The organism is Shewanella sp. HL-SH8, from assembly GCF_051165765.1.
Lineage (GTDB): Bacteria > Pseudomonadota > Gammaproteobacteria > Enterobacterales > Shewanellaceae > Shewanella > Shewanella glacialimarina.
In genome coordinates this window covers 1,305,001-1,362,671 of sequence record NZ_CP195039.1, presented here as the reverse complement: position 1 = coordinate 1,362,671, position 57,671 = coordinate 1,305,001, and the positions used below count along the sequence as shown (strand labels likewise).

The following is a 57,671-nucleotide window of genomic DNA, read 5'->3' as shown; positions in this document are numbered from 1 at the left end:
TGGTGATCAAATTTATCGCCAAACAAATATTACCACGAGCAAATGCCATGAATGCGAAACACGTTTTATCAAAATGCCTATCGTTTGTCACCCCATTAATGCACAAAACACTTCGCTTGAGTTTGTTTGCTGCCATTGAAAGCTCAATGAACGGTGGCTCGCTTTCTATCACAGGACTTGGCCGACAATTAATGGGGCCAGGGTAAACATTTTAGGATAGTTTATAGGCGCTATGATTGAATGGCTTTTTCTTCCCTAAATGGTGTGCTCGATGATGGTCTACGAGCTAGCCGACTCTGCCCTTAAGTTCTCACTTTAATCTAGTTTGTTAGCTACTTTCTGTAATCTAAGATGCAAGATTTTTTGTCGCATTAGTAACTGAAATTTATTTTTAAAAATAGTGACTTATTTAGGTTAGCTACTATAAGGTCAAATCGAAGGTGTTTAATGGCGCAGTGTAAACGCGGCTGCGGCCTTTGCCAGCATGGATGCTGGCATAGAGCCCACAGGGATGTGCTTGTGGCGTGTCGCAGAAGTGTTTGCACTTTAAGCCTAATGGAGGTGAGTGACCATTACATTATTAACCCTGTTGTACAGGTAACCAAACCTTGACACTTAAACCGCCTTCTACGCGGTTTTGCATGCTAATTCGGCCACCGTGGGCTTCAATAATCTCGCGGCACAAGGGCAAACCAATGCCTGTGCCAGACTGCTTAGTTGAGTAAAACGGCAACAATGCTTGCGATAATACCTCGCTAGACATGCCACTCCCTTCATCTTCCACTTTTATTAATAAACCCACTACGGGGTGGGTTATCTGTTCAAAAATCAGCGCGACGCTTTCTGCACTTGAACCAGACTCATGGGCATTTTTCAGTAAGTTAATCAGCACTTGTTCTAACTGAACCGCATCAAGTTTAATTGGCGTTTGCGGTAAAGACGACAACACCTTGAATGGGTATTGCTGTGCTAACTGCAGAGTCATTTTAGGCCAATCAATCAGCTGTTTCTGTGGCAGCGGCAGCTTTGCAAACTCGGCATAATGGGAAATAAACTGACTTAAATGCGTGGTGCGATTCTCGATAGTATCAAAAATCAATTGCAGCTTACTGTTATCTAAATGTTGGGTTAAAAACTTACCTGAGTTGACCATAGAGGCGATTGGAGCCACTGAGTTATTCAGCTCGTGACTGATAATGCGTATCACCTTTTTCCACACGGCGACCTCTTGACGATTGAGCTCTTTGGTCAGTTGTTTTAGTAAAATTAAATGATGCTGTTGATTGTTTTGGGTAAAGCGACCTCGGGAAATATGCCAAGTTTCAACATCACCATCCGTGCCCATATCATCAGCATCTTCAACCGAGTTGCCACCCATCGAAAACAGCCCTTCTTGCTCGCTGTTTAATGCGGCTTTAAGCGCATCAGGCAACATCATTATCAGTTCAGATAACAGCATGCCTTCTACTTTTACACCGTGATTAAATAAGTGTCTGGCGGCGCCATTAGCATAAATAACCCGTTGATTATCATCAATCAATAACATCACATTGGGTGAGTTTTGAATCACCTTATCGAGCATTAACTCGCGCTGATAAATAAATTGTCGCTCGCTGCGCAGCTTTGCTGATGCTTGATTATATAAGCTCACTAGCGCATCTAATTGTGGTTCGCCATAGGGATGCAGCGACACACTAAAATCATTATCTTTGAAGTTAAGTAAACCAATTTCAAGTGCTTGCAGGCTGTCACTCAATCTGCGGGTAAGCCACATGCTGCAAAAATAACACACCACCAGCATGACAATAATAGCCAGCCATAAGGTGTCATCACCCAATGTAAACCACACTAAAGCGCCTGACACCGAAGCCAAAAGACAACTTAGCAGGTTACTGAATAGCAATTTAGCACGTAGCGATAACATCATTATTTAGTCACCCTAAGACCGTATTTTTCCATACGACGATAAAGGGCTTGTCTGCTTAGGCCAAAGGATTTAGCGACTCTGGCAATTACGCCATTATGTTGGGTTAAGGCCTCTTCTATCTGTTGCTTGTCGGGTTCGAAAATCGACTGAGTATCATCAGTATCTTGCTTACGGTGATTAAGATGATCTTCAACCACCAAGTCATACTGAGCAGCCGCGCCGCCATTAGCTATCGCCATCAAGCCAAAGTCATCAATAGTTAATATTGCTGATTTAGCTAACAGCGCCGCCCTTTTACAGGCGTTTTCTAATTCGCGCACATTACCCGACCAACTGTGTGTAAGTAACGCCTGTTGGGTCGACTTATCAAGGCTAAAATTCGCACCTATAAAGTGTTTCACTAAGGGTAAAATATCATCTTGACGCTGATTGAGTGGCGGCACATTCAGTTCAATCACATTTAAGCGGTAAAACAAATCTTCACGAAACCGTCCGTGGGCTATATCGTCGGCTAAATCAGCGTTAGTGGCACTCACCACCCGCACATTCACTTTGCGGGTTTGATGGCTACCTAAACGTTCAAACTCGCCAGTTTGTAATACTCGTAATAGTTTCACTTGACCTGATAATGGCAAATTACCAATTTCATCTAAAAATAACGTGCCACCGTCGGCCGCTTCAAAACGGCCGATACGGGTTTTATTCGCGCCGGTAAAAGCACCCGCTTCGGCGCCGAACAATTCGGCTTCGAGTAAGTCCATTGGTAAAGCGCCAATGTTGACCTTAATAAAGGGTTTGTCTTTTAATGGCGAGTTGGCCTGTAAAATATCGGCTATTTTGTCTTTGCCCGCACCATTGGGACCAGTGATCATGACCGACACATCGGAGCGCGCAACTTGCAGTGCCAAGTCAACACAGCGCTGCATCGCACCACTGCCAAACACTAAACCACATAAATTAGCACCATTAATGGCCGACATACGTTCACTGTCTATCCGAGTTAATTGACTGTTTTGCTGAGACAAACGATAAATAGATAATAGATTGCTAATGCTGTTGAGCAGCTTAGCGTCATCCCAAGGTTTACCCATGTAATCGGCGGCGCCTGCTTTGACTAACTCGACAGCGGTTTCTAATTGAGTCCAAGCCGTCATTAAAATAATCGGTAAATTAGGCTGTAACTGACGCAATGCGTAAAACAGTTGTTTACCCTCTTCACCCGAGGTGGTGTCACGGCTAAAGTTCATGTCTTGAATAACCAAGCTGATTTCTTTGTTGGTAACAATCTCAACTGCCGTTTCAGGTGAATGGCAAAAAATAGCCTGATAGCCATGCAGTTCAATCATTAACGCAAGAGCTTGGCAAATGGCATGATTGTCATCAACAATTAAAATATTATCCATTAAAGTTTATTTGAGTCCAATTAGGTTGCAGCTATACAAAAACATGTTTACACAAAGTCTGTTTATACAAAAATATTTAAAACAAAAGGTAATAAACAATAACATGACAAAAGACCTCACTGTCACGCTATTGTTAACTACAAGCGCCATTTTGCATATTAAACGCTGCGCGTTGCCATGGCGGGTGAAATATTAGCGGCTTTGGCTGCCGGCACTATTACTGCAAAGGTCGTCACAACCAGTAAACCAATCACAGAGATAATAGGATAAATCACTGGCACCATAGGCAAGCTATAAAGTGACATTAATTGCTGTCCAAGCACTAATGCTAACATACCGCCGATAACGCCACCGACAATACAAATCAGGTAATTTTCAACCATAAAATATTGAATAATATCGCGCTTATTAGCCCCTAACGCACGACGCGTACCTATTTGTTTGGTGCGGCGTTGAATATTAAACATCACCATCCCGGTTAATCCCAGTGCTGTAATTAATAGCAATAACACCACCATAATACTCAGTACCGCCGCCATTAAACGGTGATTACTGTAAGATTTGTTACGCATTTCAGCCACGGTTTGAAAATTATCCAATACCCGATTTGGATTTTCTGCATGAAATGCTTTGCGAATAGTCTCTTCTAAGCCTTTAGTGTCCTCGGGTAAGGCCCGAACCATATAGGATTTGTTACTGCCATTACCACCAAAGTCGATGTTTTGAATAACACTGTATTCAAAATTTTCATGGTCAACCCACGCCCCCTGTAGCTTTTCTACCACACCGATAATTGTAACGGCTTGCTCCCCTTGATACATGGTTTTACCCAACGGCGATTCATCGCCCCAAAATGCTTTGGCTAAGGGTTGTGACACTAACGCCAACATTCCACTATCACCTAAATTGGTATTAATTTCATCCGCAGTAAAATTACGTCCAGCAATTAGTTTTGATCCCATTACATTTAATAAATGTTCATTGCCTAAATAGAAAGCAAAACCGGGGGTGCTTTTAGCCGTATCGTCATTAGGGCCATCAGCATAGACATCCATCCACCCACCTCCACTTAATGGCAGCATATTGCTGGAGCTGGCATCAATCACATTGGGTAGCGAGCGTAAAATAAGCTGATCTACTTGATTTTGTTTCATGTTATCGATTGCTGGATCAAAGTTATATACGCTAAACGTGAGAATTTGATCTTCCGCATAACCCGAGTCGCGCTGCATTAACTCTAATCGTTCACTGATAATAAAGCTGGCATTAGCCACAATCGCCACAGACAACATAATTTGTAATAACAATAAAATTGGCGCGCTTTTACTGCGCATTAAACTAGATAAAATTGGTTTGATATGTAACATGGCAATGTCCTTTTTTAACCTTTACTGGAGTTATTGGGCTTTTAAATACACGCTAGGTTTAGTTCGGCACACCACCCACGCAGGGTATACACCCGCTAATACCGCGGTAGAAATCGCAATTAACGGGGTTATAAACCACATACTGATATCAAGCCCGGCCACGCTTTGCTCCACCTCAAAATAAGCATGCAGTGCAGTTAACGAGCCCCAAGCCCATAACAGCCCAATCACCCCACCAATAAAACCAATCATGCCGACTTCAACCATATATTGACTAAATATCTGCCTACGGCTGGCACCAATAGCACGCCTAACACCCACTTCAGGGGCTCGCTTTAAAAACTTGGTCAGCAATAACCCAAGAATATTCACCAAGCACACACTTAAAAACAGCAAACTTAATCCCACTAAAATTTTATTATCTTTAGGGACCACATGGTTGTCTTCAAGCCATTTTTCAACATGGCTAATTTGCACTAACTCAGCGGTTGTTTTAGCGGTATCGGTAAATCGACCAATGCCGCGCTGCTGTTCAGCATAATGGGTTAACCACTCTTGAAAACTTTGCTTTTTTTCCGCATTTTTTAGTTCAGTCCAAAATTGAATCCATGATTTTTCTGATACTAGTCGGTCGTTATAGGTCAGCATAGGTTCAGTTCTCCAACCCTGGGTATTGCCCCACACTTCAAACTCTTCTTGAGGTGTTAACGAGAAGGGAATAAACACTTCCTCTGAATCATTAAATGCGCCATTAAGTGGGTCATAATATTTAGGTTGTGGATTCCAGTCTTCAATAACCCCCACTATTTGATAGGGTTTACGATTTAAAAACACCGTTTTACCGACACTGTTTTTACCTTCAAAAAAGCGTAAATTAAGCTTTTGGCTAATCACCACCTGATACGCTGGGCGTAAATCCACACTAGCATCCCAGTAGCTGCCATATAAAAATGGCACTGAAAAAATCCTAAAAAAATCTCTGTCTGTTACCCGGACGCTATTCAGCACAGGTTCAATTTTAGCGTCGCCGGACTGTAAAGCTAAGCCAGTACGAAACGCCGCCGCTTTTAAATCAAGTTCAGCATTATTGCGCAAATTCATCGCATCCATATAGGTAATGTTAGAGCTAAACTCATTCCACGAATCTAAACCTTGGCTCCATAACTGCACTGAATTAATCATCTCGCTGCGTTCGCCTGCCGGGTTATAAGACATGGTTTTATAAACGTTTAAAGTAGTAATGGTAATACCAATACCAATTGAAATCGCTAATACCATTAACATCGATAACATCGGTGTTTTTCGAATACTTCGCCACGCTAAATCACAATAGTAAAAAAACATAATGCTCTCCTTATGCGATTAACGCGTGCCCGTAGCAGCTTGTTGGTACATCGAAAAGTCACACACTTGGCCATCAACAATTTGAATATTGCGCTGGGCACGGCGGGCAAGTTCTGGGTCGTGGGTGACCATAATAATGGTGGTGCCTTGTTGATTGATATTTTCAAGTAGTTCCATCACTTGACGCGCCATTAAGCTGTCTAGGTTACCTGTTGGCTCATCGGCGAGTAAAAATCTTGGCTCGCCTGCTAAGGCACGTGCTATCGCGACCCTTTGCTGCTGCCCGCCAGACAACTGGGTCGGCAAATGCTTCATTCGCGCACCTAAACCGACTTGTTCTAATGCTGATTCTACTCGGCGCTTACGCTCACTCGCTTTCATACCGCGATAACGCAGCGGTACTTCGACGTTTTCGGCCAAGTTAAGATCAGGGATAAGGTTGAATCCCTGAAAGATAAAGCCAATCTTTTCATTACGGACTTTGGCGCTATTGTTGTCACTTAAGTTCGACACATTGACACCATCAAGGCTGAACTCGCCAGAGGTAAAACCTTCAAGTAAACCGGCAATATTCAAAAAGGTGGTTTTACCTGAACCAGAGGGACCGGTTACCGCCACAAATTCGCCCTCTTGTACTTCAAGGTTAAAGTCTCGCAGGGCATGGGTTTCAACTAAATCGGTTTTAAATACTTTACTGATATTTTTCATGGATAACATACTGGCTTTCCTTAGTTCAATCGGTTGTAACACCTCAGTATTGATGGCGCTTAAGAGCAATACTGTTGATGTAAATGCGGTTAATTCAAGTTCTGTCGACATCTATTCTGCTGACGTAAAAAAGACTTAAAGCAGCAATTTAATTTGGGCAAGTGAGCTGATAGCAATATCGATACTGACCGTGTGACTATCACCTAAGAGTTGAGTCGATAAATGGCTGCCCATATCAATTAAGTGCAAACTCACCGATAACCAGTCAGTATGATTATCAATTCGATAAATCACTGCCACGACCAAAAGAAATAAAGCGGCTAGTTCAATAAGCTGTTTGCGTTGTATGACTGACATGGGATCCCCTTACTCGTTAAATTTTTAGTAATTAGCTTATCTGATCTGAATTTTAGGCTGATTTTTAAAGCTTTCAGTGCCTGATATCACCCACACCTCACCTTCTTCACCACCGTCAAGCACTTCAACCTGGCTCATACTGCGCACACCAAGTTTGACTGATTTTTGCTGCGCTACAGACTCGCTCACTTGGTAGGCCACTTCACCGCCAAGGTTAAGAAAATCGCCACGTTTGACCATCAGCACATTGGGTCTATTTTCTAATAATACTCGGGCTGACAAACGCTGATTTTGACGTAAAGACAAGGTATTACTGTCAGCAAAGCGCACTCTGGCAGTGACTTCACGGTTACGTACTTCAGGCGATATTGACGACAACTGCCCCACCACATTGACGCTGCCAAAACTCAACTCAACATCCATACCTAGCCCAAGCTCATCGGCATAAGATTCCGGCACGGCCAGTTCGGCTTCAAAGGCGGTTAAATCGACTACAGTTAATATTGGCTGGCTAGCTGCAATACGCGCTTTTTGCTCTACCAGCCAATTACCGATAATGCCGCTAACAGGGGCGATGATATTGAGGGCATTTGCCTGGCGAGTTAACTCACTGACAACGAGAGCCTGGCGCTCTACCTCAAGGGTGCGATTTTTAATTTCGAAGGTCAGTGTGTCGCGCATTAAATCGACTTCTTGCTGAGCGTGTTTGTGTAGCAATTTGGCTTTGTGTAAATCATCTTTGCTTTTTTCAAAATCGATTTTGCTGATTAAACTCGATTCAATTAATTGATCACCACGACGGCTTTCACGATCCGCGGCTTCTAAATCTACTTTCGCCATGTCTAAAATCTGGCTAACGCGTAATTGCTCACGACGAGCATCTAATTTGGCACGCTCTAAACTGCCCTGCATACCTTCAAGTAATGACTGCTGTTGTTGCAGTTCACTTTGTAAACGTGGGCTGTCAATCTTGGCCACTACTTGCCCAAGTTCCACTTCATCGCCAGGCTGACTTAATAGCGTCACCACACCTTCTTCAGTGCTGTATAAAATCGGCGCGTTAGCAGCCACAATTTTCCCTGTAGTGGCAATATCGCGCACCAAGGTGCCACGGATCAGGGTTGCTAAACGTAAATCGGCACCATCAACTGATCGCACTGAACTGTCTTGGCCTAAACTCGCCCACACTAATGCACTCATCAATATTGCACCGCCACCTATTATCAAAGGCAAACGCAGTTTACGACCTAACTTAGGTGTTATAACCGTATCTTGGCTGCTGGTATCTTTAATCATCTTGGTTCCTCGGTCGGTGCGAACAACACACCTTTCACATATATACCAAGACAGAGCACAAGCCATGCCAATTATTATTTATTGTTAATTTTCATATTCATAGCCATTTATAAAGATAACAGGACAGTCTAAAAGTGTCCGCGGACAGGGTTGATAACTGTCCGGTTATTAAGGAAGTGTCCGAACGGACACTTATACTTCATAAACATAAGGATTATTAAGGCGAAATGATGTCGATCCGATAAGATTCTGAGTTTCTGATGGCTGATGGCTGATGGCTGAATACCGATAAATAACTTTTAACCCATTTCTCAATAAAATGAGTTAATAATTACACTCCAAATGTTAACCATAAAACAGGGGCATTATCTGGCATATAGGTTACTTGATAGAAAAGGGTGTACCACGATGTGCAGCCATGTTGCTTAAATAAAACAAGCTGAATGCTGCCAATAATCGTGGTAATACAACAATCAACATCACTTAATCAATAGGATGAATTAGGTGTGCTTTCAGGATTTATATCACCATAAACTTCTTCAGGATCAACATCATTTATCAGTAAAGTCTCCCTTACTGTTTCAATGTGATCTAATATTTTTTGATAATCATCACCATATTCATATTTAGTGACTTCAATTGACTTTGGCATATAGGTAAAAGCAATTTTCAATGCATTTAACGCTGACGGATTCATTTTTTCGCTCATGTAAAACTCCTTATCGAATTGTTTATATTAAAAACCTTAAACCTTTAAATTACTTATCAATAATTTAGCAACTAGCCCTACCACTAAGTTGGCTTACATATTTACACCCTGTTAGCTTGAAAATGGCTAGTAAGACTCGCTTATTTGCAGTTGGCTAGACACTAATTGACTTTACACAGAGGTTCAAATAAAACCACTGTTTTTATTGGTAATATTGCTAAATTAATGGGAGTTCGTCACAAGCAGATTTGTGTAATTAATCCTCAATGAGGATAAAGAATGCCCCTTAGGTGGCTTAACTTCGCACATACACATAGAACCACAGACACCAATCACACACCATAACAAATCTAATTGCGAATGATTTGCGTTTATATTAATATCGGCATATATAAAATGATGAAATGGAAATTCTTAGGTGTTACTTATTCAAATCCTTGTTATCGCGCTAAGCATATCCGGCGTGACGCTTTGCTATATTTCTAGTAAACATCAGCGATTACTGAAACATAACTTACCAATGACATACGCTATTTGCGGAGTTGGCGCTTTGTTTGTGTCACTTTATGGCTGGTTGCAAATATTAAGCCCCACAGCGGCATTTTTTACCTGGTGTTTTACCATCATCACCCTAATGATTAGCCTCCCCTTCTTAACACTTTTATCCCCAAAGGGGCGTCACTGATGACACGCTTAACCGTTGAGAATCGTATTCAACCACATTGGTGGTCAAAAACCATTATCGCCATGGTGATGGGGTTATTACTGAGCTACGGCATTATTGCCATTTTTGCTTGGTTTGGACCCGGTGGCATTGATGCGCCGATGAAAGTGCAACTTAATATGTGGTTAATCAGCTCAATTTGGTTACCTATTCTGGCACTTATTTACCTTTTTAAATCAGCACGCAGCGCTTTTTTCGGCATGCTGTCTATTAACCTTATCGTCTATTTTATATTGGCGATTTTATGGTGGTTACAATGAAAATTCGCTCAGACATATTGCGAACTTACCAATCAATTCATACATGGACAGGCATTATTGCTGGACTAGTGTTATTTATTGCCTTTTATGCTGGGTCATTAACGCTATTTAAACCCCAAATAACCCAGTGGGCCACACCCAGTTCAGCCTACTTAAATCATACACCAGCAATTGAGTTAGACAATCTAGTTGCCAAAGCAATAGCTGAATATCCCGAGGTAAGTGAAGGATTTATTGTTAATCTTGAACAGGATGTATCGTCACTATCTTGGTATGAAAAAGGTGGCGGTAGAGGACTTAGATTAGACGATGAACTTAAACATGCTGCATTTGATCAACATAAGAATCTAGTCACTCAGGTCAGTGATCAAAATAAACTAGGGGCGTTAATTGACAAGCTCCACCGTACAGCGGGGATCCCGGGGACGTTGGGCCATGAAGATATCGGGGTATTAATATTAGGCGTTGCTTCAGGCTTGTATTTTATTGCGCTTATATCTGGGGTGATTATCCTTTTACCGACGCTGGTAAAGTACTTATTAGCGCTTCGAACCCATAAGGGCAATAAACGTTTTTGGCTTGATAGCCACAATGTTGTCGGCGTGCTGAGTTTGCCTTTTCATATCATCATTGCATGGACAGCATTTGTGTTTGCATTTCATGACCCATTCTATGGTGGGTTAACTGTGGTATATGGCGACAAGCCTTTATTTGCACAGCAAGAAAAAAGTGAAATAACTTATCCTATTAGTGAGTTACATTCAATTGAAACCTACATTAATAAAGCTAACGCAATTGCACCAGATCACCAAGTTAGCCACTTAGAGTTCAGTCAACTGTCATCGACGTCACCTACTTTGGCTATTAAACTGGCATCATCAGGCCAAATACAACGTGGAGCATATTCCGATGTGCTGTATCTTCACCCTTATACTCTAGAGCAAGGTTATACCTCCATAAGCCAACCGCAAGATGGCCTATTCGGCCCTATGGTCAATAGCTTTGTGTCATTACACTTTGGCAATTATGCGGGCAACTATGGACGCTGGATGTATTTTGCATTGGGAATTATGGGGGCATTCTTATTTTACAGTGGTAACTTACTTTGGCTTGAAAAACGCAGGCAAAAACAAGCAATTCAATCACGTTCGATTCGCATAATGTCATCATTAACGATTGGAATTTGTGTTGGCTCAATGCTAGGTGTTGCTATTACAATGCTAGCAAGTAAATGGTTGTATTTATTATCATTACCAATTAACAATTACTACTTAGGCTGTTATTACAGTATCTTTTTTATCGCACTTGGATACAGCTTTTATCGTGGTGCGGCACTTGCTGCTATTCACTTACTGTATGTGTTGGCTGCAGCTTGTCTGTTGATTCCGTTAACATCGATTTTGTTCTCAACACTATCGACAGCCACCTTAGCATTTGATGGTAATACCGCTATTGTTGACGTCATCGCTTTCATATTCGCAATCGTATTTTTCAGCGCAGCTAAAAAAGCTAAATACAGGGCTTATCATGGTGAGCCAGACAGTATTTGGGCGATTACCACAACCACTTCACATACTGCACTTGCGCCAGTACCCCAGTCAGCTAATTAATCTTGCTTAAAATCATATGGGTTAGCTTAGTGCTAAAGCTAAGCTAACCCTAAGCCAAAGCTAGTGTATTTATAATATCGTTTGATAATTATTGGCGTTTTTTGTGGAGAAACGAGTTAGGGCTAACACATTTATGCATCAGTGTTAGATTAGGTGTATGGCCTGCGGCCACTACACTATGAACAAGGAGCAGAAAGTATCGTGAAGTTTATCTATATAGCTCCAGCATGGCACTTACTGGCCAACACGCAGCATTCTTTCGAAATAAAAAAGTCCCTGTAGCTCAGCCGACCCATCCATGGGTCGGATGGTCGGCTCGCAAATCACCATGATGAATCTTTCCTGTAGTTTCTCAACCTGCAGGTTTTAAAGATTGAGTAAAATAAGGTTATTTTAAAACACTGACTTGGTTTTGCCCCAAGGTTTGTTTGGAATATGGCCTACGGCCACCAACGCCGTGGCGCTTCACCCACACCAGACCAAGAGGATATCAACAGCAATACCCTCTTGGATCGCCCTGCCGCCCCAGACGAAAAATGCTGAAAAGCGCATGTTTTCGATGGGGATCGATCCAGCTTTAAACCTCGTTTGTAACCGGCTTCGGCCATTGAGAAAAGCCCTAACGCTTCCGATGGGCCGTCCCTGGCCCAACGAAAGCTAGCGTGGCATCCATGCCAAGCTCACGGCCTTTTCTCGATGGCCTCAATTCAAATTTAGTCTGAAAGGTTTTGTGCCTGTTAATTACGAATATGGTCAAATCGAAGATGCGAAAGTTTCGGGTGTATAAGAGCCTGCTGCAAAAAATGGATTAGATTGAAGTCACGGACTGACTTAACCTACCCAATATAACTTGTATTAAAACATTGAATTAAAGCTATAAAATAGATTAAAGCATATTAAAGTATAAAAAAATTAAGGAAGAAGTTGGGTACCCTCGAACACAATCATCGAGCGTGCCATTCAGAGAAGAAAAAGCCTTTCAATAACATGCATTTATTAACTCCCTTAAAATGTTTACCCTGACCCACTAATTTAAGAATACGAGCATCAACCCATTCACGCCGATGTTCAAAGTTTTCGCCTGTTGAGTTATCAAAACCGCACAGAAAAGCCTTACGCAACACACACGAACAGAAGTGATAGTAAGGGGTATCTTCTAAGCTGACAATAGTTTGTCTTGGTCTGGCCATCTTCAAATACCATTTAGGAAGGGTAAATAAAGCGTAGTTGAGTGTTTAATATTTGGCCAACAATCTTGGGTGGCAATATTTTACCGCCAATAAAAAATAAAGTATTGAATTTAATATACAAACTAGGTTAACTTAAAGCAGATAAGGACAGAGTTGGTTAGCCTCAAACAACATTATTGAGAACGCCATTTAGGGAAGAAAAAGCCATTCAACAGCGTGCGTTAATCAACCTTTTATAAAGTTTACTCTGACCGACTAACTCTGGTAATAAGCCATGTGCATGATGCTCACTAAGAAAGAAACCAAAGGATTTATATGTCAGAAGAATCAAATTTAATTATCAATAGTATTAGCTACCTTTCAAATAATAAAGAATGGTTATTCAGTGGTGTAGGGGTTACTATCTTATCGGTTATCGCGTTGACTGTGATCAACAATAAGAAAAAACCAACTGAACCTTCCCTTGATTCATTCCCTGTTCAAAATATTATTAATCTTACAAATACTAACTCTAATGAACCGAATACAGGTACTAGTACAAGCAAGCCTTCAACTGAACCTGTTAAAGATGAAGAGTTTTATAAGAACACTACTAAGATTCTTATAGTTGACGATGAAATAAAATTTAAACTACCCAAAATATTTAAGAGTGCAGGCTGGGTTCATTCAAAGTTAATCAAAGATATAGATAGTCTTGATAGTCCAGATGTAAAGGAAACTGATATTTTTTTCATTGATGTTCAAGGGGTTGGCGTATCTCTTGGGTTTAAGGATGAAGGTTTAGGGCTTGTAGAAGCATTAAAAGAAAAGTATCCATCAAAGAAAGTAATCATTTATTCAGTAGTGAGTCAGGGCGATAGATTTCACAACGCGTTTAATGTATGTGATGGTCAATTATCCAAGGATGCAGATCCATATCAATTTCAAAGAGTTCTTGAAAAGTTTGCATTTTCGGAGTTAAATCATGAGTGAAGTATTATACGCATTATATGACTCCGCAGATAAGTTAGTAGTGAATACAATAGACGAAAATAAGCTGAAAGCAGTTTTGAATATTGGATCACTAAGCAGTATCATCTGTTTAGAGGACACAGAGTATCGCTACCTTAAAGTAAATAAGGAACACGGTAGAGCCATCGCGATCACTACCGATCAAAATTACATTAAAAGTCGCAAGCAGTTTGAAAGACACTTAGCTTCAATGGTTGACTCAATCGAAACAATAAAAAATTTAACAAAACAAGCAAACGATGACCTTAATGCAAGTACTCACCGCTTAGTTCATAACTTAACTTCGATAAACGCTCATAATATACAAGAGATATATTCAGAATTTCCGCAACACCTAATTTCCGGTTCAGGAAAAAAAAACATCACACAAATTCAATCAATTATAAGTACAAAGCCTAAACAAGTTTCATCTATGATTCTTAGGTTAGCCAAAAATAATATTGCAATGAAAGCAGAATTTTCAGTGTTTAAACGGCTATATGATCGAAATACAAAAGTTGATATGAATCAGCACCCTGTACACCGAGTTCTAATGAATATCATGTACACTTTCTTTCCTGATTTTTCAGAGAAAGAGGTTTATGTCAATGTCCACGATAGTAAAGCTCAAGCATATTTTGACTACGATACCGTACATGTTGCCTTGTATCACATCTTAGATAATGCTGCAAAGTATACTGAAAATAGCTCAGCATTTGATATAATTATAAAGCAATTAGAAGAGCGTGTTGAAGTTGCTTTTTCAATGCAAAGTATTGTTATAGAAGATAATGAATTGGAGCTCATATATCAGGAAGGATATTCAGGCATTAATGCTCATGAACTCTACAAATCAGGTCACGGCATAGGAATGGCTAGAGTTAAGGCAATGTTAACTATCAATAACGCTACAATTCGTATTGACAGGGTTGGAGATGTTAGGAACGTAGAGCTAAATGGTATGAGCCTGAAATACCAGCATAATATAATTACGTTATCTTTTCTTATAAGCAAATAGCTATCTCGATGAGTAATCGTTTAAAGCCTTTTACGATGACCATAACTAACTTTAACAGTTACCTTTAGGTTTTGATTCAAGATCTGGCTGGATATTAAGAAGGTTGATGCCTATACGTAATAATTAAATTTTGCATTGCTCTTCAGAAGAAATCTCTTTTTGATGGTATTATCAAGGTGCTTTGTGACACCAAGACCAGGCACTGAGTCAAGCGGATTTCCATATTTTTAGTTATTAATTGCTTTCTAATATAGTAAAGACGCTGGCACGTTTCTGTTCAGTAACGAGTTAACTCTAGTGTACCCACAGCCATCAATGAAGCTAAATCGAAGAGATAATAATGCGGGTGCAGATGAGCCAGCGAGTATCCAAAACAAGGATGTTTTGGTTAAGCCCACATGGAGGTGCTTGCGGCGTCTCGCTGGATAATCTGCACTTGTAGTCAATCTCAAACCTATGAGAATTTAATTGGATCTGATTACATTTTTATAAAAAAAATCTTCCAACCCGCTTTTGTCCAAATGAGCGTTTAAAAGTAATACACTTACTATCAAAAAATGACATTGTTCCTTAGATAACATATCAAACTATTGCGTTGTTACCGTTCAGAACAAGCTTACATTTATAACTCAAACAGCACATCGGTACGGATAATGTATTTTACCCCTTTATAAATGGGTTCTGAGCTGTGAATACAATGTAGCGGATGCATTCCATGTGGAAAACAAATAACACTGCCCGCTGGGGTTCGTATATCCACTGTCTTAACATTATCACCACGCTTGGCTGGTAATTGTGGATTATCGGCATTGACTAAAAAGCGGGTTGCACCACCTTCAAAGTCTTCTGTTAATAAGATTAAAAAGGTCAATTGGCTGTATCTGTCACCAAAAGCATCTCGCACTAATTCACCGTTTATGACTTGGCTACCAGGCCAGGAGCCGTCGGAATGAGGCTTAAAATAATCCCCTTCGTTATAACGGTAAAATCGAAAACGGTTATTTAACCCTAACGCCGCTTTACCGGCAAAAATGCCCAGATTATCGTCCATTAAGTGCTTAATTCTATTCCAAATAACTTGTTCAGTAGCGTTATCAACCACCCAGGTTAAGCTATCGTTGTGTCTCACATCTCTAGGTAAAGATACCGCAGCATCCGGTAAAAAACCCATTGACTCACTAACCGCAATTAACCGCTGACACTCATCTGCCGACAGCACATTAAGTAATTGAAATGCGCCCGGTACTTCGGCTAACATTTTTTTACTCGGCTGTGTTAAGGACGTGTCGTTAAGTTTAGCAACATTGGCCTGATGATTCGCCCAGGTCGGCAGCGCTGGATGCTCTGCTCCGGGTTCATGTGCCACGACAAAATAATCTGAATTTACACTCGATGTGCTCATCTATTTACACCTTTAAACCAAAAATAAAAAACCAGAAAACAAAAACTAGTAACTCATTACTCGTACCTGGGCAAATTGGCGATGGCCTGCAGCTGTGCCATGAAAGCCCAAGCCACTGTGCTTAGCACCAACCCAAGGCGCGTTGCCTGCGCCCGCACCTTGATTAACGCCGACCATTCCGGCCTCAAGCTGCTCTGCTACCGCTTTTGAGCCCTGGCCGCCAAATACCACAGCGCCTAATCCATAATGACTGTCATTCGCGCGACTTATTGCTTCATCTATTTGCTTAAAGCGGCTTATTGCCACCACAGGGCCAAAGGTTTCTTCATGCTCCAGTAACATATCTGGCGTTATGCCGCTCACCACGGTTGGCTGAATAAAGGGTAACGGATAATTATCACTGCCCAGTAAAAATACCCCGCCTTTAGCTTTTGCATCTTGCAACTGATGTAGCACTTTTTGATGCTGTGTTGGGTTAACCATAGGACCAATATTCACCTGAGGCTGATCCCATTTACCCACTTGATAACGACTGGCTAGCATGACCACCTTTTGCTCAAACTCATCCGCAATACGCTCATCAACATAAATACGCTCAGTTGAGGTACACATTTGCCCGGCGTTTTCAAATGAGCTAGCCACCACAAACCTCACCGCGGCATCTATATTGGCGCTGGCCATTACGATCACAGGGTCGTTACCACCCAGTTCCATCACCAAACGTTTTAAGCCCGGTGCTGCACTGGCCATAATGTGTTTACCCGCCGCCATTGACCCGGTAAATGCCACCATATTGATGTCTGCTGCCACCAATGCTTGGCCAAGTGTTTTATCGCCTTGTGCCAGTTGTAATAAACCTTTTGGCAACACCTTATTCAGGGTGTTAATAAATAACTCGGCCACTAATGGGGTTTCTTCCGAGCGGCTTTAATATCACGCTATTACCGGCCATCAGTGCTGGCATCAATAAATTATTCGCCATGGCTAACGGATAGTTCCAAGGAGAAATTACCGCAACAATCCCTAGCGGTCGGTACTGTAATTCAGTGTGGTTATCGAGTTTTTCTGTGGTTAATGCCTCGCTTATTTCACTGGCAAAATAGGCGGCGTTTTGTATTGTGCCGCCAACTTCATAGGTGGCACGGCGATAATCCTTACCCATTTCCTGGCTGATTAACGTCGCTAACTCATCTTGCACCGCCACCAGCTGTTGATAAGCCTTCACCACATATTGCTCACGCTCTGCCATTGGTAGGCTAGCCCAATCTTTTTGCGCAGCCTTGGCTGACGCTATTACGGTCGGCAATTGTTCAATGGCTAAGGTTTCAACGCTGCCAATGGCGGTGGCTTCAACATCATCGCCATTGCCGACGTTGCGATAACTTGCGGGATCGTACGAGGTTAATACTGCCATAAAACAAAAATTCCTTAGTGGAAAATAACGTTTGCTTGATTATCGCTTTATCCTCAACTAGCACTAGAAACTGGCTGTATTTGATTAACGTAACGACAATTCAGCTTACATAAAAAGATAAAAATACGATTAATAACGCTATTTTGATACTATGGGATATAAAAGCAACTAGTATACTTTTGGTAACCTAGGTAAGAATAATGAAAACAACAGTTGAAACAATGGATAACGGTCAGAAAAAAGTTATTAACCCGTGTGCAGAACCCTGCTTAGTTGAGCGTGGAATGCGGGTGTTAGGCGGAAAATGGAAAGCCTCTATACTGTGGCATTTACAAGATGGTCCAGTGCGATTTAATGATTTAGCGCGCATGTTAGGCGGTGCCAGCAAAAAAATGGTCGATCAACGTCTTAAAGAATTAGAAGCACAAGGGTTGGTGACGCGCCACGTGATTAACGACCGTCCGATTGCGGTGTCGTATGCCATTACCGACTTTGGCCGAACGGCATTGAATATTTTAGATCAATTGAAAGACTGGGCTGAGGAGCATAGCATTTAGTGATAGTCGGTAGACTGACCTGACATCTGCATCCGGCCGATGCAGCCTATAATTAACTATTTTACCCAATATCTTTACTCAAAAAATGAATGAGCTTATATGTGCTCACTCATATATTTCCTGCTCATTCGCATAAAGCGTCGTCAAGCGCTCTAGTTAGCATCAAGTAGATAACCACTACTTGAGAATGTACTCCTTAACTAGCTGCACGAGATAATCGATCATTTACCGCTCGCCACTCATTTGTTTCAGGTGGCTGTTCGACAATAATGTTGTCGACGCCCTTTTTATCCACTTGATATAAGGTGACGTATAACTGTCGACCAAAAGCGAGTGCGTCACTGGGAATAGTGCTCCATTGCCCGCTTGGCACATCGCTTTTAAACTGTTCAATCACACTATCGGACCATAATACAAAATGAGTATTACCTTGAGCCAATGTATGCATGTCCGTTCGCAGTTGATCAGCTGATAAGATCTGTAATTGCGCTTTAGGTTGATAATGTGCTTTAACATTACCAGGCACCACTTCGGTATGCTCTTCAGGTGTACTAACTGTTATCCCCAAAGCTAGCGACAGGGCATCAGAGTCAATAGGGCCTGCCCTTAAAATACGTGGTGTATCACCCACTAAATCAATAATGGTCGACTCTAACCCATATTCACAGGCGCCACCTTCCAGTACCGCAGCAATTTTGCCCCCTAAACCCACCATCACTTGTTCGGCAATGGTTGGACTAAGCTGCTTATAAGGGTTGGCAGATGGCGCTGCAAGCCCAACATTAAGTTGTTGCAGCACACTGAGAAATAACGGATGCGATGGCATACGTAAGCCAATTGTATCTAAACCACCGGTCACGACATTGTCGACATGATCAGCTTTTTTCAGCAACAAGGTCAACGGACCAGGCCAAAAGGTATTCGCTAAAAGATAGGCGCTTTGAGGTATATCTTTAGCCCACTTTTCAAGATGAGACACATCGGGGATATGGATAATCAATGGATGATTTTTAGGCCGGCCCTTGGCTTCAAAAATTTTGCTAACGGCATCTACATTCGTTGCGTCAGCGGCAAGTCCGTAGACAGTTTCTGTTGGCAGTGCCACACACTCACCGTTTTGCAATAAAGCCACAGCTTGAGATACAGCGCTATCGCCTGTTAATAACACAGTAGAACTTACTTGACTCATTTTCGATTTACTCACGGATTACACAAAAGACAATACACAGGCCGGATAACATCTGGTCTGTGTATTTTAAAGGTTTCTACTCCATACGACTAGATTAAATGCAGATGTTAAACGTCTATTCTAAAGTCCTATGCTGAGGGCTTACCTTAAGTCACAGCATTATGTTCATTAGCCTGCGGTAACCATTGCCCCTGATAATAGCGCTCGATCATGCCTTCATCGGCCCAGCGCAGTAGAAACAACCACTGGTTATCGACTAACCAACGCACATTGTCATGCTTGGAGATGATCTGTTCAATCGGTTCTCTCGGGGCCGCTAAGTAAACCGCTAAACGCTGTGGTTGGTGCATCCACTTTTCACCATTGTGCAGTGACTGCATCGACAGGCCAATGCGTAAATCGCCACCATTCCCTTCAAATACACCAACATGCCCCGCCACCGCGTTATGCAATAATTTATTACCACAGCCGTATTTCGCGTTGTCTGTCACCGAGGCATTATATTGCATGTTGATCCAGTTGGTGACGACCATAGGGGCGGTCATGATTAACTCTAATATTGCAAAGCCGTTATCATTTTGCCATTGATAATCATGTAAAAAACTCCGACCCTGTAGGTTAACGTTTTTGGTCCAACTTCGAGGCGCGACAATAAAGGCGGCATTGTTTGCCAGTCCCCACTCGGGACGCACTTGAGACCAGTCATGGCTGCGCTGAATGTAAAATTTATCCAGCGCATCTGCACTGCTATCGGTTAAGTGAGGTGCAATATGCTCAATACGTTCACGCTGTGCGCTTTTTGTTGCGGCTTTTAGCCATAGGGTTGAAGTATGGTCTAGCTCAGCATCAAAACAATCAATATGATCCGTGGTGGTGTTGTGCAAGGCGGCCACAAAATGTGTGGTCTTAGGAATAACAACATCTAATGCTAACAAGGTGTTACGCACATCGAGATCATTTAATAACTGTGCTAAAACTCGCACGTTTACTTCACCGGTTTGACCACCACAGGCGCCGCAATCTAAACCCGCTGCGTGCAAGTTATTGGTTGTATGACTACCATGTCCCACCAGCAATACTCTTGGTGCAAACTGGGTTAAGCCCATCGCATGTAAAATACCTTTGGCCAGTTCGGCTTTATCGGTTAACGACAGCAACTGATCATTTTTGCGTAGTATCCAGCTTTTTTGATGGGTCAGCGCATTTACGGGATTGAGTGTTTGCTTAGCAAAAAATGACTTTTTGAGCATTTTAAATGCATATAGCCAGCCCATGGACTCCACCATAGAAAATGCTGACGGTGCTGCTTGTGACCATGTTTGCCAGCGAGCCGTATTGTTCAACATATCGGCCTGGGCAGAGGTGTCACGCCATTCAGACACGCGTATCACTGGCTTTAACAATCCCGGAAGTTGTGGCCGAGACAGCTCGCTGTCGTGGGGTTGATACTCTATCGGTAATCCGAAAAAGCCTGCAAAACCGATAGTTTGAATGTCATCACTTTGTTTTTCTAATGCTCGACGTATCACTTCAGATCGAACATCAATACAAAATGCCGCCTGTAACTTTGGTAATGTTACAGGGTGCTTAGCCGCACTCAGTAACTGAGCGTTTAGCGAGTGTTGATAACTCAGTTCAGCCGCTTTTGCCCACACCCAAAGCGGTTGCTGTGCTTGTGCATGTTGTACTAGCAAGTTAGGCAGTTGCTGTTTTTCAGCTGACCAAAGCGCGGCTAATTGACTAAAACTGTCTGCTTGCTGTGCTTTTAGGTAACGCCATATGACCAACTCCCAGGCCATACGAATAGCCAGTAGCTGCAACATGTCATCGCTTGGTGTGGAATCTAAGTCACCTTGCCAACGCAAATAAGCTACCCAGGATGCCCAGCCATTGATATCAAGTAATAATCCATGGGCATAGGCCTCTATAACCGTATCATCGACACCTAATTCCTCAACGGCCTCTGCGAGTAAGGCCTCGGCATCTTGGGGCAATTGCTTAAAATACTGCAGTAAACCTGGCTCATCCATAATAATACTTAGGCCACGATCACGCCCTGTAATCTCACGCCAGTGGCGATATAAGTCAGCTTGTGATGCAGCATCTTCACCCGGTAAAGTCGCCCGCTGTGGTTGATAATAGGCTGCACAAAATTGGCTAATTTGATGAATAATCTCATCATGCCATGCCATTTTATGTTCATCGCGTTGGTTATCCAGTAAATCGGCAATATTGTGCCAATGAGCAAGATCATCGGTTTGATTTAAAAAGGCTTCAAGCTGTGCCACTGACATCGAGACATCTTGTTGTTCGGCCGCTAATTGTAACGATCCCTGACTGATCTCACCTCGTGCATATAAATCTTGATAATGGCTTTTAGGCATTAAACATTGAATACGATCAAGTGCCGATATGCGCGCAGAGACTTGCTCAATGGGTTGCTGACGCATTTGCCAAAATGGATTAACCGCAATCATTTTATCAAGCGGCCATGTCGGTGCAATTTTCTGACCCGCTGAAGTAAGTTGCGCTTTTTGACTATCAGTCAACACGGCTAACAAAGGTGTTTGGGTGGCAATGTTCATGCTTATCATTCCTCAACTTTACTGATTTTGGCACTTTCTAAAACCTTGTTATTAATGCTTATAGGCATCCGTACAGGCCACAATTTTAACGTGAGTCGTGTTAACCATTCATCTAAATACAAGCCAGCAAATAAGGCGATATACAAACCTTGCATTGACGGTTTATGTGGCTGGTACTTCAACATCCAACTTAGAACAAACAAACTGATAAATAATAGGGCTGCGACAGTATCAAGCGCACTAAATGCTTCAACATGCATGACTGGTATAGGGCTAATGATTGTCCCAAACAGCCATTTAAAGCCGCTATAACTGAGTATTAATACAATACTTAATCCCAGTACTGGCATAATACTTTTATGTTGCCGTTCACTATGGCGCAGGGCAATTAGCATGGTGAGCGCTAAAGCTAGCAACAGCCACATACTCCATACTCCCTGGTGGTCTATCACTATCACGGCTATCGACACTATGATGGTTGACAATACGCCGGCTACAATCCAGTCCATCACTTTAGGATGGGTCGCTGGCGACAGACGCCTTTGCATCTCTTCGTAAACAGCACTGCCAGAGTTTAAAAATGCGTAGGCTTTGTAGACTGAGTGAGTGAGTAAATGCAGTAAGGCTAATTCAAATAACCCTAGGGCACATTCAACTAACATCAAGCCCATCTGCGCACTAGTTGACCAAGCTAAACGCACCTTCATACTAATTCGAGTAGCCATAATCAATGCAGCTATGACTGTGGTTAAGCCTGCAACAATTAACACCAGCCATTGCGCTACAGTTGATTGGATAAACAAGGGGGCAAATAAAATCAATAAAAATCCCCCGAGATTAATCACCCCAGCATGCAGTAAAGCACTTACCGGTGTCGGCGCTTCCACAACCTGTATTAGCCAGCCATGAACCGGTAATTGGGCACACTTTATCAACGCAGTAAGTGCGATTAGTACAGCGGCTATGTGATCGGCGGTGGTCAGTTGCAGGCTGTCGTTGGTCGCGACGGCATTAAAGTGGCTAATTAACTCACTGATGAATAAAGTGCCGTGCTGCTGATACAACAATATAATTGCAATGAATAACAAGGTTTCTGCGGTTCGAGCTAAGAGGAATTTTTTATGTGCCGCCAGCGCAGCACGAGGGCGTTCTGGGTAGAAGGTTAAAAGCTTATGCAAAGCTAGGCTAATCGAGACCCAACCTAGCCATAACAGCAGTAAGTGGTTACTGATTAACACCACTGAAACCGCCGCAAGAACATTGAGCAGCCAACACCAGTAAGTATCACTGCTGGGTTCACCCGCCATATAATTGCGTGAAAAGGCAATTAAAATGGTACTCATAAATACTACCAACCCCATCATCACAAGGCTGAGTGTTGATTGGCTAATATACTGCGTATCAGCCTCTAGTTGAGGTAATGCAAAATGTGTAACTAAAGCTGCAATATAAAGCGCCACAATAACGCCACTGAGCATAGCGCCCAAGTGAGTATTATTTTTACAAATGTTATTTTTTAATCCATAACGCCCCCGCCAGATGCTAGCCAAAATTAACGTGATGGGAATACATAACAAAAAAATCGATGGTATTGCGATATTCATAATCAGCCTCTTCTTTTAGTGGCATGAGTATGTCAGAGCTATATATTTAATAAAAATATATATAAACTAACTAATCGTTCTGTTTTGGTTAACTATAAATGAGCCGACTTAATTATCATCATCTTTACTATTTTTGGCGTGTGGCGGTTGCGGGTAATCTGACCAACGTAGCCAAAGAACTGCATATTTCACAATCTGCACTGTCAGCTCAAATTAAACAGTTTGAGCACAATATGGATGTGAAATTGTTTGAGCTAAGAGGTAGACGCCTGAATCTAACCGTTCACGGTCATCGCGTGCTGGCTTATGCTCACGATATATTCAGTAAAGGTGAAGAGCTGGAGTCCTTTTTACGCAAAGGCAGTATCAGTGAAAAACAGCATTTATCTATCGGAGTATTAACCACACTATCGCGTAACTTCGTCGAGAGTTTTATTAGTCCGTTACTGGCAAATCCTGATGTGAGCTTTTCTTTAACGGCCAAAGGAATGACCAACCTGCTCAATGATCTTGCTAACCATGAACTTGATTTGGTACTGACTAATCTGCCTATTGGTGTCGATAAAAAAGATCCATTATGGCAAACCCAATTAGTATCGCGTCAGCCTTTGGCAATTGTCGGCCCAAAAGTTAACCGAATACATGATAGTTTCCCTAATGGTTATCAAAATATGCGTTGGGTATTACCGGGGCAGAACACTGAAATACGCGCGGCATTTAATTCCTTCTGCGCAACCTGGCAATATCAACCCGATGTGCAAGCTGAAGCGGACGATATGGCAATGTTGCGTCTTTTAGCCCGAGACAGTGGCGCGTTAGTGGTATTGCCACCTGTAGTAGTTAAAGACGAAATTGAGCAGGGTATATTAGAGGTATATCAGCGTTTACCTAATGTTTATGAAAATTTTTATGCCATTACCGCGCAGCGAAAATTTGTGCCAGAGGTATTATTAGCCCTGTTAAAACAACAAATTGACCCTGAGTTGATCAACTGATTTATCACTATTTTAAAATCTGTTTTAGAACAACTTAACCTTACAGCAAGTCAATTAACTGGCTTAAGCCTTTATACTAATGCCTTGATGTTTTCAGCTATCAAGGCTTGTATTTGCAACCATTGTTCAACCTGCCATTGGCCCTCATGGGGCAGCATAGAAAAATGATCAGCTTCAGCCATAATCACTTGGTTAACTTTGCCCTTGGCATAGAGATAATACTGTTGGGTTTGGTTAATACTAACGCAGGTATCTTGTGCACCGTGAACCAGAGTTAAATTAATGCTTTCACTGTTAAGACTTAGAGGATCGCATGACAAATACCTTTGATGCATAGTACTTGCTTCGCCTCCCATTAACCGATTAATTTGCTCAGGTTGGTCAACCTCATTGACAGCAAAAAGATTTAAAATTGCCGAGATAGCTATCACCCTTTTTATGGCTAGAGGGCTTGCACAATAAAGCTCGCTATCTCGCGCTATATTGCCTCTTGACGCTGCCCAAGTAGCTAAATGTCCGCCCGCTGAGTGACCAATTAATAGCACCCGTTCCAGATCTAAACTGTGTTGCGCACCAATCACTTTTAGGTGATCCAATCCATCGGCAACATCTTTAAAAGTGGCTGGCCAAGGGGCGTTAATGTTTGCACCTATCGCATTCATGCGTCGATATTCTAGGTTCAATATTGCAACGTCAAAATCTTGTAAATACTCAACGATGGCTGACGTCGCATAAGTTTCTAGACTGTGGTTATCTTTCCAGTAGCCGCCATGAATAACAATCACCACAGCAATGTTTGTTGTACCTTTTGGTAAATACAGGTGTGCAAACTGTTGGCTGTTATTGCCATAGTAAATAATCTTTTTTAGATGTTTTGACATCAATACTCCAAGCTAGATAATTAACACCACAACGGTATAACAGGTACACCATCATTTCAATGATTATTATTAGCTTGAGTAATCTGAATTTTTGACTAAAATCCAACCAATTCAAATGATTTATATACATTTACCGCGTCACTGGTATGATAGCAAAATAGGTGATATATAATTGAAAAAGTGTCAAGGAGCTACACATGCCAATTACGATTAAGCGTCCCGTTGAAAGAAAAAAACTATCAGAAACTGTTGAAGAAGAGTTGGAGTTGATGATCCGCCAAGGCGAAATCGCTGAAGGTGATGCACTTCCTTCTGAACGGGAGTTAATGGCTGCATTTGGTGTTGGTAGACCTTCTATACGTGATGCTTTGTCGGCACTTGCACGTAAAGGCTTAGTTAAAATCAGCAGTGGTGAAAGAACCCGAGTCACCAGGCCCTCACCGGATACTATTATCTCTGAACTATCAGGTATGTCTAAGGATTTTTTGTCTCAACCCAATGGCTTACAGTACTTTGACCAACTCAGAAACTTTTTTGAATCAAGCCTAGTACGCCATGCGGCTGAGTTTGCGACTAAAGAGCAAATTGCAGAGTTAGAAAAAGCACTTGAGCTAAACGGCAAAGCAATTAACAGTGATAACCAATTTAAAAAAACAGATATTTACTTCCATCGTGTCATTGCCTCAATACCTGGTAATCCGATATTTTTAGCGATTCATCAAGCACTGGTTGATTGGGTTATCGGCGCCAGACCCGCTAAAGTAAATGCCAATGTTCTTAATGCAAAAAGCCATCAAGATCATGTTGAGATTTTGGAGTGCATTAAAAATAGAGATGTGGAAGGGGCTGACAAAAAGCTTACCCAACATTTAGAATACGTATTTGAAAATTATTATGTCGAGTAGTTAATCTACACAAGTTAACAGACAAAGATAAATAAATACAAATCAACATCTTAGTTAAATAAATAACTCCATTTCAAAGCTACCTTCAGGTAGCTTTTTTTATGTGTGATAAAACAGTATTAATGAATTATCTGCAAACAATATATTTACAATATGTTAAATAAATTTGGATGTTTGTGTAGCATTAAGCTAACTCGAGTGGTATAACAGGTATACAGCACAAAACAATACCACTTGAGTCCCTATGATTACTAAGATGTTTAAATTTGCAATCATTTCATTTTTGATGATGCCATTATTAACGACTGCTCAAACACTTATCCATTGGCAGGAAGTGAGCGCTACGTCAGTTGAACAATTACAAATAGGCAATGGGGCTTTTATTAGCAGTAATAATGACGGCCTACTAATTTCTTCAGGTCTAATGCGCTCAGAGCTAATGTCATCAGAGATCAATTCTGCCAACCTAACAAGCACTGCTGCTATTATTGCCCAAAGCCTTGCCAATCATAATCAATTCAACACCATGTTTGTGGTCAGCGGCGACAATATATTTTCAAGCAGTTTATCCGCCGAATTAGGTAATAGAGCATACGCCTCTGCAGTCAACTTTAATGGCACTACTCTGGTTGTCGGAGGCATTAGCCAACAAAATGCCTCTGCTTCGGTTAATTTATTAAGCTGGCAAGCCTCATCAAAAATATTACACAGTTACTCGCTGCCCCCCTTACCTCAAGCAACAAAGTCCCCCTCTGCAGTCATTTTTAACAATACCCTTTATGTGTTAACGGGCTCAGATGAGAGTAATCAATTTTTTGCATTGGATTTAAGTGCCTTATTGAACGCTGATGGGCTGCTATCTTTAAATCAAACTGATATTGAACGTTTCACCCAGAACACGTTATGGCAAACCCTGCCCGCTTTGCCCTTCGCAAGCGGACATAAGCAATATCAAAATGGCGTACAGTTAGCAGTACAAGATGACGGCAGTGGACCGAAAATCTTTGCTATGGGCGGTTATCAACTTCCATTACAAAGCCTTAATTTTAAAGCAGATATTTCAGCTCTTACTCACCATTGGAAATATGACCCTTTGGCTAAGGTTGCGGATCAAACATGGCAAGACCTGGGTGATATCACAATTGATAAAAGCCTGCTCAATGACAGAATTAACGCCTTAAGTACCTTGGGACAATCACATATATTAGCCTTTACCAACCAAGGCAGGACCTTATCATTTAATGCTATTACAAATAGTTGGACACAATATTTAGCTGAGAACATTGATGCAACAAATACACTTGCAGACGATCAAACTGATCTTAATCATCACCTCAATCAATCGGCTACTTTTATAAGCGAAAGTGTGACCTCGTATCGCGGCGAAATTTTTTCATTAAACCGCAATAAAGATAATCAAGGTTCATTAATATTGTGGCAGGCATCGCTTAAGCAACCGGCAAAGAATTTTGGCTGGGTTAATATGACAGTGTTAGTGGTCTACCTTGTCTGTGTTGTTTTACTCGGTTTATTTTTTGTTTTTAAAAATAATAACACCGATGACTACTTTCGAGGTGGGCAGTCTATTCCCTGGTGGGCTGCCGCCTGCTCTATTTATGCCACCATGTTAAGTTCATTAACTTATGTCGCCTTGCCTGCCGTAGTTTACCAAAGCAACTGGTTGTTACTCATAGGAATATGGATGATTATCGCCGTGGCGCCGCTTGCTATTTATGTTGCTATGCCCTTTTTCCGTCAAATTGATGCGACCAGTGCTTATGAGTATCTGTCAAAACGTTTCAATATGGGCGTAAGGTTATTTGCCAGCGGCCTTTTTACCCTGTTCCATATTGGTCGAATGGGTATAGTAATGGCTTTAACGGCCTTAGCACTGTCTGCAGTAACGCCTTTGTCAGCTAGCGACAGTGTATTAATCATGGGCGTTTTATGTTTAATTTATTGCACCATGGGTGGTATTGAAGCAGTCATTTGGACTGATACCTTGCAAACCATTGTCTTAATTATTGGTGCTATTACCTGTTTTATTATCATAATTATGGGTTTAGAAGGAGGCCTTAGTGACTTTGTCAGCATTGGTTTAAATGACAATAAGTTCACTATGGTAAACGCCGACTTTAGTTTAGACAGTATTACCTCACTCTCTATTTGGGTCATCGTTATTGGTGGTATTGGACAAAACTTGTCTAGCTATACAGCTGATCAAGCCGTAGTACAACGCTATATGGTAACAAAAGACCCACGAGAAGCCAGCAAATCGATTTGGGCAAATGCCGTAATAGCCGCTCCTGGGGCATTATTGTTTTTCTGTATTGGTACTGGTTTATATGCCTTTTATCAATTACATCCGGAAAAATTAGACCCAACGATCCAAATTGATCAAATATTCCCAACTTTTATCGCCACTGAGCTGCCGATTGGAGTTGCAGGTTTGATTGTCGCGGGTATTTTTGCCGCCGCACAATCAACCGTATCCACCAGTATGAACTCTATTGCAACCACTTTAGTAACCGATTTTATTCGCCCATTTAATTTGGTGAAAACTGAACAAGGTTATATGAACGCGGCTCGCTGGTTAACGTTCATCATGGGCGCGTTAGGTACATTAGCTGGGCTTATTTTTATAAACCCTGAAATTCGCTCACTAATGGAAGCCTACTTTAAAGTAATAGGAATGTTTATGGGGGCCCTGGGGGGACTATTTGTGCTTGGTGCGTTAACAAAAAAAGCTAACTCTTTTGGCGCCATTATTGGCATTTTAGCAGGTGTGACGACCATGATATCGGCTTGGCAACTGGGCTGGGCTAACGGTTACTTATACGCCACCCTCGGCATAGTGTCTTGTTTAGTGTTTGGCTACCTTACCAGTTTACTCACCCAAACAACAAAAGACAGACACAGAGATTTAACCGGACTGACTTTATACACCATGCAAACTCACGTGACTAAATCGTGATAATGCTTCATTTAGCTTTTAGGAAACTTAAATGTCTGTTGTAAATAAATCACTGGAAAAACAACTGTTATCGTCATTGAAGCAATCTTTAATTGCATCCTGCCAGCCCGTTGATAATGGTCCTATGGACAAAGTCGAACATATTGTTGCTATGGCATTAGCCGCGGTTAATGGTGGCGCGAAAGGCTTAAGAATAGAAGGTATTGAAAATGTGCGGGCAATTGCCAAAGTCACCTCTATTCCCATTGTTGGGATTGTTAAACGAGACTTAACTGATAGTCCGGTACGGATTACCCCGTTTATAGAAGATGTTAGTGCACTTGCGCAAGCAGGAGCCAGCATAATCGCCTTTGATGGCACAGATCGTCCGCGCCCAACGGCAGTGTTAGATTTACTGAGCGCGATTCATGAAGCTGGTTGTGTCGCCATGGCAGATTGTGCCGACTTTGAAACCGGCTTGATGCTAGCACAGCAGGGGTGCACCTTTATTGGTAGTACTATGTCAGGTTACCTTGACCTAAATAATATCCCGACAGAGCCGGACTATGACTTAGTTACCCTATGGGTTGAACAAGGGTTAAATGTCATTGCTGAAGGTCGATACAATTCCCCCAAACGTGCTGCTAGAGCTATTGAACTTGGAGCATTTTCGGTGACCGTTGGCTCAGCTATTACTCGTGTTGAGCATATAACCCAATGGTTTGTTGGTGACATTGAAAGTGCCATTAACAGTACCAAAGCTTAGTTACTTTTATCTCAATAGTGATAAAGCCCATTAGGCAATAAGGACCAAGATAGATGATCATAGCCATCGATGTCGGAGGCACAAAAATATCAGCTGCGCTTATTTTCAGCGATAAAGTAACCGAGACTCACATTGTTGAACAACGCACAATCGCTTCGGTGATACACACTGACTTAACCCATTTAAGTCAACATTTAGTCGAACTTTGCCAAGGCTGGATTGAGCGTGCAACCCAGGTAGCCATAGCCTGCACGGGTCAAGTTGGCGATGAGTTTGTTAACTTTCTTTCGGCAAAACAAAAGCTTCCCTTAAAAGCACAACTTGAATCGGCTTTTGAACTACCAGTGACAATTATCAATGATGCTGCCGCAGCCGCATGGGCTGAATACTGCGTCATGAAAACAATCGCCATAGACAGCTCGCTTAAAGACAATAACGTTATTGGTAGTGAAGTGATTAGCGGCGGTGACAATACCCTAGTGTACATAACGGTATCGACAGGGATTGGTGGTGGCATCATTCAAAATGGAAAATTACTGACCTGTGGCGATGGATTCTGTGCCCATTTAGGTCATGTTTCTGTACTACATGGCAGCCAAAAAAACATTCAATGCCATTGTGGTCGAGTCAATTGTGCTGAATCCATAGCATCCGGCACCGCCATTGCTAAACAAGCCTCAATAATTTTGAACCAAGAAGTAAGCTGCAAAGCTGTGTTTGAACAGTACTTCGCAGTGCCTGAAATCGCGCTACTCATCAATAATGCCACAAGCGCTGTATGTGATTTAATTGCCAATGTTAAAGCTATGACGGGAACCAACATTATTATTTTAGGCGGTAGTGTTGGTTCAGTGACACTATTTCACCAGCAAGTGGTAGCAAAAACGGCCAATTTACCTTCCATTTATCAAGTCAGTATTAAGCCCCCTCAAATGGGCGCTAATGCAGACTTAATGGGTGCGGCTTTTTACGTTCGAAAAAATCAATGTCCAATTTAACGCATTGACTTAAAGCAGGATAAAATATGCAGGTTATTATTTTAGAAAATCCACAGCAGGTAGCACAACACGCCAGTGAATGGATTGTTGAGCTGTTGAGTAAAAAAGCGCATCCCGTATTAGGATTAGCCACTGGCAGCACCCCTATTAGCCTTTATCAGAAATTAGTACAACGTCATCAACAAGATCAAACAGATTTCAGCCATGTCACCAGCTTTAATCTTGACGAATACCACAATATCGAGGCAGACAACAAGCAAAGTTATCGTATGTTTATGAAGCAAAATCTGTTTGATAAAATAAATATTGATCAAACAAACACCCATTTACCCACCTGTAACTTAATTCAAGACCCTCGAGTACAAGGTATGGCCTATGAAGAGAAAATTCGCAATGCGGGTGGAATTGATTTACAAATCCTCGGGATTGGGGTGAATGGCCATATTGGTTTTAATGAGCCATCGTCCAGTTTATCGTCTCGAACAAGGTTAAAAACATTAACCAAGCAAACCCTGCAAGATAACAGTCGATTATTTGACTCAGCAGAATATCAACCCTCGATGGCAATGACCATGGGAATTGCAACCATATTAGATGCCAAATATGTATTGCTTATGGCAACAGGTAAAAACAAAGCCAAAGCAGTTAACGAAATGATCAATGGCCCACTGTCAGCAAGATGTCCCGCATCAGCACTGCAACTCCACCAACATGCCGTCATAGTGTTAGATAAAGACGCCTCAAGTGAGCTTTCTAACCAAGAATATTATATTTGGGCCAACCGGGAACATCAAAAAATCAATCAAGATTACGGCTTCTTTCTATAGCCATTCTAAATAGACAAGCATCGAGTCAAGACTAATACCCAAACCAAACTCAGTTTAATATTATGTTTTAAATAGAATTTTTAATAAAACTTAAAAAATTATTCACATTTAGTCTATTCGGGATACTACGGAATATTCAGTCGAGCGTACTGTAATGATATACTTCTCACTAAAATAATGCATACAAACAATTAGATGGATTACTACATGTTTACTTTTAACTATCCTGCAAGACATTATCTTTGGCTTATTTTTTTACTAAGTATTACCGGTTGTGGTGGTGGGGGTGACGACACAAGTACTAGCGAGATCCCCATAGTTCAAAACAGCGCGCCTGTTATTTCAGGTGCTCCGGGGGAAGCGACTGTGGCGCAATTCTATAGTTTTACACCTGTCGCATCAGATGAAAACCAGGATGACACATTAACCTTTAGCACCACTAATCTGCCTAATTGGTTAACGCTCAATAACACAACAGGGCAATTGACAGGTACACCACAACTGACCGATGTTGGCATACACAATAATATTCAATTAACTGTTTCAGACGGTAAACTTACTGCATCACTGAGTTTCGCCATCACTGTGGTTAATGCCCCCATAGCCCCTACATTAACGACCCTTTCAGCTCAAGCACGAGCTGATGAATTATTCGAGTTTACCTTAGCCTATCAAGGTGAAGAAAATAGCATTGTGAGCTATAGTGCACCAAGCTTACCCGACTGGCTAACACTCGATAAAACCACTGGACAGTTATCTGGCACACCGAATATAGATAATCTAGGTATAACCCCTATCTCAATTACCTTAGATGATGGCATTGCCCAAAGCACGCCGGTTTTTACCCTGCAAGTAGAAGAAAGTTGGTTAGCCCTTGCAATCGCAAGCGGTAATGCTTTGCTGGTAAAAGACAGCGATGTCATATTAGCCGCAGCCTTGGCAGAAATTGATTCCCATACAAACCGTTTTAATGACATAAAGCGGCAACTTTTCAACCTTGATTCTATTGATAACAAACTGAACGCCATTGACTGGGACCCAAGCCATGACGCGGCTATTTTGTATGGTCAATATCCTTTTAATGATACCGTCCTTAATACCACAAGTTCACATCAAGTCGATGGACAAGACCGAGTACTTCCTATTGCCATTGCTGGTAGTAAAACTTTGGATTCAGGGCGCTACCTCGCCTTTGGGGGCAACCCATTTAGAAACAATAAAAATGCTCAGATGGAGCAGTTTTTACATAATAGTTTTGATTGGTTAACCCAAAAAGATACCGCTTCACTCAGTCAATTTAATGTTGTTTTAGCACAACTTGATGAAAGTTATTGGTTTAAAGATCGCAGTCAAACCCGCGCTTGGTTGGATAATAACGTCAACAATGTTAGCTATAACCTTGAGGGCACCTGTGACGGTATTAACCTTGCTACCTGTATTGCTAACAAGCCAGATGTCATTATTATTTCACTTATAACACGTGATGGTGATGATAAAGCATCAATAATTCAGAGTGTTGAAAGTGCATTGGCACAAAACATACCGGTGATCTATATTCAGCACGATGGTGGGATTAATGATCACGGCAAAGCGCTACTAAAGGTATTAAATATTACCCACGGCCATGATAACTATTGGTGGAAACTGCATTTGTCTGCATTTGACCCATCTACTTTATGGGGTAGTCTGCCAAGTGATATTGCAAGTATAAAAGCACTGCTGAGCAATTTTAAAAATAAGTCATTTAATGTTGATTTAACTGGCTGCAGCACTCGAAGTTGTCCTGCTGAGTCTAATGCTCAGAGCGAATTTTTTGATGGTGCGAATGCAATTAGCGCCCTATTTAACAATCTTAATAGTCAAAAAATCAATATTTTTAACAGTACAGATTACCGCTTAAACAAACTGTTTATTTTACTTGCAGACCACTATCGTCAAACGGTGAGCTATCCGATGGATAAGTTAACCACTGATAAAGTAGATTTTTTTAAATCTTTATATGCTGATTACGCTATTTATAATACCCGTGATATCAATCCTGTTCAGCCAGACATGGGGAACTTTAGTCGCTCTAATTTCACTCATATCACCCCAGAAAGTGCTCAAGTAGTATTAATGTCTAAGCCTGCATTTCGCTCAGCCGGTGTCTATGCTCTACCAGGGCAAACATTTACCGTCACTCGCAACGATAGTAATAGCGTGAACACCCAAATTTTCATCAATAGCCTGCGAAGCAGTGCTACGCATATATTCAATGAAAATAGTTATAATCGTCCTTATTTTTTACAATCTAATTGGATTGATATTACCCCAGGAGAAACCATTCGTTTTACCTCTAGTTACGGTGGTCCAATTCAAATCGGTTTTTCTCAAAAAGATATTGAAGTTAATTTTAGCTTTACCAATATTGGTCGCCATCCACATTGGCGAACACCTGCAGATGACATTATTTTTGCCGAGAAAATGGAGCAAGGTGATTACGATTGGGCTGAAATTGCCACTGAAGGCTTTGAAGTACACTCTAAACTGACCCGATTACGTTCGTCATTATCAGGCAGTATTTGGCCACTTGCCTCTGATTTTGCTCATGCCACTTATCGCTACACCCATAATATGGTGAATATATTGGCGGGCTTTCAAGGTCCGGGCATAGATGTAGTTGCTGAAATTCATGATTTTGTAAACGATCGTGGTCTTTCGGTCGACACTATCGACATAGTTAAGCACATGAATGCAGACCAACCAACCTGTGGTTGGGGCTGTAGTGGTAACCCATATGATGCAGGATGGGCCTTTAGCCCCACCGGACATGGTGATTTACACGAATTAGGCCATGGCATTGAACGAGGTAGCATGCGCTTTGAAGGATATGGCGGTCATTCAAACACTAACTTCTACTCCTACTTTTCTAAATCTGTTTATGAAGATGAAACCGGCGAGCCTGCTAGTTGTCAGGGACTACCTTTTGAAGCGATGTTTACAACCTTACAGGAAAGTAAGCGTGCCACAGATGCGACGGCTTATATGCAAGCCAATCTTGATAAGGGGTGGTCTGCACATCATGTGCTGTATATCCAATTAATGATGGCGGCACAAGCCGAAGGCACGCTGATAAACGGTTGGAACTTGTATCCCAGAATGCATATTTGGGACAGAGAAATGTGGCGTTTAGATGACACAGAGGCAAGCTGGGCTAGCGGAAAAATAGCGTTGGGATTTGATGATTACAGTCGAACTGAATTTTCGGCAATGAGCCAAAATGAACGCTTGTTTATCTCTTTATCTGAAATAACTCAGCTAAATCTAACTGATTGGTTTGCTATGTACGGCTTTGCATTAAGTGCTAAAGCACAGGCACAAGTAGCAGCTAAAGGTTATAAAATGCTACCGCAAGTATTCTATACCTCTAGCGGCACAGGTTACTGTTCAACCTTAGTTCAAAGTGCATTACCAGTTGATGGTAATCAAGTCTGGCCAACACTTTAACAGGTTATTTGACCTCAATTTCACGGTTATGGTCACCGAGCAAGGACGCTAAATATTAACTAAGGCAAAGCTCAGCATATGCTTAACACCATTCAGTTAAGAGTTTCTTCTCTTAACTGGATAGCGGGTTTTGTTAATTCGAACGGTCCTACTTTTGGGCCGTTTTCGTTTTTTGGGCAAGATAAATTGCTTAACGTTTTCCCTCATTGCTTTGAGCTTTTTAGGGATTGTTCCTGGCGAAGCAATTGCACACCACATCAACTCATCCTGTATATAGCGCATCGCCATTACAAAGCTAATCCGTAATGGTGACACTTCAGCCTCTTTAGCGATTTTGCTTATTTCAACTCGGATCAAGTTGTACGCTATCAGTAATCCCCAAATCTCCTGATAAATGCCTTCAACTGTCTGACTTCTTAATAAAATACTCTCATCAAGTTGATATTGCTTGATTTCTCCATAGCCATTTTCTATCTCCCAGCGTTCGAAATAGACATCTAATACATCTTGAGAGGAGTATTTGCTTCTATTGGTTAATGAACTCAGCACACCTGTAATATGATTGCCCTGGGATTTTTCTTGATAGGTCACTAGTCTCGCATGCCACTTTTCAGGTAGCTCTGGGTTCTTTTTTCTCGCTTGTGGTGATACTGGCATCTCAACTAGATAATCGTTGTCAGCGTATTGCTCGATGACTTCAAAGCGTGTATTACTTTTGAGTGGTGTAAGCCAATGACTATTCTGGTTGGCTCCCCACCAACTTGTCATAAGATCTGCACTAAAGTAACCACTATCAAAAATAGTGAGAGAATTAGCTGGAACTGATCCAATTAGCTCTCGAGCATAACTAATTTCCCCTTTACTACACGGACCAAATTTTACATTTCTTATCATACGACTTCGTAATGACATGAGTGCGCATAAGCGGGCTACTGGGTATACGGACTGCTTCCTATGCTGATTACTGATATAGCCAAAATGCTCTGAATTCTCGGTATTTTCTGCACATCGAAATGTCGTTCCATCAACAGAAAATAACTGAAGACCATGCCATGTATCTTGGCTGTCTTCCCTATGACACCAGTGTTTAGAAGTGATATCAAAAAGGGCTTTAAGGGGAGCGGCTGTCAGTCGCTGTCTGGCTTGCGGGATAGCACTTGGTGCAACGGTTTCTCCCAACTTATCAACTAACGTTAAGTCGAGCTTGGAGACGACTTCAGCGATGGAACGATTTCGGTAGAGGCCAATTCCAACGATGAGCCAAACGACTAATTCTGCTGGAAGTTTTCTGCGCCTAATACTTGCTTTGTTGGTTAGCTCCAAAGCTTGTTCAATCCATTCCAACGGCAATTCTTTTTGAAAGATAGATAGTTCTTCGGGGGCGACAAGTAATTCAGTATCAATAAGCCAGTTAGACAACATAAAAAATGACTCCGTTCAAAAGAAGGAGCCATTTTCGTAGGATCATTTTTGCTGTCAACCGATCAGTTTCTTAACTGATCGGTGTTAAGCATATGCTGAGTTTTGCTTTTTAGTGTTTATCATTATCGGCAATAGTAAATAAATGCCCAGCTAAATGAATTAATGCGACTCACTATGTGATATTTCACCCTTATGTTCATGACCCTCCCTCTAAAATGTTCATAACAAAACTTACCTCACAAGGAAGTATCGTTAATTTTTAAGCAAAAAAAACCATCACCAATTTAGTGATGGTTGTCTATATTATCGGTTAATTTAACCTTCGGCGTAAGGACTGATATGAATGATAAAATAGTTAACAGCTTTCTGGTACTTGATCACATACTGAATGTGCCAGCTGACAAGCCATTAATTTACGCAGCTAAGCCACTATAACTAATCATTTTTTATATGACTCATAAAGCCAGCACTTTTCATTTTAGCGACCACATCGGCTTTTTCTTTTACTGACAATGAGCGAATAGGCAGACGAGGGTCCCCAACGTCAATGCCATGAAGCAACATAGCGGCTTTACCAGCTGCAACCCCGCCGTATTCTACAAGCGGACGGATAATGCCGATAACCTTATCCATCAGTGCGGCGACTGTTACTTGATCGCCTTTGTTAAATGCCGCTATGATGTCTAAATAAAGCGGTGCAGCATAGTTATAAGTACTTCCCACTGCGCCAATCGCACCAACAGCCAATCCCCCAGGAAGAAATTCATCTACACCAAATGGAATATCAAATTTTCCACCACAAACTCGAGTACAACGTTGGAATTCATACAAATCGCCATGATTGAATTTAATACCGGCTAGATTTGGGATGACGTCATCCGCTTTAATAAGAAATTGTTCCATATCAAACATCACCCCTGACATACCAGAGTGATAATAGTAAAACCCTTTGTTTGGCGCTGCTGCGGCCACGGTTGCACAGTAAGTCACTAGATCATCTACAGAACCCGGTTTAAAGAAACAAGGGGCTATAACAGAGGTTGCAAAGACATCCAAAGAATTAGCATGCTTAGTTAATTCAAGCGTATCAACAATAGACAGCGCACCAGTGTGCACCGTAATACTGAGTTTACCCTTGGCCGCTGTAACCCAGCGTTCAGCCACAGCTTTACGTTCAGCCACAGAACAATTGAGCCCTTCACCAGTTGTGCCACAGATATAAACGCCTTCGACTCCTTGTTTGATAAGCAAAGCGGCTATTTGATCAATAACCCCAAGATTTACCTGACCATGTTGATCAAAAGGTGTATGGGGGGCGGAAATTAATCCGGTAAGTTTTTGCATTGTAAACCTCTGTAAATTAATATATTTGTTTGCCGCCAATCCATGTCTGGCTAACATGTAGATCAGAGTTATTAGTTGTGTTAAGCAATGTAAAATCAGCATTAGCATTGATCGCTAGCTGAGGTGTTGATGTATTAAGACCAAGGAAATCTGCGGGATATTGACTTGCCATTCTCAGCGCCTCTTCTAATGAGACATCAAGCATTCGCCGTGCATTGTTTACCGCAGTGATCATATCTAAGGCAGAACCGGCTAATTGGCCTGTTTGACTGGTGAGCTTACCGTTTGCTAACTGTATTTTATGACCATCAAATTCTAATGTTTCCTGGCTACTACCTATCGTTGACATTGAGTCTGTCACCAGCATCATTTTGCCAATTTTTTTGGCGCGAGTGGCCAACTTAGCCGTAGCAGGGTGAACATGATGACCGTCAAGAATCAAGCCGCACCAACTGTGTTCATCAAGCAATGCAGCCCCTACCATATTAGGTTCTCGGGAGGTCAGCGCAGACATCGCATTGAATAAATGAGTAAAGCCCACTGCACCAGCAGCTAATGCTGCTTGCGTCACGGCAAAGCTTGCATTCGAGTGACCTAAACATACTTTTACCTTGTGTTCAGTTAATCGTTTTATTTGCGCGGCAGTGACATTTTCGGGTGCAAGAGTGACAATTTTCACACCAAGATCATCTCGACAATAAATGTCCATTTCCGACTCGGTTAGCGGCCTAATATACTCACTACTATGTATACCTTTGTTGGGTACACTAATATGTGGCCCCTCAAAATGGACTCCGACAATACCGGCTACCTGCTGCTTTATTGCAGAGGCTATAACGTTCGCTGCACTTGTGATTGTTTCAATGCCACTGGTGATTAATGTCGGTAGCAATCCCGTAGAACCAAAGCGGCTATGCGCTAACACCATAGCGTTAAGGGCCATTAAATTTGGGTCATGGTTAAATAAATATCCCCCGCCACCATTTACTTGAACATCAATAAAACCAGCAGTCAGCAAGCCTGGTACTTTAATTTCCTTAGCCCCTTTTACCGAATCAAAAGCAAGCACCTTTTGTTCATCAAAGCTTATCGCTTGGTTTTTTATGATGTTTTTACCATCAAACATTTGTTGTGCAATTATGGTGGTGATCATAATGTCTCTGTTGGGTTCCTTTAAAATTAAAAAGAAAATACTTATTAAAATCAATTATAAAAATAGCATTAACCTGAAGAACCTTATTCTCCGCTGGACAAATAAACAGCATCGAAAAAAGTAAACAACTGCTCAAACTGACGTAATTGTGAAATAACTCATTGGCAGACAGCAACCAAGGCTTATATAATTAAATCAATAATTACAACAGGTATACTATCAACCTGTTATACCAATATACCTGATGAGATATTATTGTCAAAGTGAAAATATATAATTAGATAGACCCAAGGTGAAAAAATTAGCTAACAAACTGATTATAAATAATTAATATCTTTTTATTATTTAATCAATGCCTACTTGGTAAACGATTCAAAATGAGGTGTATTGAAAAAACTGAGTTTTAACATCTATAACCTAAAGGCTAAATCTATCCTAATAAAAATCAGTCAAGTTAGATTGCAACCACAAAGGTATAATGGTATAACAGCATGCTTACTTTTTATTAGCGTCCTATTATCTGGCGGAGATTAAATGAAATATATTATTGGCGCATACGCCACCGCTCCCTCTACCGAGCAATGGCAGCAAGAATTAGAAACTCAGTATTACCAACAGCTCAAGTCACTGAATAAGATTAGTGGTATTGAGCATCCCTTTGTTGGGCGACTGCATCCATATGACGATGAGTGGTTTCTCAAAAATATCGATAAAAACTGGCAGTTTATCTTCACTTCTATCCCTGGGGTAATGAGCAGTCTCGCTAAAAATCCTCACTTTGGTATAGCCTCAACAAAAGAAGAAGGCAGACTGTCGGCACTGTCTTTTTATCAACTAGCACAACAAGCCATATTAGAACTAAATAACTACTTAGATAGACAGGCTGTCAGCTTTATAAAAATACACACCTCGCCGAAAATTAGCCCTGCCACGCACTCATCTATTGAAGCATTGCAAGCATCTCTTGAAACCATGCAGTCTTGGGATTGGGATGGGGCAAAATTAGTGATTGAACATTGTGATGCGCACATTGCAGGACAAGAAGCCGAAAAAGGCTTTATGTTACTAGAAGATGAAATTACCGCTATTAAGCATGTTAATAGCAAGCTCAACAGTGACATTGGTATTAGTATAAATTGGGGACGTTCAGCGATAGAAACCCGCAGCTCTGCTGGGCCATTGCAGCATATTAAGCAGGCCTATAATAGCGGTTTATTAAAAGGAATTATATTTTCTGGTGCCTCAGGGCTTGAGGGGCCATATGGCCAATGGAAAGATACCCATATGCCACCAGCACAAGCGTTTAATATTCCAAGTTTTGCCCAAGGATCTTGTTTAACCTTAGAACAAATCGAACTATCGTTACAGCAATGTCATTATAATCAGCTTGATTTTATCGGCGGAAAAATATCAATAAGCCCTAATAAAGCTAGCGTTACCGAACGTGTTTCCTACATTAAAAGCTTAATCACTTTGCTAGATAAAGTGGTAATCTAACTTTAGTGATTGTCATTATTACCTGAGCGTCTAACGCTATAAAGAGTGGCTTAAAACTTGGGCAATATACAGCAGCTTCATTGAATCGTATTAGGTTTTTGGTAAATTCATCGTATTTACTTATTAGCAATTAGTGAGCAAGGTGCTGAAATTTCAGTGTTAGCGATGTATTTAAATGGCTTATTTACAACAATTGTTATTATCGTTTTTTCAAAAGATTTGATATTTTAAGCCTCAAAAATAGCTTCGGGAAGTAGATGAACTTTTACATCTTGACGTAAATAGAACGGCGTTATATCAACATACGAAGTAGTGCTTATCGCTATTTTTTTAGATTATAATTGGCAGCAAAATCGAGGAATAGCTTTGCAGGTATAGGTTTACTAAAATAATAGCCCTGTACTAAATCACAGCCTAATTTATCTAACAATGTTAGTTGTTCAAGTGTTTCAACACCTTCGGCAACCACTGTCAGCCCTAAACTATGCGCCATTGATATAATGGCATTAACTAATTCACAATCGGCTTTATTTAACGGTATGCCATTAATAAAGCTACGGTCAATTTTTAATACATCAAAGTCATATTGCCTTAAATAACTTAAAGATGAATAACCTGTACCAAAATCATCCATTGATAATTTTATGCCCAACGCATTAATTTTAACCAAAGCATCATGAACTTGTGATTGGCCAATCATTAACACGCCTTCAGTAATTTCAAGTTCCAAATCTTCGGCGCTTACATTAGCATCAATAATCGCATTTGTGATTACACTCAGCAGCTCTGCATCCCTAAATTGACGCGGAGACAAATTAACTGCCATAGTATATTTTTGTTGATAAATATTTTGCCATTGATGTAAAAAGTGCAGCGCTTGTTTCAGTACAAATCGCCCAATTGGTACAATCAAGCCGGTATGTTCAGCAATAGGGATAAATTCATCAGGAGTGACATTACCCAGTGTTGAATTGTGCCAACGCAACAGTGCTTCTGCACCGGTAATCTGTCTTTTTTTAACATCAAATTGGGGTTGGTAATATAATTCAAATTCATTACGCTCCAATGCGCCATGCATTTGTTCTTCAATTTTAAAGCGGCGGATCATCATGGCATTCATTTCTTTAGAGAAAAACGAACTAGTATTACGTCCTAAATCTTTGGCTCGATACATGGCTGTATCGGCATTACGCAGCAAATCAGAGGCACAGAGGCCATTTTCAGGGTAAATGGCAACGCCAATACTGACCGTCAGCATTAACTCCCTACCATCTATGATAAAGGGTGCTCTAAAGGCTTTGAGCAAATTGTCAGTAATAACTAACGCATCATGCTGCTCTTTGATACCACGCAATAACACGATAAACTCATCACCGCCTAAACGACCGACAATATCGGCCTCTCGCAGAGTTTGCTTTAATCTATTGGCTGACTCGATTAACACTTTATCACCGACTTCATGTCCTAATGAGTCATTCACTTTTTTGAAATCATCTAAATCAAGAAAAAGTACCGCTGTTTGCTCATCATTTCTCTCAGACTCAAGCAGCATTTGTGATAAACGGTCCAGTGCTAAGAAACGATTGGGTAATGAGGTTAAGGCATCAAAATATGCCTGTTTACGGATGATTTCAGCTGATTTATATTGCTCACTAATATCACGAACAATTGCCACAATTTGATTATATGAAGCTAGATAGCTCAATCTTGCCTCAAAATAAACTAATCCATGGGGCATATTTAGCTCATATTCAAAGGTAGTCATTCCGTGCTGATGTAATACTTTATCTATATGAGCTTCAAACTTACTCACAGCCTCATCAGGTAAAAGATCTGTCATACGTTTGCCGATAAACTGGCTGGGGGCAACGAAGAGATTTTTTTGTTCTGCCCCATGGTAATCAATAATAGTCCCGTCAATTTCCATCAAGAAAAATAAATCAGGTAAGGCCTCAATGATCGTCTTCAGCATATGATCTTTAAATTCAGCCTGGGATTGAGCATGCTTAACATCGGCTAAATTAACATCAAGACAGTACATTTGTTTTTTATTATATTGGTTAATAAACAGTACATGGCTTGAAAACACACTGACATCACTGCCATTTTGATGGCGTAAGGTAATTTCTGATGCAGGGATTTCTATGCCTTGTGTTATCCAATTATGATGCGCAGTAATCACTAACTCACGCATAGAGGGAGGAATAATGAGATCTTCTAGCTTTTGTCCTAATGCTTGTTCTTTACTGTAACCATAAAGTAACTCACTGCCCACATTCCAATAGATCACCCGCCGCTCTTCATCGTATCCTTGCACCGAAACAATGTTTACGGCGTCAAACAATTGGTGAAGCGAATCATTGAGAACATATTGGTGAGGCGGCACAGTGCTAAGCTTGGTTGATTTCATACTAAAATAAATCCGAGAAGTCCTTTGTTTTATAATAGACCCCAATCATCATTTTAACATCTATAAGCCCTAATAAAGTTTACCTTATCACTTTTGATCACGGCGTTGACATGATCACTTTGCTTCATTGTCAGATCAAAATATAAAAAAAGGTGTTCAGTAATTGGATGACTAAACACCTTCTTCATCTCTCATGCGTTATCGATAAGATTTATTTAATTTGTTCAAGTTCAACATTAATAAACTTCAATAAGGTACTGCCTGTAGCCTCATAAATAATACCTATTGATCCATCATGTAAACTAACAATATCGGAATATGCACTCACGCCATAGACCAATTGGTACGGCACACCAAAAGTTACACCTTCATCCAAGCTTGACCATATAGCCAGATTATTGCGATTCGGACCTGAAGAGGTCCCCATAGGTGCTGAGACAAGAATGCGATCTTCAATGTCACCTGAACGCACCGCTGAATATCGAGTGAGACCAATATCAACTTTAGATACAACAAGATCATGAGATGTTTGCACCCAAGTGACTCCAGCATCATGACTTAAAAAGTGATAACGCGTACCTGCTGCACCGCCATCATTTCGGGCACTCAACAGTAACGTACCATCGCTTAGCTCAACCATATCAGCTTCGGTAGGTCCAGAAACTGGCGTGAAACTGCCTTTTTGCCAAGTTGCACCGCTATCGTCACTAAATACTGTCGCCACATAAAAATTACTGTTTCCTGCACGCACAATTGCAGGAAAAATTAATCGACTATTATGGTTTCCTTGAGCAGCGGTTTGCCACTGTAATTGAATGCCTTGACCTGGACCTGGATTAATTGAGCGCCAAGTATGATCTTTAATTTGCGCAGTAACATCAATAGGTTCATTCCAAGTCACACCGTTATCGCGACTTGTGCGATAGAAGATATAATTAGCATCGTTGGGTCCAACACAATTACCATTTTGAGCGCATAGATCTGGCCACTGAACATAAAATACATAAACCGTATTAGTCGCTTTATCAATAAAAGGCCTAGGGTCTGAATAGTCATAAGAGGGGTTTTGATCAATAATTTGTACCGGTAACCAAGTACGGCCTTTGTCTATTGAGCGTTTCATCGAGATATTAATTTGACCAATTTGTCCTGGGTCACCGCCACTAGGGCGACCTTCAATAAAAGCAAGTAATGAACCATCACCAGATTGCACCATCGAAGGTATACGGTAATGACTCATCCCATCATTCCCTTCTTGGCCACCTTGAAAAACAACACTTTCAAATATTTCGGGACCACGACCAAACGTTTCGAAACTGACATATCGGTAATTAGCAATACCATTAGTACCAGAAGAACCATTTCCCCAAACAATGACATTTTGATTACTGGCTGAACCTGCCCACTCCTCAATCAGAGTGCCATCAAAACTAAAACTCGCTAATGCAGTGGCTACATCATAGGCAATTTCATAAGTATGATATTGCTGAGCACCGGTTGCAGGGACCAAAGTATGGTTGCCACCACCTTCAAGATTTGCAATTAAATCACCATTAGCATTAATGCTTAATAAAGCTAAAAAACGTTGTGAACCATTGGCATAATAGTCAGATATAGCACTACCTGACACTATGCGGCTTGTTGTAGTCATTTTCCAGCCTAGGGTGCTCGCATCATTATTAACTTGTAAGCTTGGCAAAATCTCCCATTCAGCACGCCCATTAGTACCATTAGCCTTCCAGGCGGTTTGGTTTTGGTCGGTAACTAACGAACCAGTACCTGATCCAGCAGAGTCATTTGTCCAACCCACAGCGGTTGGATTAGTGTCAATACTCGCATCAAACACTGCTACAACATTGGATAAACTGGTTAAAGTTTCAGCTTGTTTCGCAGTAAATACGTCATCGTAAATACGAGTCTCGTATACAGAACCACTAAAATACCACTGACCACCTGTATTATCGAAGTTACGCCCAATACTCATCGTATCTAACTCGGTTACTGAGCTTATAAAATGACTCGTACTGTCTGAAAATTGAAGGACCCCATCAACATATATTTTTGTGCCATTTGCATTAACCATAATCAAGGCTTTATGGTCTTGATTATTATTGTAGGTGGTGGTGGTTTTTGCATCATTAACAAACACACCATTCTCACGAGCATGGATACGTAAAGTACCATCACTATTGATTAAAAGTGCAAACTCACTAGAACCCTCTGCGGTATTTGAAGCACTGAAGATAGTCGTTGTAGTCCCTGTTGCTTTAAATTGAGTATAGATACTTCCTTGAGTTAACATTTTCACTGAGGGTAAGTCGGCCTCAATAGCTAAAAACTGAGTTGCACCATCGAAAATTAACTCTGAGGTGTCCCATTGGGCAACAATGTTAGCTTTGCGGGGTAAAGCACTAGCCTTAATAGTAAAGGCAACACTTTTGTAATAAGCAATACCATTAATATTTGAAGACCCATTACCCCAGGCAATCATATTCTGACTGCTGCTCTCACCAGCCCAAGCTGATTCAATGACAACACCATCAAAACTAAAGGTGGCTAATTGTTTAGTCGCATCGTATTCAACAGCATAGTCATGATAAGCAGCTGAACCTGAATTGCTGACTAAGATATGAGTGCCGCCGCCCACAAGTGATACGATTAAATCACCACTTGCATTAATACTTAGAATAGGTAAAAACCGTAATGCACCATTTGAGTAATAATCAGTAATATAACCGCCCGAATCAAGCCGACTCGTCCATGTCATTTTCCAACCTTTGGCGTTCGCATCTGCGTTTTGTTGTGTATTTGGGACTATGTTCCACTGTGATCTTCCTGACGTACCATCGGCCTTCCAAACTGTTGCGCCTAAGTCTTGCTCTGTTGAGCCAACTGCCTGAGCATTAGTAAAATCACTCCACCCTTGAGATATTGGACTTACTGAGTTACTCGCATCGAATTTTGCGACAATATTGTCTGCATAAACATCAGTGCATATAAAACTATATACACTGATAAATACCAAAAATAGTTTAATTATTTTTATCATAATTAATGTAACCTTTTTATAAGAGTTATTTTACTAATGCTGAATCTACATACTTCTGCCAGCCGCGTTTTCTGTATAAATAGTGGGCACATCACATCACAACTTATTACACACCAACCTGTCATACCATCACCCTACAAAAGCATGAGAACAAAAAACACACAAGCATTTTTTGGTATAACAGCACAACGGTACAACACATATAATTTGCTATTCATATTTTCAGAAGGAGAATAAATTGAGGAGGCATTCAATTTAAAAATTGAATGAGAGACTAAAAAATAGAGTCAGATAGTAGGAAGGTAATGTATTACAAGGTAGGAAAAGAGTGCACGGCAGATTAACTCACTCTATTTTATAATGAATAACTTAAAAAAGGCGATAATATGCACCAGGGGCGAGTCGCTCTACAATATAGACACTTAATGAAAAGAGTCCCTGGTACTTTATACCCAAAGTCCTGCTAAAAAAATTTACTTAAACTATTGAGTAGTTTGACTCAACAGGCCTAAATAAACATTAGGACTGCGAATAACTGGTTTTATTTCTCCTGAAATCCAATATAGACGATGACCATTTTGGCTAATGGTTAACGGCCCTGCCCCGCCCCAAAATGGCACATCATCAGATAATACATCCCATGAGTCATTAGCAATATTATAGGTTACTTGGTGGCGACTAAAGTTAATATCAGCTTCACTTAAGCTAAAATAGTCTTGGTTAAACGCCCTTAAATCATTCCCTTTAAGTGTGGTTAATTGCAAAATCGCATTATTAAAAATCTCTCGATTAACACCACCAAGTAATACTAACTGACCATTTTCAAGCAATGCAACACCACCACCAACGACAGAAAATGGTTTTTTATCAAGGGTGATGGGGGCTAATATTTTCCATCTCAATTTTTTAAAATCAAAAACATAAGCATCGGTTAATACATAATGATCTTTTCCTGCCGATAAATTCAAACCGCCAAAAACATAAAAATGATTATGATGGTGTATCGCGGGAAAGTCAGATCGCATTAACCCAGGAATAGGCGGCGTAGTGCTAGCATCAATGCACTTTGCAGTGATAAAAGAATACTTACAGACTTGATTACTCACTTGGTCATTTTGCTTACCCGCGAAGAGATATAAGGCATCACTTTGCCATGCTGCACCACCTGATGACCAAGTGAAAGGTAAGCGGCCTATAACTTCAACAATAGGTTTCTGAGTCTTGTCTAACGTCAGTTTAATGATTGAATCAAACGCCTGTTGATTATTTTTACCGCCGATTAAATAAAGGCTATTACCCACCACCACAGTGGCACCATGACCGGATTTCATGGGTAAGTGACCATGGGCGATCTTATTAAGTTTCCCATCATTGACATCAAAAACGAAAATATCTGAGTAAAAAATTTTTGCTCCTTGATCAAAAAATGGATGACCATTGGGGAAGTTCGCTCCCCCAGCCACAATAAGATAGTCACCTATAAAAGCACTATAAGCCCCTGAAATACCGATAGACTCTGTATACCCTTGCGGCGCAGGTAACTGGCCGATTTGTTGCCATGAAATTTGTGGTTTTTTGGTTAACGAAAGGTAATCTTGTTCAGATAGGTCTCCGACAGCTTGTAGCACGTTAGCGTTAGCGTTAGCGTTAGCAAATAAGCTTATTATTAGCGGTAATAATAAAATATGATCAACAAGCTTCAATGCCCGCTCCTTAGTTATCATAAAATCAAAAATTTTAATGGCTATAACAGTAAAAATTAAAACCTAATCTGTAATGATTAGGTTTTAACAAAGCTTAACTGCCTGAATGAGCAGCCATCGAGGATGATGAGCCATAATCCTCGATGGCCTTTAGGCCACTACGTACTCTTTATAGTGCGCCCACCTATTTGTTTAGAATTTAACTTTAACACCAGCAAATAATTGGCGCCCAATAACATCATAAGCTTGAGGTGATGTATTAGTGCCAACTGCGGCACTGGTCGCTTGAATATCAGGTTGCTGGTCAAGCAAGTTATTTGAACCAATATATACATTTACCGCATCGTTAACTTGGTAGCTTGCTCTTACATCAACATAATAAACAGCATCCATTGTGTTGAGGTCGTCAGACAAAGTCGTTTCTCCAAGAACACCTTGAGTTTCAGCGCGATATGTCATCTGGGCAAAAAGATTAAAATCTTCTGTAATGTCATATGAAGCATTCACTGTATAACGAAACTCTGGGAATAATGTTCTACCTAAATTATCGATTTTACCTGTAGGAGTATCAATTTCATATTCTCCTAGATAGTTAGCAATAAAGTTCAAATTGAAGTTATCGAGGAAATAAGCTACTTCCAGATCAACGCCACTGGTTGAAATAGTATCAGCATTTATTGACGTCGAATAAATATTCAATATTGGACCGTCATTAACATCACGAGACACTTTGCCACCACAGGTTGCGTCAAATGTTGATGGATCAGCATCATAACAACGTTTAACCATAATATCGGGAGTAATGGTTGTAATACCGTCTTCAATTTCGATAGCGTAATAATCTAATGAAACAGATAAATTATCTAACGGTGTCACCACAAAACCTAAGGTTAATGAGTCCGCGGTTTCTGCTTTTAAATCCGGTGAACCACTTTGTGATACTAGGGTATTATTCGTCTCTGAACCCACTAAGATATACTGGCCGTTAGCATCTGTATCCATGCGATCTGAAATGGCTGCAATAGAGGAACAGTTCACATCAGTATTAGAAGTACCAGTATTGCTAGCACCATTACAGACATCTATAGTTGGGTTAGCAACACTGGTCGTTCCGGTAGAGAAAATATCGTTAATATTAGGAGCACGAACTGAACTTGATTGGCTAGCACGGACACGGAACATATCGTGAATAGGTGCATCGATACCTAAACGGTAAGTGGATGTGGTACCAATAGTAGAATAATTTCCGATTCGTGCAGCAAGGCTAACATTAAGCCAATCAACTACAGGAACGTATAGCTCACCAAAGACTTCAGCAACATCAAAGCTGCCATCGATAGGCTGAACTGGACCTTCGCGAGTAATACCTAACTGACGGAAACTATCAGGATTTTCAACGGCTGATTCTTTTCGATATTCAACACCCGCAGCAAAGCCAACATTATCTTCACCAACCGCAAAATCTAATTCACCTGAAACGACACTGTTAGCGACAAACTGTTCAACTTTAGCGGTTTGCCCCGTACTAACGGCAAGATATTTCATCGCCTCTTCAGAAAACCCTACAATACCCGCTTGGCCCGCTAAGCTGTCTGTGGTACCAAATGGGTTAACCGGTAAACAACCATAAATTCTTGCAATGGCATCAGCACATTGATAACCACCATTACCATCTTCTTCAATAGTTACTGCTTGTTGCATATTAGGAATACTGAAGTCACCGCTATTTTGTTGCTGCTGTGAGGTTATGCCGTAAGTCGCACCAGTTTGCCAATCCATGCCATTATCTAAATAATAGGTATAGCTACCTGCAACTCGAAACGTGTCACGTTGATTCTCAGTTAAGCGATTACCAAATTCAAAGGTACGTCTATTTGTCGAGACACCATCAAGAGAAGTATTGCCCCCCATAACGGCTAGCAGTTGTTGCCCTGCACTACTACCGACAAAATATGGGCTTGTGGCTACATCAATACCTGTAGTACCACCGTCACCTCTTCGGAAAATATTGTTCACAACATCAATTGGAGCCTCTTCTAAATCAACTCTAGCTTGAGTTTGTGCATAGTTTAACTCTAGCTCGAAAGTGGATTTTTCAGAAATATCGAAAGTCACACCCGAGGCAATATTGAAACGCTGGTAAGGGGTAACTAAGGTACGATTAGCATGTTGATTATCCCAATCTGACTCTCCGATAGGCTGATAGTTAGCGTCAAGTAAAGGTTGATTGGTATTAAATGGATCACCATTTCCAAAGATTTTTAAATCGCCATAACCTAAAGAGCCGCCATCAACATGGCCAGGACCATCACGTCTAGCGATTGAATCTCTTATACCATCACCATTGGTATCAACGAATCTCATTTCATATTTTGAAAAATCTCTATCAGATGAATTTAAAACATCTTGGTTAGCGTAGCCCGCAGAGACCCATGCATTGCCGGTATCAAAGTTTTTTCCATAGGTGAAATCGATATTTTGTCTTTCTGCCCCACCTTCAGAAGAGTCTGCTGCAAAGGCATTAAACTCTGCACCTTCAAAATTCTTTTTAGTGATAATATTAATCACACCAGCAATCGCATCAGAACCATAAATAGCTGATTGACCACCGGTTAATACATCAACACGCTCAATAATAGCAGTTGGAATAGAATTTAAATCAACACCATAGCCTGTATTGGCAGACACACCCGATACATAGCGACGCCCATTAACTAAAACTAAAGTACGTGCAGAACCTAAATTACGCAATGATGTGGTAGAGACACCTACGTTACTGCCTGCACCACCCAGAGAGACGTTATCGCTTGAGCCATTAATCGCCGCAGTTACCGATGGAATTCTGCTTAATACATCACCAATTGAAATTGACGCAACACCTTCAATACTTTCTTTACTAATTTCAGTAATCGGCGCAGATGATGAAACGTTAGCACTGCCTTTAAATATGTTAGAACCCGTTACCGCTATGCGTTCGACGTTTTCTTTAACTTCTTCAGCAGCCATGACAGCTGGACTAAGTAAAGCAGCAATGCATATTGATAATGCTGTGCGACAAAATCTTCTTTGATTGATATCCATGACTTCCCTCTTTGAGTTTTAATTTTAATGTATAACTGAGTTCATATTTTCTGTCTTAACTACCACTAATGATTAAATGTATAATATCCGTGCACCAAATATTATACAGTCAACCTATCATACCAGTATACATCTATCAACATAAAACAAACAAAGACAACACAATATTTACATAGAAGTCATGATTAAGTATGTTGACCCCACGAGACAAACAATCGATTACGAATAGGATGAACAGGAATAAATACATTAATACAATATTTTACATATAGGCCTAATCATATCTGTTGATTAATATACATCTTCAATGTGCCACAAAATAGCCGTGTCTCTTAGAGTTAATCATCAGCTTAAACCACTAAAAATGAGCATGTCATGACTTGACGTTCATACACACAAATAAGCCGCCGTTAGTCATTTATGGGTAATTAAATCAATCTTGGGAGGGAAATTAAGCAAGTAAACATGGGAAAACAATGATGCATTTGTACGATGATTAACCTAATATTATTCTTGTTACCTAAATACAATGTTATTAGCTCCACATCAAAGTCTTAGACTCACCCCAAGTGTCTACAAGCCATCCTTGTTGATTAACCACTCTGTTTATCGAACGCGATTCCAAGTGGTTCAAAGTAAGCCATTAATGCTTGATAAATATCAGCACAATGCTGTGGATCCGGATAAGCGCCATGCTTAGCTAATGGTGAGTTAATCGTGCTATTCACCAAGTATGGATTGGAAATTTCAGCATGGGTTTGGGAATACATTTCAATGCTTGCCTCAAATGCCCGCGCCATCATTTCTGTTGGCTTGGAAAAATATTGGCTATTTTGCAGTTTGTCTAATGTAATTGAGCGTCGAACATAATCATGGGGTAAAGTGGTTTGGGGATCAGGGCTGATATTGGTTAAAAAAGTGATTTCAAACAACTTAGAAAGTTGCTGATTAAGCGGATGCACGACTAAAGGTTTATCGGCTAGCCAAAGGTCGCTGGCACACGAGAATGGGTTAATTATACTGCTACCAGAGCGTGCCCTAGATGAAGAGGCGCCTGAAGAGTATGGGTCTAATAGCCGCTCATCGATAAACATTTTGTCTGCTATGTAGTGATCAAACGCATGCCAAAATTCGTGAGCGAGTGCACCTGCTCCCGCATTTTTAGCTAAAGCCAGTTCACGATAGGCGGGCGAATAATGTGCCTGAACACCTTTTTGACCGCCATGGCCAAAAGCGAAACGTAAACTCCCGCGTAAACCAATAAGTTCTGGTGGTACTCGTAGTATATTGGCTAAATCAGCTAAAGAATCAAATATCAAGTTAGCCGCTAATGCAGACTCTGTACGGTTGACCCATTTACCTACTCTAATATGGTTTAAACCAAAGGTGTGTTTAATGTCTAAAAAGCTCACCGAATCACCATTACGGTAGTCAGGACCAACTCGTTCAAAATGTCGGTGGTGGTTTAATAATGAATGATGTGAAGCCAAATGAGCCCTCTTAGGAAATTTAACCAAGCTTATAAGCCAAGAAAGATACCGCTCAAGCATAGCATGTAAAATATAGGCTCAGAAGTAACGCTTTATGTGCTCATAATAAGAGAAACTCAACACAGCGCTTTGGGGAGTTTTTTAAGGACTTTGTAATGGTTAATCGATACCAAGCTCCAGTAATACCTTGAATAAAGACAAGCTACGCTTACCAGGGTAAAAGGAGTTAAAAAGTTTAAGCTTAAAACTCGTAACAGATACATAACCGACACAGAATACAATGCCCTATTGGCATGTGCTGAAACTCGCCTAGCGATTGCCTGAAAGATAAGCTATCTATATTCAGCAAGGCAAGGTGACGTCGTTCAGCTTACCAGGTCACAAATCACTGATGACGGTATTTATATTCAGCAAGGGAAAACAGACGAAAGACAATTCAAAGCGTGGTCGAAAAGACTGGCTGAAGTTATCAATGAATCTAAGTTGCTACACAAAGGTGTTGCAAGCATTTATGTGATCAACAAGAATAAGGGTGGGAAATTCTCACAAGAAGGGTTACGCAGCGCGTGGAAACGTCCAATGTTAAAAATGGAACAAGAATACGTAAGCATTGAACGCATATTTACTGTTCATGATATTAAAGCAAAACGGATCTCTGACTTTGATAGGACGCTAGCAGAAGAGCAACAATATTCAGGTCACATGACAATGGCCAAGTGAAAACATATGAACGTAAAGTCAGTGTGGTGCCGACGATTGGAAGTAAAGCGAAGTGAATAAAAATACAGGTTTGAAACTTGCTTTTTCTACATTTTTTCTACAAAAAATAAAACGGCTCGCATATTTCTATGCAAGCCGTTGTTTTATTTGGCAGGGGTGGCAAGACTCGAACTCGCAACCATCGGTTTTGGAGACCGCTGTTCTACCAATTGGAACTACACCCCTGTTGACGAGTGGCATTATGCTAAAACCACTGTAAAAGGTAAAGCACTTTTTCAACAAAAACGCCTAACTGGAGCATTTTCAGACAAGTTAGCTTGTATTAGCTAAATTATTTGAAAATTTATCCACACTCGGTTAAATCACAGCGATGTACTTCAAGGGTGATGTGTTTTAATTGGCTAAAACGCTCACTTAGCTGTGACTTTAAGCTTAAGCTTTCAATATCCTCGTGAACAACAATTGATGCAATTAGCGCAAAGTCAGCAGAGTTAACACGCATTAAACGCAAATCTACAATATGTTTGTTATCTTGTTGTAGAAAAGCCTTTATATCCGCTTGTAAAGGGCTTGCTTGGTTATCATCTAACAATAATGGACTGGTATGTTTTATCAACCCAAAGGCCCATTTAGAAATAATCAGAGCGCCTACTATTCCCATAACAGGGTCTAACCAACTCCAACCCATATATTTACCGAATAGCAATGCGACGATAGCTAATACAGAAGTCAACGCATCAGCAAGTACATGCATATAGGCTGCAGTCAGATTGTGATCTTTGTGTTCATGATGGTCGTGATGGTCGTGATGGTCGTGATGGTCGTGATGGTCGTGATGGTCGTGATGGTCGTGATGGTCGTGATGGTCGTGATGGTCGTGATGGTCGTGATGGTCGTGAGTATGATGATCTTTTAATAAAAAAACACTAATAACATTGACTGTTAATCCAATAATAGCCACAAGAATAGCTTGTTCAAACTGAATAGCATGGGGATTAAATAGTCTCGAGACTGACTCGATTAACATCACAACTGCTACAAGACCTAACGCTATTGCACTTGTAAATCCTCCTAACACTCCAACTTTGCCAGTACCAAATGTGAACTGTGGTGAATTAGCGTGCTTACGAGCATAACGATAAGCAAACAATGTAATCATAAAAGCCGCTGCGTGGGTTCCCATGTGCCAGCCATCAGCAAGTAAAGCCATTGAACCATATACGGTGCCAGCTATAATCTCCACAAGCATTGTTACAAGAGTTAAATACAATACATAACGAGTGTTTTTCTCGCCATCAAAATTATGATGCTGAAAGTTATTGGCTTGAGACCATTTGATAGTTGAATGTGATGACATAAAATAAAATGCTATAACGATAATTGGAATGTAACTCTGTTATAACCAGCTTTCCCTTATTCAACAAGTAGTAAGCTTCAAATATATGAGTTTTACTATAAATAATCTCAGCAGATCTATTAAAAGATACAGTATTGATAATCTCATAAGCCAAAAATTAAAATTTGTAGGTAGATATGTGAAGATATTAATTTATGGTTGGCCTGACACAAGATTACTATTCAATCCTTACCAGTATTATTTAACTTAGCTAATTACAGACATAAATGAGCCCGTTACGTAAGTAACGGGCTTATCACTACTCTTTCGGGTAAATTATGCACCTGGAAATGAACTACTCTCACATGGGCATATCGGCCACACTAATACTATGCTCAAATGACATGCTCAACTCTCAAACGTAAAAAAGCCCGTTACGTTAGTAACGGGCTTATCACTACTCTTTCGAGTAAATTTGGCGCCTGGAAATGACCTACTCTCACATGGGCATATCGGCCACACTATGTCTAATGTAAATTGTATGACTTATACCATTTACATTAAATATGTGATCTAATTAGTTGTCATTTCCTTATTTCAGTATCGATGAATAATCTCAATCTTGCAGCATTAGTTAAATCTGAGAAAAGCGCACGTAAACGTATGCGTTATCTCGCCTTACTTCATTTTACCGAAGGTCATTCTCGTTCTGCTATAGCCAACATGTTGAAGGTCAGTAGAACCAGTGTAAATGCATGGGTTACTCATTATTTAACTCATGGCATTAGCGGCCTAGATGATAAACATAATCCAGGTCGACCCGCTCAATTATCGGCGAAACAACTGGTAAATCTGAAAGAATTTGTACAACGTCAAAGCTTGTCTGAGAGTGGCGGAAGATTGATGGCAAGAGATGTCAGTCTTTTTATTCAGTCTGAATTTGGCGTGACCTTTAAACAGGCAAATATCTACAGATTACTGCATCAATTAGGATTGTCATGGATAACGACCCGCTCTCGTCACCCAAAGCAATCTCAAGATATTCAGGACGCTTTTAAAAAACTTCCAGCTGTCAACGATCCTTAACACCCCTGGTCATGTGGCGTTAGATCGCATTGATGTTTGGTTTCAAGATGAAGCCAGATTTGGTCAGCAAAATACAACGACCCGCATTTGGGCAACGAAAGGAACCCGACCACGAGCGGTAAGGCAACAACAGTTTGAATCAGCGTATTTATATGGCGCGGTGTGTCCGGCAACGGGTGCGACAGAGGCTATTATTGCCCCGCATGCCAATAGTGAATATATGTGGGAGCATTTAAAATTAATTTCAGAGGCTACCGAATCGAGTCGCCATGCTTTGGTCATCATGGATGGCGCAGGTTGGCATCAACAGGTGCTGACAGAGGACTTTGATAACCTTAGTATCCTTAAGCTTCCGCCCTATTCGCCAGAACTCAACCCTATAGAACAAGTGTGGCAATGGCTTCGTCAGAATGAACTCGCCAATCGTTGCTTTAGTGGATATGACGATATTGTTGAGCAGTGTTCCATTGCATGGAATCGATTTATTGCAGAGCCGGAAAGGGTGATTCTACTATGTTCTAGACGGTGGACAAAACTGACCAATTAATTAATGTAAATGGTATTATGCTTAAGAATAGTGTTCCATACAAAACAAAAAGGCCACTCAATTAGAGTGGCCTTGCTGTTTTATTAGGCGCCTGGAAATGACCTACTCTCACATGGGGAGACCCCACACTACCATCGGCGATACTGTGTTTCACTTCTGAGTTCGGAATGGGATCAGGTGGTGCCACAGCTCTATGGTTTCCAGACAAATTTGGTTTATCTAACGCCATTTAACTAGCATTAAATAATAATTCGGAAAGCTGATTACATTATCTGAGTTTGAGTCTCGTCACACTATTTAAGTGTCCCATTCTAATACTAAGTCGTATCAGTAAAACCCATCTGGGTTGTATGGTTAAGCCTCACGGGTCATTAGTACAAGTTAGCTCAACGCCTCACAACGCTTACACACCTTGCCTATCAACGTAGTAGTCTCCTACGGCCCTTTAGAGAGCTTAAAGCTCTAGGGATGACTCATCTTGGGGCTCGCTTCCCGCTTAGATGCTTTCAGCGGTTATCGATTCCGAACGTAGCTACCGGGCAATGCCATTGGCATGACAACCCGAACACCAGCGGTTCGTCCACTCCGGTCCTCTCGTACTAGGAGCAGCTCCCCTCAATCATCCAACGCCCACGGCAGATAGGGACCGAACTGTCTCACGGCGTTCTGAACCCAGCTCGCGTACCACTTTAAATGGCGAACAGCCATACCCTTGGGACCGACTTCAGCCCCAGGATGTGATGAGCCGACATCGAGGTGCCAAACACCGCCGTCGATATGAACTCTTGGGCGGTATCAGCCTGTTATCCCCGGAGTACCTTTTATCCGTTGAGCGATGGCCCTTCCATTCAGAACCACCGGATCACTATGACCTACTTTCGTACCTGCTCGGCGTGTATGTCTCGCAGTTAAGCTGGCTTATGCCATTGCACTAACCGTACGATGTCCGACCGTACTTAGCCAACCTTCGTGCTCCTCCGTTACTCTTTGGGAGGAGACCGCCCCAGTCAAACTACCCACCAGGCACTGTCCTCAACCCCGATAAGGGGCCAGAGTTAGAACATCAAAACTACAAGGGTGGTATTTCAAGATTGACTCCACTCCATCTAGCAGACGAAGCTTCAAAGTCTCCCACCTATCCTACACATGTAGGTTCAATGTTCAGTGCCAAGCTATAGTAAAGGTTCACGGGGTCTTTCCGTCTAGCCGCGGGTATACGGCATCTTCACCGCAATTTCAACTTCACTGAGTCTCGGCTGGAGACAGCGTGGCCATCATTACGCCATTCGTGCAGGTCGGAACTTACCCGACAAGGAATTTCGCTACCTTAGGACCGTTATAGTTACGGCCGCCGTTTACCGGGGCTTC

37 protein-coding genes, 1 tRNA gene, 2 rRNA genes and 3 pseudogenes (1 of these 43 running past the window's edge) are annotated in these 57,671 nt (G+C 41.1%); 16 read left to right on the top strand and 27 right to left on the bottom strand.

Annotated features, from left to right (window positions below; all coding sequences use genetic code 11):
- Nucleotides 1-47 precede the first annotated feature (47 nt).
- Nucleotides 48-191, top strand: a pseudogene (locus ACRWQN_RS06030) (IS4 family transposase); the annotation flags it as partial.
- A 389-nt stretch (nt 192-580) separates the two neighbouring features.
- Here the strand turns inward: ACRWQN_RS06030 and ACRWQN_RS06025 are convergent.
- The 8 genes from ACRWQN_RS06025 to ACRWQN_RS05990 form a co-directional block, all read right to left on the bottom strand.
- The gene (locus ACRWQN_RS06025; RefSeq protein ID WP_434940602.1) at nt 581-1,924 is read right to left on the bottom strand and encodes a sensor histidine kinase; all 1,344 of its coding nucleotides are present in this window, start codon (nt 1,922-1,924) and stop codon (nt 581-583) included.
- A gap of 2 nt (nt 1,925-1,926) precedes the next feature.
- Complete coding sequence (locus tag ACRWQN_RS06020) at nt 1,927-3,330, bottom strand: sigma-54-dependent transcriptional regulator (protein WP_434940159.1); 1,404 nt, start codon at nt 3,328-3,330, stop codon at nt 1,927-1,929.
- A gap of 158 nt (nt 3,331-3,488) precedes the next feature.
- Entirely contained in the window at nt 3,489-4,697 is a 1,209-nt protein-coding gene (locus ACRWQN_RS06015) for an FtsX-like permease family protein (protein WP_434940158.1), read from the bottom strand.
- 30 nt (nt 4,698-4,727) lie between these two features.
- A complete protein-coding gene (locus ACRWQN_RS06010; RefSeq protein WP_434940157.1) occupies nt 4,728-6,041 on the bottom strand; it encodes an ABC transporter permease in 1,314 nt (437 codons plus the stop codon).
- 18 nt (nt 6,042-6,059) lie between these two features.
- The gene (locus tag ACRWQN_RS06005) at nt 6,060-6,758 is read right to left on the bottom strand and encodes an ABC transporter ATP-binding protein (protein ID WP_226416011.1); all 699 of its coding nucleotides are present in this window, start codon (nt 6,756-6,758) and stop codon (nt 6,060-6,062) included.
- Between the two features lie 126 nt (nt 6,759-6,884).
- Nucleotides 6,885-7,106, bottom strand: a complete 222-nt coding sequence (locus ACRWQN_RS06000; RefSeq protein WP_434928439.1) for a hypothetical protein — start codon at nt 7,104-7,106, stop codon at nt 6,885-6,887.
- 36 nt (nt 7,107-7,142) lie between these two features.
- Entirely contained in the window at nt 7,143-8,402 is a 1,260-nt protein-coding gene (locus ACRWQN_RS05995; protein ID WP_434940155.1) for an efflux RND transporter periplasmic adaptor subunit, read from the bottom strand.
- Nucleotides 8,403-8,889: 487 nt separating this feature from the next.
- Nucleotides 8,890-9,111, bottom strand: coding sequence for a penicillin-binding protein (locus tag ACRWQN_RS05990; protein ID WP_226410870.1), 222 nt, complete (start codon nt 9,109-9,111; stop codon nt 8,890-8,892).
- A gap of 684 nt (nt 9,112-9,795) precedes the next feature.
- Here ACRWQN_RS05990 and ACRWQN_RS05985 point away from each other — a divergent pair.
- Together ACRWQN_RS05985 and ACRWQN_RS05980 are read left to right on the top strand one after the other, a co-directional pair.
- Nucleotides 9,796-10,095, top strand: coding sequence for a hypothetical protein (locus ACRWQN_RS05985; RefSeq protein WP_434940153.1), 300 nt, complete (start codon nt 9,796-9,798; stop codon nt 10,093-10,095).
- Nucleotides 10,092-11,705, top strand: a complete 1,614-nt coding sequence (locus tag ACRWQN_RS05980; RefSeq protein ID WP_434940152.1) for a PepSY-associated TM helix domain-containing protein — start codon at nt 10,092-10,094, stop codon at nt 11,703-11,705. Before ACRWQN_RS05985 ends, ACRWQN_RS05980 begins: the two co-directional genes overlap by 4 nt.
- Before the next feature lie 1,028 nt (nt 11,706-12,733).
- On the opposite strand, the pseudogene ACRWQN_RS05975 reads toward ACRWQN_RS05980, so the two are convergent.
- Nucleotides 12,734-12,895: pseudogene (locus ACRWQN_RS05975) on the bottom strand (transposase); the annotation flags it as partial.
- 315 nt (nt 12,896-13,210) lie between these two features.
- On the opposite strand from ACRWQN_RS05975, the gene ACRWQN_RS05970 reads away from it, so the two are divergent.
- Both ACRWQN_RS05970 and ACRWQN_RS05965 read left to right on the top strand, forming a co-directional pair.
- Nucleotides 13,211-13,867 carry a transcriptional regulator gene (locus ACRWQN_RS05970; RefSeq protein ID WP_434940150.1) on the top strand — a complete coding sequence of 219 codons (657 nt, stop codon included), beginning with the start codon at nt 13,211-13,213 and terminating at the stop codon, nt 13,865-13,867.
- A complete protein-coding gene (locus ACRWQN_RS05965; RefSeq protein WP_434940148.1) occupies nt 13,860-14,903 on the top strand; it encodes an ATP-binding protein in 1,044 nt (347 codons plus the stop codon). Before ACRWQN_RS05970 ends, ACRWQN_RS05965 begins: the two co-directional genes overlap by 8 nt.
- A gap of 622 nt (nt 14,904-15,525) precedes the next feature.
- Here the strand turns inward: ACRWQN_RS05965 and ACRWQN_RS05960 are convergent.
- Both ACRWQN_RS05960 and ACRWQN_RS05955 read right to left on the bottom strand, forming a co-directional pair.
- A complete protein-coding gene (locus ACRWQN_RS05960) occupies nt 15,526-16,305 on the bottom strand; it encodes a prolyl hydroxylase family protein (protein ID WP_434940147.1) in 780 nt (259 codons plus the stop codon).
- A gap of 45 nt (nt 16,306-16,350) precedes the next feature.
- Nucleotides 16,351-17,719: pseudogene (locus tag ACRWQN_RS05955) on the bottom strand (aldehyde dehydrogenase family protein).
- 200 nt (nt 17,720-17,919) lie between these two features.
- On the opposite strand from ACRWQN_RS05955, the gene ACRWQN_RS05950 reads away from it, so the two are divergent.
- Nucleotides 17,920-18,276, top strand: coding sequence for a winged helix-turn-helix transcriptional regulator (locus ACRWQN_RS05950; protein WP_434940145.1), 357 nt, complete (start codon nt 17,920-17,922; stop codon nt 18,274-18,276).
- 196 nt (nt 18,277-18,472) lie between these two features.
- Here the strand turns inward: ACRWQN_RS05950 and ACRWQN_RS05945 are convergent, their stop codons facing one another.
- The 3 genes from ACRWQN_RS05945 to ACRWQN_RS05935 all read right to left on the bottom strand — a co-directional run bounded on the left by ACRWQN_RS05945 (nt 18,473) and on the right by ACRWQN_RS05935 (nt 23,654).
- On the bottom strand, nt 18,473-19,465 hold the full coding sequence (locus ACRWQN_RS05945; RefSeq protein WP_434940144.1) for an L-threonylcarbamoyladenylate synthase: 993 nt from the start codon (nt 19,463-19,465) through the stop codon (nt 18,473-18,475).
- A 146-nt stretch (nt 19,466-19,611) separates the two neighbouring features.
- Nucleotides 19,612-22,050: a YbcC family protein gene (locus ACRWQN_RS05940; RefSeq protein ID WP_434940142.1), complete on the bottom strand. Its 2,439-nt coding sequence runs from the start codon at nt 22,048-22,050 to the stop codon at nt 19,612-19,614.
- A gap of 5 nt (nt 22,051-22,055) precedes the next feature.
- Nucleotides 22,056-23,654, bottom strand: coding sequence for an NADH-quinone oxidoreductase subunit L (locus ACRWQN_RS05935; protein WP_434940140.1), 1,599 nt, complete (start codon nt 23,652-23,654; stop codon nt 22,056-22,058).
- A 98-nt stretch (nt 23,655-23,752) separates the two neighbouring features.
- On the opposite strand from ACRWQN_RS05935, the gene ACRWQN_RS05930 reads away from it, so the two are divergent.
- Nucleotides 23,753-24,649, top strand: coding sequence for a LysR family transcriptional regulator (locus ACRWQN_RS05930; protein WP_434940139.1), 897 nt, complete (start codon nt 23,753-23,755; stop codon nt 24,647-24,649).
- A gap of 71 nt (nt 24,650-24,720) precedes the next feature.
- Here ACRWQN_RS05930 and ACRWQN_RS05925 read toward each other — a convergent pair whose 3' ends face one another.
- Nucleotides 24,721-25,530, bottom strand: a complete 810-nt coding sequence (locus tag ACRWQN_RS05925) for an alpha/beta hydrolase family protein (protein WP_434940138.1) — start codon at nt 25,528-25,530, stop codon at nt 24,721-24,723.
- A gap of 197 nt (nt 25,531-25,727) precedes the next feature.
- Here ACRWQN_RS05925 and ACRWQN_RS05920 point away from each other — a divergent pair, with 197 nt between their 5' ends.
- The 6 genes from ACRWQN_RS05920 to ACRWQN_RS05895 all read left to right on the top strand — a co-directional run bounded on the left by ACRWQN_RS05920 (nt 25,728) and on the right by ACRWQN_RS05895 (nt 35,465).
- The gene (locus tag ACRWQN_RS05920) at nt 25,728-26,435 is read left to right on the top strand and encodes a transcriptional regulator NanR (RefSeq protein WP_434940137.1); all 708 of its coding nucleotides are present in this window, start codon (nt 25,728-25,730) and stop codon (nt 26,433-26,435) included.
- Between the two features lie 256 nt (nt 26,436-26,691).
- Nucleotides 26,692-29,409 carry a sodium:solute symporter family transporter gene (locus ACRWQN_RS05915; protein WP_434940135.1) on the top strand — a complete coding sequence of 906 codons (2,718 nt, stop codon included), beginning with the start codon at nt 26,692-26,694 and terminating at the stop codon, nt 29,407-29,409.
- A gap of 31 nt (nt 29,410-29,440) precedes the next feature.
- A complete protein-coding gene (locus ACRWQN_RS05910) occupies nt 29,441-30,154 on the top strand; it encodes an N-acetylmannosamine-6-phosphate 2-epimerase (protein WP_226410883.1) in 714 nt (237 codons plus the stop codon).
- 53 nt (nt 30,155-30,207) lie between these two features.
- Nucleotides 30,208-31,152: an ROK family protein gene (locus ACRWQN_RS05905; RefSeq protein ID WP_434940133.1), complete on the top strand. Its 945-nt coding sequence runs from the start codon at nt 30,208-30,210 to the stop codon at nt 31,150-31,152.
- Between the two features lie 26 nt (nt 31,153-31,178).
- The gene (nagB, locus tag ACRWQN_RS05900; protein WP_434940130.1) at nt 31,179-31,979 is read left to right on the top strand and encodes a glucosamine-6-phosphate deaminase; all 801 of its coding nucleotides are present in this window, start codon (nt 31,179-31,181) and stop codon (nt 31,977-31,979) included.
- A 207-nt stretch (nt 31,980-32,186) separates the two neighbouring features.
- Complete coding sequence (locus tag ACRWQN_RS05895; protein WP_434940127.1) at nt 32,187-35,465, top strand: ImpA family metalloprotease; 3,279 nt, start codon at nt 32,187-32,189, stop codon at nt 35,463-35,465.
- A 96-nt stretch (nt 35,466-35,561) separates the two neighbouring features.
- Here the strand turns inward: ACRWQN_RS05895 and ACRWQN_RS05890 are convergent, their stop codons facing one another.
- The 3 genes from ACRWQN_RS05890 to nagA all read right to left on the bottom strand — a co-directional run bounded on the left by ACRWQN_RS05890 (nt 35,562) and on the right by nagA (nt 39,384).
- Nucleotides 35,562-36,887 carry an IS4 family transposase gene (locus tag ACRWQN_RS05890; protein WP_434940125.1) on the bottom strand — a complete coding sequence of 442 codons (1,326 nt, stop codon included), beginning with the start codon at nt 36,885-36,887 and terminating at the stop codon, nt 35,562-35,564.
- Between the two features lie 435 nt (nt 36,888-37,322).
- Nucleotides 37,323-38,231 carry a dihydrodipicolinate synthase family protein gene (locus tag ACRWQN_RS05885; protein WP_434940123.1) on the bottom strand — a complete coding sequence of 303 codons (909 nt, stop codon included), beginning with the start codon at nt 38,229-38,231 and terminating at the stop codon, nt 37,323-37,325.
- Nucleotides 38,232-38,247: 16 nt separating this feature from the next.
- Entirely contained in the window at nt 38,248-39,384 is a 1,137-nt protein-coding gene (gene nagA, locus ACRWQN_RS05880; RefSeq protein ID WP_434940120.1) for an N-acetylglucosamine-6-phosphate deacetylase, read from the bottom strand.
- A gap of 534 nt (nt 39,385-39,918) precedes the next feature.
- Here nagA and ACRWQN_RS05875 point away from each other — a divergent pair.
- The gene (locus ACRWQN_RS05875; RefSeq protein WP_434940118.1) at nt 39,919-40,881 is read left to right on the top strand and encodes a DUF4862 family protein; all 963 of its coding nucleotides are present in this window, start codon (nt 39,919-39,921) and stop codon (nt 40,879-40,881) included.
- 322 nt (nt 40,882-41,203) lie between these two features.
- On the opposite strand, the gene ACRWQN_RS05870 is transcribed toward ACRWQN_RS05875, so the two are convergent.
- The 5 genes from ACRWQN_RS05870 to ACRWQN_RS05850 all read right to left on the bottom strand — a co-directional run bounded on the left by ACRWQN_RS05870 (nt 41,204) and on the right by ACRWQN_RS05850 (nt 52,614).
- Complete coding sequence (locus ACRWQN_RS05870) at nt 41,204-43,291, bottom strand: EAL domain-containing protein (RefSeq protein ID WP_434940117.1); 2,088 nt, start codon at nt 43,289-43,291, stop codon at nt 41,204-41,206.
- 211 nt (nt 43,292-43,502) lie between these two features.
- Nucleotides 43,503-46,340, bottom strand: coding sequence for an exo-alpha-sialidase (locus ACRWQN_RS05865; RefSeq protein WP_434940115.1), 2,838 nt, complete (start codon nt 46,338-46,340; stop codon nt 43,503-43,505).
- 482 nt (nt 46,341-46,822) lie between these two features.
- The gene (locus tag ACRWQN_RS05860) at nt 46,823-48,043 is read right to left on the bottom strand and encodes a Kelch repeat-containing protein (protein ID WP_434940113.1); all 1,221 of its coding nucleotides are present in this window, start codon (nt 48,041-48,043) and stop codon (nt 46,823-46,825) included.
- A gap of 192 nt (nt 48,044-48,235) precedes the next feature.
- Entirely contained in the window at nt 48,236-51,124 is a 2,889-nt protein-coding gene (locus ACRWQN_RS05855) for a TonB-dependent receptor domain-containing protein (protein ID WP_434940109.1), read from the bottom strand.
- 593 nt (nt 51,125-51,717) lie between these two features.
- A complete protein-coding gene (locus ACRWQN_RS05850; protein WP_434940107.1) occupies nt 51,718-52,614 on the bottom strand; it encodes a CLCA_X family protein in 897 nt (298 codons plus the stop codon).
- A gap of 513 nt (nt 52,615-53,127) precedes the next feature.
- Between ACRWQN_RS05850 and ACRWQN_RS05845 the strand changes: the two genes are divergently transcribed.
- Nucleotides 53,128-53,334 (top strand): hypothetical protein, encoded by a 207-nt coding sequence (locus ACRWQN_RS05845; RefSeq protein WP_434940104.1) that lies wholly within the window; start codon nt 53,128-53,130, stop codon nt 53,332-53,334.
- A gap of 148 nt (nt 53,335-53,482) precedes the next feature.
- Here the strand turns inward: ACRWQN_RS05845 and ACRWQN_RS05840 are convergent.
- A tRNA-Trp gene (locus tag ACRWQN_RS05840) sits at nt 53,483-53,559 on the bottom strand.
- A 118-nt stretch (nt 53,560-53,677) separates the two neighbouring features.
- Nucleotides 53,678-54,691: a CDF family Co(II)/Ni(II) efflux transporter DmeF gene (dmeF, locus tag ACRWQN_RS05835; RefSeq protein ID WP_434940102.1), complete on the bottom strand. Its 1,014-nt coding sequence runs from the start codon at nt 54,689-54,691 to the stop codon at nt 53,678-53,680.
- 585 nt (nt 54,692-55,276) lie between these two features.
- On the opposite strand from dmeF, the gene ACRWQN_RS05830 reads away from it, so the two are divergent.
- Nucleotides 55,277-56,303 (top strand): IS630 family transposase gene (locus ACRWQN_RS05830; protein WP_434940101.1). Its coding sequence is split into 2 segments (ribosomal slippage): nt 55,277-55,732 and nt 55,734-56,303, totalling 1,026 coding nucleotides; the frame shifts between segments, so codons are not numbered across the junction.
- 89 nt (nt 56,304-56,392) lie between these two features.
- Here the strand turns inward: ACRWQN_RS05830 and rrf are convergent.
- Both rrf and ACRWQN_RS05820 read right to left on the bottom strand, forming a co-directional pair.
- A 5S ribosomal RNA gene (gene rrf, locus ACRWQN_RS05825) occupies nt 56,393-56,508 on the bottom strand.
- A gap of 145 nt (nt 56,509-56,653) precedes the next feature.
- A 23S ribosomal RNA gene (locus tag ACRWQN_RS05820) occupies nt 56,654-57,671 on the bottom strand (it continues 1,886 nt past the right edge of the window).

Bases quoted from the DNA above. Each gene is read 5' to 3' on its own strand.
- ACRWQN_RS06025 (WP_434940602.1), bottom strand. From the start codon at position 1,924: ATGTTATCGCTACGTGCTAAATTGCTATTCAGTAACCTGCTAAGTTGT.
- ACRWQN_RS06020 (WP_434940159.1), bottom strand. From the start codon at position 3,330: ATGGATAATATTTTAATTGTTGATGACAATCATGCCATTTGCCAAGCT.
- ACRWQN_RS06015 (WP_434940158.1), bottom strand. From the start codon at position 4,697: ATGTTACATATCAAACCAATTTTATCTAGTTTAATGCGCAGTAAAAGC.
- ACRWQN_RS06010 (WP_434940157.1), bottom strand. From the start codon at position 6,041: ATGTTTTTTTACTATTGTGATTTAGCGTGGCGAAGTATTCGAAAAACA.
- ACRWQN_RS06005 (WP_226416011.1), bottom strand. From the start codon at position 6,758: ATGTTATCCATGAAAAATATCAGTAAAGTATTTAAAACCGATTTAGTT.
- ACRWQN_RS06000 (WP_434928439.1), bottom strand. From the start codon at position 7,106: ATGTCAGTCATACAACGCAAACAGCTTATTGAACTAGCCGCTTTATTT.
- ACRWQN_RS05995 (WP_434940155.1), bottom strand. From the start codon at position 8,402: ATGATTAAAGATACCAGCAGCCAAGATACGGTTATAACACCTAAGTTA.
- ACRWQN_RS05990 (WP_226410870.1), bottom strand. From the start codon at position 9,111: ATGAGCGAAAAAATGAATCCGTCAGCGTTAAATGCATTGAAAATTGCT.
- ACRWQN_RS05985 (WP_434940153.1), top strand. From the start codon at position 9,796: ATGACACGCTTAACCGTTGAGAATCGTATTCAACCACATTGGTGGTCA.
- ACRWQN_RS05980 (WP_434940152.1), top strand. From the start codon at position 10,092: ATGAAAATTCGCTCAGACATATTGCGAACTTACCAATCAATTCATACA.
- ACRWQN_RS05970 (WP_434940150.1), top strand. From the start codon at position 13,211: ATGTCAGAAGAATCAAATTTAATTATCAATAGTATTAGCTACCTTTCA.
- ACRWQN_RS05965 (WP_434940148.1), top strand. From the start codon at position 13,860: ATGAGTGAAGTATTATACGCATTATATGACTCCGCAGATAAGTTAGTA.
- ACRWQN_RS05960 (WP_434940147.1), bottom strand. From the start codon at position 16,305: ATGAGCACATCGAGTGTAAATTCAGATTATTTTGTCGTGGCACATGAA.
- ACRWQN_RS05950 (WP_434940145.1), top strand. From the start codon at position 17,920: ATGAAAACAACAGTTGAAACAATGGATAACGGTCAGAAAAAAGTTATT.
- ACRWQN_RS05945 (WP_434940144.1), bottom strand. From the start codon at position 19,465: ATGAGTCAAGTAAGTTCTACTGTGTTATTAACAGGCGATAGCGCTGTA.
- ACRWQN_RS05940 (WP_434940142.1), bottom strand. From the start codon at position 22,050: ATGAACATTGCCACCCAAACACCTTTGTTAGCCGTGTTGACTGATAGT.
- ACRWQN_RS05935 (WP_434940140.1), bottom strand. From the start codon at position 23,654: ATGAATATCGCAATACCATCGATTTTTTTGTTATGTATTCCCATCACG.
- ACRWQN_RS05930 (WP_434940139.1), top strand. From the start codon at position 23,753: ATGAGCCGACTTAATTATCATCATCTTTACTATTTTTGGCGTGTGGCG.
- ACRWQN_RS05925 (WP_434940138.1), bottom strand. From the start codon at position 25,530: ATGTCAAAACATCTAAAAAAGATTATTTACTATGGCAATAACAGCCAA.
- ACRWQN_RS05920 (WP_434940137.1), top strand. From the start codon at position 25,728: ATGCCAATTACGATTAAGCGTCCCGTTGAAAGAAAAAAACTATCAGAA.
- ACRWQN_RS05915 (WP_434940135.1), top strand. From the start codon at position 26,692: ATGTTTAAATTTGCAATCATTTCATTTTTGATGATGCCATTATTAACG.
- ACRWQN_RS05910 (WP_226410883.1), top strand. From the start codon at position 29,441: ATGTCTGTTGTAAATAAATCACTGGAAAAACAACTGTTATCGTCATTG.
- ACRWQN_RS05905 (WP_434940133.1), top strand. From the start codon at position 30,208: ATGATCATAGCCATCGATGTCGGAGGCACAAAAATATCAGCTGCGCTT.
- nagB (WP_434940130.1), top strand. From the start codon at position 31,179: ATGCAGGTTATTATTTTAGAAAATCCACAGCAGGTAGCACAACACGCC.
- ACRWQN_RS05895 (WP_434940127.1), top strand. From the start codon at position 32,187: ATGTTTACTTTTAACTATCCTGCAAGACATTATCTTTGGCTTATTTTT.
- ACRWQN_RS05890 (WP_434940125.1), bottom strand. From the start codon at position 36,887: ATGTTGTCTAACTGGCTTATTGATACTGAATTACTTGTCGCCCCCGAA.
- ACRWQN_RS05885 (WP_434940123.1), bottom strand. From the start codon at position 38,231: ATGCAAAAACTTACCGGATTAATTTCCGCCCCCCATACACCTTTTGAT.
- nagA (WP_434940120.1), bottom strand. From the start codon at position 39,384: ATGATCACCACCATAATTGCACAACAAATGTTTGATGGTAAAAACATC.
- ACRWQN_RS05875 (WP_434940118.1), top strand. From the start codon at position 39,919: ATGAAATATATTATTGGCGCATACGCCACCGCTCCCTCTACCGAGCAA.
- ACRWQN_RS05870 (WP_434940117.1), bottom strand. From the start codon at position 43,291: ATGAAATCAACCAAGCTTAGCACTGTGCCGCCTCACCAATATGTTCTC.
- ACRWQN_RS05865 (WP_434940115.1), bottom strand. From the start codon at position 46,340: ATGATAAAAATAATTAAACTATTTTTGGTATTTATCAGTGTATATAGT.
- ACRWQN_RS05855 (WP_434940109.1), bottom strand. From the start codon at position 51,124: ATGGATATCAATCAAAGAAGATTTTGTCGCACAGCATTATCAATATGC.
- dmeF (WP_434940102.1), bottom strand. From the start codon at position 54,691: ATGTCATCACATTCAACTATCAAATGGTCTCAAGCCAATAACTTTCAG.